The sequence below is a fragment of the Microcoleus sp. A6-C6 genome, assembly GCF_036705955.1.
Taxonomy (GTDB): domain Bacteria; phylum Cyanobacteriota; class Cyanobacteriia; order Cyanobacteriales; family Microcoleaceae; genus Microcoleus.
This window is the reverse complement of record NZ_JAUBVR010000053.1, coordinates 1-43,417: the sequence shown is the minus strand read 5'-3', so window position 1 is coordinate 43,417 and position 43,417 is coordinate 1. Positions and strand designations below refer to the sequence as shown.

Here is a 43,417-nt window from a genome sequence, read left to right as displayed (position 1 = left end):
TCTCGCCAATATACGCTCCATTACACCTCGCACCATGAGGGTGATGGGAGTTTTTTGGACAAATCTGTCAAATATTGTTTCCGGCATCAACTTTTTCCTCGCTTATCCTATTCCCAGTCTGCGCAAGTGTTCTTCCGAATACACCATCCAGACTAACCTACTGACAGGACTTCCAGACCAAACTCAGCACACACCTTGACAGGGCTAGGTGCGCAATGCGCACCGGCGCAGTTTAATTGGTTTAACCGATTCCCTGGCGCTTTGCTTGGTAACGAGCAAAATCGGGGTTCTCCGGTGGGCGACAAACTCAACCGGTGCGCAGTGCACACCCTACAAACATGGTAAAAAAACCACTGGTAGGGAAACGGCATTGCCGTGTCCGTATTTCTTACTTACAGATAGTTGAAATCCTTCTAACATACTCCGGTTTACTGCCCAGAAAATTACAGCTTTGCTTCAGCAATTCTTCCAACCCTTCAACCTGTCTCAGCCAGACAGTGCCGTTGCTTCCAGCTACAGCAATTTGCTTGCCGTCTCGACTCCAACCCACACTAACAACATTCTCCTCAAACTCAAATTGAGCAACCTGTCGCCCCGCTAAATTCCACAGCCGCACCGTCTTGTCAATTCCCACAGTAGCCAGCCTTTCTCCGTCTGGACTAAAACTAATTGATTTGGCATCAAAATGCAAGGTTTGAAATTCATTAATTAATTGTTTTTCTGACAGGTTCCACAGCCCGACTTTGCCGTTCAATGTTACTGTAGCAAAGCGATACTGCTGTTGAGCAGGACTGAAGCTGATACCGATTGCCTGCACCGGCAGTGTTTTTTTTAGTTGTCCTGACACATTCCAAATCCGCACTGTAGATTTGCCGTCTAAAGTCGTGAGAAACTCTCCGTTAGGGCTGAAATTTACGCTTCTAACTAAGCCGTTATGACCGGGAAGTTTTACAGTAGATGATATTACTTTTGGCTGTTTTGATAGCGGCCAAATTGCAGCACTGCTGTCTATTCCTGCCGCTGCTAAAAATTTATCGTCGGAACTAAAACTGATGCTGGTAACTGAGCCTTCAAGTGCTTGAAAACTAGAAATATTTTCCCCTGATAAGTTCCAAAATTTAACTGTGCCGTCCTTTCCTGCCGTTGCTAAAAACTTGCCATCCGGGCTAAAGCTTACTATATTAACTGACTGCTGCAAAGCTTTCCATTCAGCAATTTTAGACCCGGAAAAGTTCCAAATCCGAACTCTATCGTCTATACCTGCGGTTGCTAAAATTTGTCTGTCAGGGCTAAAACTGACGCTGGTAACTGCACCTACATGAGCTTGCCACTTCACCACTTGCGGAAATGATGATGCTTTTATTTGCTGTTTTTTGCTGATTTTATCGAGAATTATTTGTAATGCTAGCAGCGGCCTTGTAGCTGGATATTGTTCTAAATTTGGTTTATTATTAACCAGGGTTTTTAATTTTTCCCCGGAGGCGATCGCCCTTAGCAAAGCTTCTGATAAAGCTTGGGTGTTTTCGGTCTTTTGAGATACCGCCAATAGTAAAGCATCGCTGCCATTTTGTTCGATCTCAATACTTGCTTGTGCGAGTTTAAACCGCTGGTAAGCGAGAGTTGAAAAGCCGATCGCCCCAATCAACGATCCGGCCAGTACCGCCGAACCAATTCCTATCCACTGTTTGGCTTTTCGCTTGGCTGCGTTAGCTTCCGTTAAGGCTTTTGCTGCATCACTCACAGCTTTTTTAGTTTCGAGTGTAGCTGCCAGCAGCAGTTGATTTTGGTCGCTCAAAATCACTTTTTGGCTAGCTGTCAAAAACTGAAAATCTTCGTTTCTCAAACTTTTATCTGCCGCCCAAACCAATGCTGACTGCAAATCTTCCCCTCGCAACAATTGCGAATCATCTTGAGAGTTAGAATTCAGCCAGAATTTGATTGCTTCCGAATAAGGCGAGAGTTTTTCTAATTTTTGGGCGATTAAGTCTTGGTTAAATACAGCTTGATAAATAGGATTAGAACTTGTGAGTTTTTCCCGGTGTTTGACGATTAATCCACTTAATCGCAATTCCATTTGTTCCGCACTACCATCGGGGACGATTTCAATTTGCTGTAAAATTTGTTGATATAATCCGAGTCTTCTGATAATTCGCTGATTTTCTCTAAAAAGCCGATCGCGAATTGTGGACAAATGTTCGGGCACATCCTGAGATTCCCAATTTTCCACAATCTTCAAGCGTACTACTTTCTCAACCCACTCTTTGGGATTTTGGATTAATCCGGCATTTTCAAAGAGAAGTTTACACAGCTTTTGAGTCAGGAATGGCTGGCCGCCCGTCCAATACAAAACCTCTCTCAAAACTTCCTGAGGGCTGTCTGTCAGCTCTGCCAAACCCGCTGCTAGCGGTTGGGCTTCTGTTTCGTCAAAACCAGTTAATTCGATCGCCCTGCCGATATTAAAAGGAGTGGTGCTGCTGGCATTTTGCTCGCGGCACAAATCCGTCGGCGATGCTACGCCTAAAAGGGCCCACGTTAGGCGATCAAATTCTGAGTTATTGGCGCGCTTGTTGTAGCACGATCGAATTAAGGCTAAAAAATCGTCTGCGGGAAAATCCAGGGCGAGAATGCTGTCGATTTCGTCGATAAAGATGACAATATTGCTGGAAATGTTGGCTAACAGTATGGTTTCGATAAATTCGCTCAATCTTTGAACCGGAGTTAAAAAATTGCGATCGCGCCACCAAGTCCGCACGTTGACAACATCCGACAGATTAAAGTTATTTTCCAGAATGCGGAGTAACCCAGCATACCACTGTTCGGGAGTCACGCTGCGGTTGCCAATTTCCGAAATGTCGATCGCAGCACAAGCAATTCCTTCATCTCTCAGCCGTTGAATTGTCCGCACCTGCAAGCTAGATTTGCCCATTTGTCGGGAATTCAAAACATAGCAAAATTCCCCCCCTTTCAATCCATTATAAAAATCGTCATCTGCTTGACGCTTCACATAATTCGGAGAGTTATTGGTGAGACTGCCGCCTACTTGATAGTATGATGGTTTGGGATTTGTGCTCATTACATATTTTTTTACATAAAGATAAGACGGCGGTTGAAACCGCGTCTACAAAAACGAAGTCCGCCTCCGCGGACTCAAGAAAAAACCATGAAACGTTCTTCAACCCGCGGAGGCGAGTTTGGTTTGTATAGACACGGTTTCAACCGCCCAGTCTTCTTTCATTGTACAATAAACTCAAAAAATCAACCAATTTATAGGTATGAATACTGAGTGGAGCGGCCGCCATCACGACAAAGACCAATTAAGATCGGAAATTTGGTCATCTCTGAAACAAAATAACGCATCAATTCACGATCCATTCGGCCACATCCCCAATTTTGTCGGCACCCAAAAGGCGGCGGAAAGACTTACAAATTTACCAATTTGGGAACAGGCAAAATCGATCAAGTGCAACCCAGATTCACCGCAAAATCCCGTGCGATTGCGCGCTTTGCAAGATGGAAAACGCTTGTATATGGCTGTACCGCGCTTGACAGACGATCGCTGTTTTGTCGAGTTAACCGCCGAAAACTTGCACAATCGCAATATCCCCCTAGCCGAAGCTGCGATCGCCCGCAAAGCAGTCACCTGCGGCCGATTAGTGAGTTTTGCCCAAATGCAGCCAATTGACTTAGCAATAGTCGGTTGCGTAGCCGCGGGGCGCCACGGTGGACGCACGGGGAAAGGAGCAGGATTTGCGGATTTGGAACTGGCGATGCTGGCGGAATTTGGATTAGTTAAAAATGATACTCCGATTGTCACAACAGTGCATCCTTTGCAAATTGTCGCAGATTCGCGTTTGCCAATGCAGCCTCACGATTGGGCGCTGGATTGGATTGTAACTTCTGAGGAGGTAATTGAAACTAATACAAGTTATCCGCGTCCAATTGGTTTAAATTGGGAAGAATTGCGATCGGAACAGTTAGAAAATATTCCTATTTTACGCAAATTGCAGGGGCGGGTTCAGCGTAGGATTTATGAGAAAAGCCAGTAGATGAGTGCAAAACCAGCCCTTCCCATGTAATGTTCATTTGTAAAATTCCATCAAAATTAAGGCAAAAGAGCATCTACATCGATCGCCCCAATTTCTATCCCTTCAATAATAATCGGTATAACAGCCGATCGCCCGTAAATCAACATTTGCAGGTAATCCGGTTGTTCGGAATCTCCCAAAGGTCGATCGTACACCTCAACCTGTCCTTCCACCAGATTGACAATCCAATACACCGGAATTCCCGCGCGGGCATAAGTCCGTTTCTTGATAGTGCGATCGCGCCCAAGCGTAGTATCCGATACTTCGATCACAATAGCAACATCTTCAGCGCCCGGATGGCGATCGAGATATTGTCGCGTATCCCCTCGAACCACCACTATATCCGGTTCAGCTTCACTATTTTGCAGTGTAATCGGTTCCTGAGAATCAACATACCATTCGGGAGGTAAAATATTCTCTAAAGCTGTTCTAACAAGGCGAGTTGCTACTCGATGGGGCGGATTTTTGGGCATTTTGAAAACAAGCCATCCCTCCAGCAGTTCTACTGGGTCGTCATCCGCCAAAATGCCAGCTTGAATCATAGCATGATACTGCTCGACGCTCAAGCGCAAAATCAAATCGTTCGGGATTGCTGCGACACTTTCAACAGGCGACATCATAGTCTGCGGGAGTTGATTACTTTCTGATTATACCTCGATTATAACATCTAATTTCCAGCCATAATGCGCCACATAATAAAAGCAGTAAAACCTAGATAGCCAAACACCGCGATCCAGTCTAGCCAATTATCCGAAGTTATCAAAGAAATATCGTTCGCGGTAGTTCTTTCAATTGATCACTCCCAATTATTTTGATTGATTCAACTGGCTTGGCTTCATCCCTAACCAAATTTGTTGTCCCGTTTCCTTGAATGCAAGCACAACTACATCAACTGATGAACCAACTGCTGGATAATCAGATGGAGTCATATTAACTTCATCTTTGAAATCTGGGATTTGAACAATACCCGTAAACTTTATCCCTGGAAGGGCAACGAATATCCCAAAAGGCCAGTGCTTGGTGACTAATCCTTTCAATTTAGTTCCAACTTTTAGAGACTCTTTTATTTCTTCCCACGATTGCTCGTCAATCATTTTATTTTATATGTCTCCTACTTGCATCATTTAATTAGTAAAGTGCGTCTGATCCTAAACTTTGAATAATCGCCCTAACTAAAACTTGGTATGACGCACCTTACAAGTTAAACGAACCGCGAAGGCGCAAAGGACGCGAAGTAAGTAAGAAAGAAGAAGAAGAAGAAGAAGAAGAAGGTATTTTCATGATATCTCTACTTTGTGGTCAACACGCGCCATGCAATGAAAGCAGTAAAACCTAGATAGCCAAACACCGCGATCCAGTCTAGCCAATTATCGGAAGTTATCAAAAAAATATCGTTCACGGGTATCATTCACCTGTTGATTAATGATTTATTAATCCGCGCAGGCGGATTTTGTTTGTGTAGTAGCGGTTTCAACCGCCGATTTCGATCGGAGATTTTTAACCCAGATTTAATATTACCCGATCGCGCTTAAGTGCGATCGAAAATATTGCCGATACAATTCACACCTCGGAACACACTCATTTCCCTGCAACTTCACCAACCCCAAACTATCCAATTTAAACGCCTGCATCGACTTTAATTGAACAGGAATATCCGCCGCTGCAATCTCTCTCATTCCCTCCGCTAACTCTGGATATTCTTCTAAATTCCACAGTTGGCGGCGCAGGTGGTCGCTATAAATTCCCGCATCGCTGGTAGCAGTTTCTTTTAATTCATCAAGGGTCAAATCCGATCGCGAAATGTGATATAATGCAACTCGCACTAAATACGGATGACCGCCGACGATTGACATAAGTTGCTCAACTTCGGCATCCGACCAATTTAAATTGTGGCGCGCAGCTAAATCTTGGATTTGCAGGTGGTTGAATTCCGGTAAATCTACGGGCAGTCCCACGTTAAAAGGCGATTGATTGATGTTCATCGGGATGTAAACTTCGGTAGAATGAACTACAATTAATCGCAGTTTTTTCCAGATGTCGCGCCGTTTTGATTCTTCGTGCCACGCCCGCAACAGTCCTAAAAAGTCTTCGGCAATATCTGGATATTGGAAAACGCGATCGATTTCGTCTAATCCTAAAATTAAAGGACTGTCGATTTGCGGCAAAATATATTTTTCAAAGTAATCTTTGCAGTTGACTTTGCTGCCAAAAATCTCGTCCCAATAATCGTCTAATTGATTGGCTAAGTGCAACTCGCGCCCGACGTAGGCGCAAAACCATTTTAAGAATTGATCTAAATCTGCGAATACGGCTTTATCTACTAACTGAAAAGTTAGCGGCACCGTGCAATAACCTTGAAGGCTGCCGTGATGCAAAATTTTTGCCATCAAGGAAGTTTTTCCCATTTGTCTCGGTGCTTTGATTCTAATTAAAGCGCTGGGCTGTAAAATAGTTTGATAGCAGCGTTCTTCGATGGGCTGGCGTTCTACATAAAATTGAGAGGCGATATCGACTTGTCCTCCCGGTAATTCCGGTTCGGCAACTGGTTGGGGTATTTCGTCGCTGCTAATTTCTAATACTTGATTTTGCGTTAAATATTCCGGTTCTTCTGGGACTGGTGCGGGAGTTTCTGCTAGCAAATTTAGCACTTCTTCGATGATAATTGGAGTGTCGGCGGTGGTTTTCCATTCCCTTTGTTTGATGCGGTACAGATAGCCCCGCAAGTCGTGGTTTAAAGGCGCGTTTAGCGGGAAACCGACGCGAATCGGGAGAATTATCGGTTTTTTGTCTGGGCGGGAGTCTTGCAGTTCTTTTGCTTGCTGAACTTGATATGTTAGTATTTCGCTTTGGCTGACTGTTGGTGGCAGTAGCAACACCAAATAATCGCATTCTTTGAGGAAGAAGTTAATGCGATCGAACCAATTATCTCCCAATCTAATGTTATTTTCGGCTGTGAAGACTGTATGACCGATCGCACTTAAGGCCATTTCCAACTGTTTTCCCAACTCGCGATCGGGTTCAGCGCTGCGATAACTCACAAATACTTTAACACTTCTGCTGCTGGCTGTATCTTCCGCTGCGGGCAAATTGTCCGACTCGCCGACATCTCCGGCATCGTCTAGTTTAGCCGATCGATGGTCGCCATTCGTCAGAGTCAGCTCAAACGCCGCAAACAACTGCCGCAGTTTACTTAAATCCGCACCTTCTCTACCCTGCTTAATTTTACTGACTGTATCTGCGCCAACGCCCGACTCTGCCTCGATTTCCGTCAGAGTACCTCTAATGTTATATCGGTCAGACCATTCTTGGAGCGCCTCGTTGAGCTTCTTTAAGCCCGGGGCTGTGAGAATTCGACCGCGATCGCGTTTTGACTTGAGCACTTCGGTTGCACTGAAAGGGGAAGGAATTTAGGAGGTTTAACGCCTTAAGTGCCTATCTTAAGCGATTTTAAGGGAGATAGTCAGCCAGCCGGAATTTAAGGAATTTTACTACGCCCGGGGTTTTGGGCGATCGATCTCCTCAAACTCTGTCCTGATAACGGCTTCAACCTTTGAATATATTTGAAAATAAAAAACTTTTCTTAACTCCCCAATCTCCCCTGCGAGTAAGCACTGATTTTTTTTAGAGTAGATACATCAAGCCAAAAAGGAGCATCACCATGAGTAAAATCTTACACAGACTCGCAATGGCAGCTTTAGGAACCGCAGCGATTTTCACAATTAATACACTTAACAATTTAACCGAAGCATCGGCCGCTGGTAAATTTGACCAACCCGAAGTTCATCAAAACACAGTTTTTCCAGTTGCATTACTTAGTCAGTTCCATAAATAGGAAATTTGTTACTTTAATCAAGGAGAAATTATGAAGTCTACACTTTACTCGCCCACAGCTACCGCCACCAAATCTGACTTAGTTGATGCTGATGCGATCGATGCCTGCACAGCCCTTGCTTGGGTTGAATTGGTAGCCCTAGATGGCAACGCTCTCACGGGTGATGATTGGCTGGTTCTGTGCGATGATATTGATAGCGGGGAAATCTACCGCGGCTGGTTTCTGTGGCACGATCGCGAAGTTAGCGGTAATTGGGAAGCTTACGACCATTTCAGCGATCGCCGATTTGTCGCCAAAAGCCAAGTTTTTGCCAAAAGTGCGATCGACTCTATCGAAGATGCGAGAAATCTGGCGATCAGACAATTAGAATTTGCTATCTAAAACAAATACAATTCGCGCCGAGGAAACAATAATTCTGCGAAGATAATTCCCGACTGAATGAACTTTCCGATCTACGCGAGACTAGAATAAAAAGGTTTAATATAACCGGATGCGATATAATTCCCGGAAACCGAATATTCTCAAAGAAAATAATAAAAATTACGGGTGCGGGCAAGAGTTAACTGTATGATGCTAGGTGGTTCGCCTCGAAAGCGGTTGAAAACGTTGTTTCAGCCACTTTGTCGCAGCCGTTAAACTCTTACTCCTCACATATGACTCCAAAACTGCGATGGCTGTTGCCGACTTTAATTAGTGTTTTGTCGATCGCCCTACCTGCAAAAGCTGATACACTAACATCCTGGCACTTCGACGCCAGCCAAAATCAACTCAACTTAACCACAGATTCAGGAGTCCAGCCGCAAGTTAAACTAATCGCCAATCCCACCCGCTTAGTAATTGACTTGCCCGGAATAGTCTTAGAATATCCCGAAAGTCCTCAAAGCTACAACTCAGCTATTCAAGAAATTAGAGTCGGGCAATTTGATAGCGAAACTACCAGATTAGTAATAGAATTAACTCCCGGTTATAAATTAGACCCGCAAAAAGTCCGAGTAATTAGAGAATCTGCCACTCGCTGGTCGTTTCAGTTACCGAATCCCGAACAAATAGCAGCAAACGAGTCTTTTCCACCAGCAGCTATTACCCAAGTAGAACAAAAATCTGGTCAAGTTCCCCTAACTGTTGCTTCAGCAAGTCCAAGAAACTATGCCGCTGATTTGGCGATGCGGGCGGGTTCGGAAATGAGCGCGATCAAGCCGCAAGTCGAAAGTGCGATCGCACAATACAAATCCCTCAGCGCCGGAATGTTCTTTCTGGATTTAGACACCGGAGACTATTTGGACATAAAAGGCGATCGAGTATTTCCAGCAGCGAGTACAATCAAATTACCAATCCTAATTGCATTTTATCAAGATGTAGACGCAGGCAAAATTAGCCTCAACGAAACATTAGTTATGAAGTCAGACTTAGTAGCCAGCGGCTCTGGAACTATGCAAGACGAACCAGATGGCACTCGGTTTAGCATCAGAGAAACCGTAGATAAAATGATTACCATCAGCGACAATACAGCCACCAACATGATTATTGAACGTTTGGGCGGAATTGCTAAAGTCAACGAGCGTTTTCGCACTTGGGGATTAACTGACACCAGAATTCGCAATTGGCTCGGCGATTTTCAAGGAACAAATACCACAAGTTCTATAGACATGATAAAATTGTTATCCATGCTATCTCGCGATAAATTAGTCTCTGAATCTAGTCGAGAACAAGCTTTAGAATTACTGCGGCGCACCACAACTAGAACGCTGCTACCTTCGGGTTTAGGCGCGGGAGCAGTAATTGCCGACAAAACTGGAGATATCGGTTTTGTGGTGGGCGATGCGGGGATTATTGATATGCCGAATGGCAAGCGTTATTTAGCAGCAATTTTTGTGAAACGTCCTTACAATGACCCAATTGTCAGAGATTTTGTGCGTCGAATTTCGCGGATTGTCTACAATTATTTAGACCAGCCTGCGGCGAAAGCATCGAATTAAATCATTTCCTCTTCCTCTCATTCCCAGGCTAGGCCTGGGAATGAATACCAAGAGGCTCTGACTTCAGTAAGGTGAGATTCTGTTGTATGTGAAGTCATTACTTGCTAGCCACAGGCATCAAATACTTCGCATGAATTTTGACCTCTGTCACCAAAAAATCACTAAAACTTTCATGGCTTTTAATGAAATCAATTTGGTTAGTCCCTTCGCAGTAAGAGTAAATCGGGGGATCTGCGCCTTCTGATAATCTAAAAAAGCTGAATTGATAGCCCTGGTGCATCAAGAAAATAAAGGCATCATCTGCTAAGAATTCAGGAAAGTTATTTTCATTTAACAACTCAACAGCCCACTCCTGAAGTTGAGGTAAATGATTCAAGAAACAGTCCGAACCCCGCAAAAATTTACCAGCACTACGCCCCATAGATAACAGAAATTCTTGATAGGCGAGGGGCAGAGAAATCCCCAACTGTTGCTGGATAGCCATTACCTCATCGGGGGTACAGCCTACAAGTTCATCTTGCCTTATGAGTTTTAGTTCTATCAGTTGTTTTTTAACTCGATCTAAGTACATAGCTACTACATCCTTTAAGTAATACCTCCGGGGTGCCCCGGAGTGTGTTGGCGATGGGAGCAATTCTTGGGAGGATTGCTCTTACAGATTTCCGAACCCTATTCAGCAACGCCAACCTTGAGATATCCCCACTTTAAAAATCTGGCTGTGCGTAGATTTTGCTGAGTTTACATTGTATGGTTTACCGTCAGTCTGATATTGGGAAACAGCCTACGAAATTGCTCGATCGCGTAACAACAGGAATCGCAGGGTTCTCTTTCCGTCCATAGATTTACGTTACCTTGAATCTCTGGTGTTTGAACATATCTCAATGCCACTTCCTCAAGAAGTTTGTATTCGCTGTCATAGCCTCGTGAATGTCCGGGTGGGACTTCAAAAGTCTTAAATAATGGCTCGTCTGGTAAACCAACTGTGCCGGGACGAGTCGATCGACCGCTGACGGCTATCAATTCGTCACTATCATTCCCAATCTGAAAGTCGGCAACAGCAATATTTTTGTAGGCTGACACTCCTAGCTCTTCCCGTATTATATCGATACGAGTTATCCGTTCTGGCATAACTTTTTTTCAAATAAAGACAACTATATGGGGTAAAACTTTTCAGTAGCCCCATTTTATTTTAGCAAAGTGATATGGGAAAAAACTGAAACTAGCAGAATACTTCACCCTAAAAATTAGGGTGAAGTATTCTGCTTCCTAGCCTCTGCCTCCGGTAAAATGAGACTCGAAACAGCGAAGCAGAGCCTCAAGATATGCGTTACTTTCGCAGATCGTAGTAACCAGAGTAATGCCATTACGCGACGAAAGAGCAATCCCCAACTCTGGGATTGCTCTCTCGTCGCGCAATTACAAATTAGATTATTGAATGACTTAATCACTGCGGACTAATTACTACTCTTTCCGCTCGATAGCTACAGTCAAATGAGCCACAACTGCCCCAACTGCCCCAAGTGCAGCAGCTATTGGAAAGATTACACTCCCTGCAACGCCGCCTACCAATCCCGCCATCAGCGGAATGTCTGCCAAAGTCCGCCCTTCTGAGTTTTTGATGACGAGGCGGCGCAGTTTTCCTTGCTGAATTAGTTCTTTGACTTTACCAATTAAACTGTCGGCGCTAATCTTAAATTCTTCGACTCTAACTTTTTCCTCTGTTACGAACTCTGAGGCAAATAAAGGTGTTTCAACTGTTGGGTTGTCTGAATTTCCGGCCGCTGCTGTTTCGTCTTGCAGGATTGTTACTTGTTGTTCTAGTTGTGAGTTCATTTTGTGTAGGGCGGGCGAACACCAGCCGTTTAATTTCTATACTCCTATCTTCTGCGATCGCACTTCGCAACGACAGGCAAGAAAACCCTACAATCTGCATCGTACTTTCCACCCCCATATTTTTACTCAAAACATTATCTCTGGCTATAGCTGGGCGGGTTTATCTATTTCTAAAGGTAGAGAGGCTGTTTTTGAAACAACCCGTTGACCAATGACTAATGACCAATGAATAATGACCAATGACCAATGACTAATGACAAATGACTACTGACTAATTCCGCCTTATTTATGTCTAATTAGCTCGTAAATTTCCACATAGTCTTTAGCTGGATATTTCCACGAATTATCGCAATTCATACCTTGAATCATGAGTTTTTCAAATTCATCATGGTAGTCATACCACAATCCGATCGCCCGATCGAGCACCGACTCTAAAGCGTAGTAGTCACTTTGGTAAAATACGTAACCGTTGCGCTCTTCGGGGGGGTGGCTGGTGCCGTAATCGCGATCGAACACCGTATTCACCAAACCGCCCACTCCCCGCACCACAGGCACTGTACCGTACCTCAACCCGATCATCTGAGTCAGCCCGCAGGGTTCGTAATTGCTCGGCACCACGATCATATCCGCACCCGCGTAAATTAAGTGCGACAGTTCCTCATTAAAACCTAGTTCTAAATGGCAGTCTGGATTATCATTTAAAAACTGTTTTTCGTGCTGGAAATGATCGTTAATTCCCGCTTCCGTCGCCGAACCCAAAAGCACGAATTGCGCGCCTTTACTCAGAGAATAATAAATGGCGTGGTGGAGGAGGTGAACGCCTTTTTGATCGTCCAAACGACCGATAAAGGTAATCATAGGCTTGTCAGCATCGCGCAATAAAAGCCGATCGCGCAAAGCTTGTTTAGTTTTGGCTTTTCCTGCCAGATCCTTGTCAGTGTAGTGCTGCGGAATATAGCGATCGCTCTCAGGATTCCATACATCATAATCGATGCCGTTGAGCACCCCGCGAAACTTGTCTTGATATATATGCAAAGTGTGGCCCAAACCGTAGCCGAACTCGCCGACGTGAGCTTCCCAAGCGTGGTGCGGCGAAACCGTCGTCACAAAGTTCGAGTACACAATGCCACCTTTCATAAAATTGATGGCAAAAGGGTTAAAATTGTCTTGCAGGCGATCGTACTGAAAATAATAATCATCTCGATTCAAACCCGTTGCTTGCAAAACGTCGCTACCGCCCATACCTTGATGTTTGAAATTGTGAATGGTATAGCAGACTCGCTGATTTTCCATCCAATTGTATTTATAAATTTCAAACAGCATGACTGGAACCAAACCAGTTTGCCAATCGTGACAGTGAATCACATCCGGGCGCTTGTTGCTTCTGAGCAAAAATTCCAAAGCAGCTTTGCTAAAAAATGCAAACCGCATATTGTCATCATTGCAACCGTAATAACAGCCGCGGTTAAAAAAGTTATCTTGCGATCGAGGTTCGATGAAAAAACACAAAACCTCGTGCACCCAGCCGCAGTAGACATCACATAAGATTTCGCCACCGTACCAGGGCACCGCCAGATCTCGATAGGCATCGTGAAGCCCCCAAATGTGGTCATACCTCATGCAGTCGTATTTGGGCAGAATAATCTCGACAGCATGGCCGGAATTCTGCAACTCCCGACTCAAACCGTAAACTACGTCCCCCAAACCCCCTGCTTTGATGACGGGGGCGCATTCTGAGGCAATTTGTACGATGTACATTTTTTTTGCTTACTCCTAGATGAATCCAAAAATATTTTCTTAACTTGACAAAGTATATGATTTCTCGGCAGATAAGCAAGCCGGCCATTGGGAATACAGGAAAAATACGCGCCGATGATCGCAAGTTGAGGTCGATTCGGGCGATCGGGCTGTTGCTTAAAATATAGGTACGGACACGGCACTCTCGTGTCCCTGCTGCTTCAAATACAGGTAGAAACGCGCACAGCGCCTTCTGCTGCTGAGGAAAGAGGCAACTCGCTGTATCATCTTGTTGCAAATATCGATCGCACAATTCCCTGTAACCTTCTACAACTACTCTCTTTATCTGTCTTCACTTCCTCTGCGCCATGCAAGCAGTTAGCTAAAAAATCAATCTAATTCACAAATGAAATAGCATTGCTTCCGACCTTTTGTACGGCGACTCTGCTAATGTTAAATTATCTAGCTATCTTAGGAATAGCAGACAATGCCGCTCCACAATTATGCGAGAAAAACTTATGTCTGCGATCGCACCATCCCCAAACCCACCAGTTTTAGAAGAAATCAACTCAGGATTGCCCAACATTTGCGGTTCCGAAGCAGAAATCAGTGCCGCAGCCAACAGCAACGAACCAGTCTTTTTACCTACAACAAATCTGCGCCTGGAAAACATTCAAGCCGGATTTGCCTGCGCCCTGCATATGCACCAACCCACAATTCCAGCAGGTGCAAACGGCGAACTTATCTGCAATTTGCAGAATATGTTTGAAAATCCCAACCAAGGAGACAACCACAACGCCGGAGTATTTGCTTGGTGCTATTCCCGCATGGGAGAATTCATTCCCCAACTGATTGCCGAAGGCTGCAACCCGCGAATTATGCTCGATTATTCGGGCAATTTATTGTGGGGATTGCGTCAAATGGGACGCGATGATGTCCTCAACAATCTCAAGCGGATTACCTGCGAACCTGAATACCAACCTTATGTAGAATGGCTGGGGACAATGTGGAGTCATGCCGTCATTCCCTCAACTCCCATTCCCGACATCAAACTTCAAATTCAAGCATGGCAACATCATTTTGCGGCAATTTTTGGCTTGGATGCTTTGAAGCGGGTTAAAGGTTTTTCGCCCCCAGAAATGCACTTTCCCAATCACCCAGACACACTTTACGAATACATCAAAGCTTTGAAAGAATGCGGCTATCGCTGGCTGATGGTGCAGGAACATTCTGTAGAAAATCCCGACGGTTCGGGATTGTCGCAAGACCAAAAATATATTCCCAACCGTTTGATGGCGCGCAATTCTCGCGGCGAAACAATTAGCATTACGGCTTTGATTAAAACCCAAGGTTCTGATACAAAATTGGTTGGTCAAATGCAGCCTTACTACGAAGCAAAAGGACGTAATAAACAGCAAATTGGCAATGTCACAGTTCCTTCTTTGGTGACTCAAATTGCTGACGGCGAAAATGGCGGCGTGATGATGAATGAATTTCCCAGCGCTTTTGTCAAAGCTTGGCACGAAAACCGGGAAAATGGCGGCGGAAAATCGGGTGTTGTTGGTTTAAATGGGACTGAATATTTGGAGATAATTGAAGCTGCTGGTGTTAATCCTGATGATTATCCTGTTTGTCAAGGAATCAACCAGCACAAAATTTGGCAGCTAGTCGATCCAGATACTGCAACACCGGAAAAAGTCGAAAGTGCGATCGCCCAAATCAAGCAAACAGACCACAATTTTCACATGGATGGTGCCTCTTGGACTAACGATTTGAGTTGGGTGAAAGGCTACGAAAATGTCTTAGAACCGATGAATCAACTCAGCGCAGCATTTCACAAAAAATATGATCCGCTGGTGCAGCAAGATGCTACTGTTACCAAGCAGTTTGAATACCAGCAAGCTTTGCTTTACAACTTGCTGTTACAAACAAGCTGTTTCCGGTATTGGGGACAGGGAACTTGGACTGATTACGCCCGCGAACTTTACAACCGCGGCGCTGCTTTAATGCAGTAACAAAATTTATGGTAGGGTGCGTCAGAAACCAACTATTTGATCGGTGTCAAATCTCTGGGCTGACGCACCTTACACCTGTTGGCAAAGTCCGGCAATTACCAATTACCAATTACCCAAATCCTACATTTCCTGCATCAATCGCAAATAATTTTGTCTCATCTGCGTCATATTTTCCATCATTCTATTAGCCATATCTTTCTCAACCTCGCTCATTTGCTGCCAAAATAAAGCTGAACGCCTCGCCAGAATTGCGTCTTCCCACAACATCTCTAAAAGTTGCGCCGCCATCGGATTTTCAGCATCTATAATCCCGCACAATTGCTCGAAAGCTCGGTGAGCTTCGGCGTGACTCCCAACATCCTGAGCGAGTGTCAGGCATTTTTTGAGTTGTACGATCGGGTTTTCAGAAGAGTAAGCCATAATTTCACTAAGTTTAAACTACCAAATTTACACTGACACCTTTGAGATTACTAGAGTTGTGACACGGCCGTACAGTTCCCCAAATACCACCGCCAAGGCAAATCAATCCCTTTAGTAATCCCGATCCGCGTAGTTTGCACCAGATTTATTGTACCTTCCTCGACAGCGGCACGAAAGTCCTCGCTCCGGTGTTCCAACCGCAGCGGTTGGCCTCCATCCAAGGGTAAACCGCTGAAAGTTCGATCGATCTCCAGTACCTTACACAGCTTCCCAGGCCCCGCAGCGAGGCGCAACTGCTTCTTCTGAGGAATTCCAGCGAACGCTTTGGGAAACGCATCTAGCTGCAAAGCTCGAATCAGCACACCGCTAGCAACCCCCTCTGCATCCGTCACCACGTTAAAACAGTGATACATCCCGTAGATTAAGTAAACGTAGCTCATACCGGCAGGCCCGAACATCGCCTGATTGCGAGGAGTGCGCCGCTGGTAAGCGTGACAAGCGGGATCTCCCGGCCCGTAAGCTTCGGTTTCAACAATCATTCCCCGAATCGTCTCGCCGTCGGGAAACTGCCGCACCAGAGTACAGCCCAGCAAATCAGGCGCTACGGTGGTAGATGGCCGCGCCAGCCAAAAAGATTCTACAATCTGAGTATTTGCACTCAATAGGAGACAGTAAATTATGGACGTTAAGTTAGTTTTAGCAGTCTTGACGGCAGTTTTCACCGTTTGCTGTCTGTTCTTCGGCACAAAAAACGGATTCTACGACAGCGACAAGTATCACGGTAACGGTTCTGCTCACTAATTTTAGCTGGCAATTAGTTGCTTAAAAAAACCGCCGCCTGTTATTCAGGCTGCGGTTTTTTTTTGAATGAACCGCAGAGACCACAGAGGACACAGAGAAAGAGAAAAGAAAGAGAAAAAGTTAACAAATTAAGGGTGAATGTTGCCATCGGGCATTTTAGTTTCCTGCATTTTAGCATTCTCAAATTCGGCGCATCCCGGCAGGTTGAAACGCATTGTGGCTCCTCGATCTGTTGATTTTATGTTGAAACCAACTACTGCATTTTCTGGGTTATTTTTTTCGGGAACGGCACTTACCTTGAAATCCATATTTGCTGCTTGACCATTGGTATCAAGATTGAAACTTATGCCACTACAGCCTAAATCAGAACCAGTCAGGTTGGCTTTGTTCAAGTTGGCATTTTTGAGGTTGGCATTGGCCAATTTTGCTTCTGATAAGTTGGCACCTTCGAGGTTGGCTCCTTGCAAGTTAAATCCTTGTAAGTCCATTCCCTTCAAGTTGACATTGCTGAGATTGCATTCGGGACACTGTTTTGTCTCTAGCAATTGCTTGACTTGGTTTTGCTGGTTTAAATCTGGTATATATTTGGTGGCAGCTAATAAAAGGGCGATCGACAATCCAACAGTAACTAAATTTTTTAATTTCATAAATATCCGAAAAGCTCCGGCGGCTTTCTCTTGCGGTTAATTATTAATACAGGAGTGCGATCGACATCTCCAGAATTTCCACAAAAAAATTGCCTGCATCTGAGACAAGCAGGGAAGCTTCAGTTGACAGTTGACAGTTGACAGTTGACAGCTCGCCCGCTCGCGACTTGTGCTGAGCGTCTTGCCCTGAGCGTAGTCGAAGGGAGCCGAAGCAAGCCGAAGGGTTGACCTGGGACAGCTACCTCTACCTGGAAGGAAGAGGATTGAAGCAATGAATAGTCTTCTTTTAATTTATCCCTCAAAGGGTTCCGGCTTTAAACCAATTCTTTCTGGTAATTAAATCCCGCCTTCTCTCCCTCGCCAGTGCTGCTTTCGGTTTCGGACTCGCCCCGTCCGCCTGCTTCACTTCGCTTTCAGCCGTCTACCCACAAACGGAATTTATTTTTACCAGAGAGCGCGCATTTACATATACCTGCGGACTGAAATAACAGAAACTTTATTTATATCCCTGGCATGAGTAAATCTTAGAAAAATTTGAGGATGATTAAAGAGAAATGCAATACCGTACCTGCGCTGTTATAAGTTCTCAGCAACTACTTTTGTCAAAATTGCTTTGAGAAATTCATTTACTTACAAAACGGTTGGCAGCAGCTCAGGTTCCTCAACCTCGCCAGAACACACCCACCTGTAATCCCGACCATTCGGAGCCGCAATGAACACAATCAAACTCGAACCCAAAAGATCGCGCTTCATGGCTCTGCTGCTGACAACGCTGCTGACCTTTCCGTTTTTGAGTGCTTGCGGTTCTAGCCAGCAAAGTTCCACTCCCCCGCCTCCTGTTGACGACACTCGCGCTGGCTCAGTGCAAACTAATCGCGGCCCTAGTCCTACGCCCGAAGCAAAAAAAGGCTTGAACAATGCTCAAAAAGTAGGGATTACTTTAGTAGGAGCAGCCGCCCTTTACTACCTCTACCGCCAGCACCAAAACAAGCAAGAACAGGGGCCGCAGGGAAAATATTACCTTTCCAAAAACGGTCGCGTTTACTACCGCGATGCCCAGAATCGCGCTCACTGGGTAACGCCCCCGCCTGAAGGAATTAAAGTTCCTGAGTCCGAGGCTGCGCGTTACCGCGATTTCCAGGGGTACAACAACCAAACTACTGGCCGAGACCTCAAAAGCTTGCCGGAAGCTACAAGTCCTGTTCCGGCACAGTAATCAAACAATTTTAGATTGCCGATTTGAGATTTTCCATAAAATCTGGAATTCCCAATCTACAACAGCAGTTTTTCAACACATAAATAAAGAGGAACTTGATCATGGTAGATGGATTTTTGCGGAAGTTAAAAGATGCGATCGTCGGGCCAGACAACGAGCAAGTCGATCCTGATGCCAATTATGACGATCGCCAAAATCCCGGACAGTTCGGCAACGTGCGTCCGGCCAGCGAAGACCCCTATGGCGACCCGGCCGACAACGTAGCGGGTGCCGGACAGTTCGGCAACGTGCGTCCGGCCAGCGAAGACCCCTATGGCGACCCGGCCGACAACGTAGCGGATGCCGGACAGTTCGGCAACGTGCGTCCGGCCAGCGAAGACCCCTACGGCGACCCGGCTGATGAGGAAACAGTTTGAGTTTGAGCGACTTAGCTAGAAAAATTACCCGGTAAGCAACATCACCCCTGCGGGGGTGTTTTTTTTTGCCAATTTTTTTGCTAGTTCTCAAAAACGGAGAGGGTGGGATTTGAACCCACGGAACCTTGCGGTTCACCTGATTTCAAGTCAGGCGCATTCGACCACTCTGCCACCTCTCCCGGCGCATAAATTTTATCATACCAGGACTTGCCCCTAACTACAAGTAGTTGCAGATCCAGTCGGCCGATAAAGAATTTGTTCTCTTTCCACCGCGAAATCTTCCCCTACCCACACCAGAGATACTTCCGACACTGCTCCATTTTCTAGCAGGACGATCGAGAAATTGCGCAGTTTCGAGCACTCTCTCTCCACAATTCGCGGTACGCTGGCCGCATTCAAATACACCGTACCCTCAGCACTCACCAGTGACTTCCGCCACTCTTTTTTGATGTGTCGCAGTTGGTGGTGCATATGACCAAAAGTTACCAGAGGTATGTGCTTTCCCGAACTCCGAGTTCGATCGATCGCCTCCGCAAAATCCGGGTCGCCCCAATCCCCCCCTAACGGCTTCCAATCTCGCCCGCAGGGGTCTTCAGGAGCCTCTCCCAGCCCCTTCGGGCCCGTATGACCCAAAAAAATCACATTTTCGCAGTCAGCATCCGCCGCAGCCCCTGCAATGCGTCTGGCAGACTCCTCAAAACTTTCTACCCCAAACCACTCCGAGTAAAAATCCCCGTACTTCCACTCCGATCCCCCCCAAGTAAACGGGCGGCTTCCCACCACAGTTACGCCCAATTCTGGAAAATCTCGCTTCCCGTAACCGACGTGGGCTTCCCCCATTAAATCTAACTGCTGTTTGACTCGATTCTCAAGAGTGCGATCGTAAGGGCACTGACTGCGGCCCCAATCCGTCGCCGTGTACCAAGCATCATGGTTCCCAAACACTGCGGCTTTCGGAATGTCCAAAGATGCGATCGCCCGCACCACCTCCACCGACTCATTGCCAAAATCCCCCACAAACAGCACCAAATCAACGCCCAGATGCTTCAGGGCCTCGCCGTCTTCTGGTTCCCAGTGATCGTGAACGTCCCCCACCACGGCAATTTTGATAGATTTAGTCTGATTCATTTGATTTGTCATGTGCGATCGATCCCTAGCCCCTTCTTATTATCAGCATAAGAAACAGCGACCAATTTTTGCACTCTCCCCCAGCCATTTTTAGATTTTAGATTTTAGATTTTAGATTAATTCAACCCAACCACCCGCTTACCACCATTTTTGGTGAATTCAACTATAATTCAAATACACTTGAGTCTAGCCGCCACCTTCCCCGGAATATTCTAACTGTGTTTACCACCGCACCAGCTCCGAATTTTACTCAAACCAGACTGCCCGACGACTTGTTTGCAGCAATTAACGCCCTCAAACAAGAGTTAAACGCCGTCATTCTCGCCCACTATTACCAAGACTCCGACATTCAAGACATCGCAGACTTCATTGGCGACTCCCTCGAACTTGCCCGCAAAGCCGCCAACACCAGCGCCGATGTCATAGTTTTTGCCGGAGTTCATTTCATGGCAGAAACCGCCAAAATCCTCAATCCAGACAAATTAGTATTATTGCCAGACTTAAATGCAGGTTGTTCCCTCGCCGACAGTTGCCCGCCCGAAGCCTTTGCAGCATTCAAAGCCGATCGACCAAAACACTTAGTTATTTCCTACATTAACTGTACCGCCCAAATTAAGGCAATGAGCGACATAATTTGCACTAGCTCCAACGCCGTCAAAATAGTCAACCAAATTCCCGAAAATCAGCCAATAATCTTTGGGCCCGATCGCAATCTCGGCCGCTACGTCATGGAACAAAGCGGTAGACACATGGAACTTTGGCAAGGAGCCTGCATCGTCCACGAAAACTTCTCAGAAAAAAAGATAGTTCAACTCAAAATCGAAAATCCCGAAGCCGAAATCATCGCCCACCCAGAATGCGAACCTCCCGTACTTCGCCACGCGAATTATATCGGTTCCACCACAGCTTTGCTCAAATATTCTCAATCCAGTTCCAGCCAAGCTTTTATTGTGGCGACTGAACCGGGAATCATTCACCAAATGCAAAAGCAAACACCGCACAAACGCTTTATTCCCGCTCCTCCCAACAATAATAGTTGTGCTTGCAACGAATGCCCGCACATGAGATTAAATACCTTGGAAAAATTGTATCTAGCTATGAAAAATAAAACCCCCGAAATTACCATGTCCCAAGAGCTGCAACTAGCGGCGTTGCAACCCATCCAACGAATGCTAGAAATGAGCTAACCGTCAATAAGTAATTTTTAGTTAATCTATTGTAGGGTGTATTGGGCGCGACGATTAACTTAAGTCACCAACAAACAAATCTTAAACCGCGCCCAACACACCAATATTCATCAGCAATCCGTGCATCATTTGTCCATTTTTCATTTTCTATTCCTCTGCAACGAAAGCGGTTCATTCCTTGAAAAATTAGGAGCGATAAATGATTCCAGTTTCACAAGGAAATGCAACTTTAGGCAAGAACCAAACCCTTAACTGATAAGTCATTCCCAATTCCCAATTCCCAATTCCCAATTCCCAATTCCCAATTCCCAATTCCCAATTGTCAAATGGTATGATTCCAGAAAAACTGATGGTTTTCACCCGCTATCCCGAACCGGGAAAAACCAAAACTCGACTAATTCCCGTGCTGGGAGAAACAGGCGCTGCCAACCTGCACCGCTTGATGGCCCAAAAGGCGATCGCCCGTAGCATCTCTCTCCAAAACTCCCGCCGACTATCCGTTGAAATTCACCACACAGGCGGCAGCCAACAACAGATGCAAGACTGGTTGGGAAGCGATATTATTTATCAAAATCAAATAGACGGCGATTTGGGTGCAAGAATGACAGCCGCGTTTCAAAAGTCTTTTAATTCAGGGGTTGACAAAGCTGTAATTATCGGCACTGATTGTCCTGCGTTGAAAGCAGAAATCATCGCACAAGCTTTTGACAAACTTAGCCAGCACGATTTAGTTTTGGGCCCAGCAAAAGACGGCGGTTATTATCTGATCGGGCTGCGGCGATCCATACCGGAATTGTTCAGGGGCATTAACTGGGGAACCAGTGAGGTATTTGCTGCTACGCGGGCGATCGCCCAAAATCTCGATCTCAATATTGCTAATCTTCCCACTCTTGCAGATATCGATCTACCAGAGGATTTACTCGGTTTAGATATGAATATCTTGAAATAACTAAACTATATTTAATGGATTTAATAAATCAGAAATTCTCATAGTTGATTGATTAAAAATACTTGATTGTGTAACCACAAGGTCATAATATAGTAAGTGTATTTGTCTAACCAAATGCACTGGTTAGACAGCGCTTGCGACAATAGTCGCAGGCGCGAGAAAAAGCAAATAATTAGCAAAAAATTACCAGAAAGAATTGGTTTAAAGCCTGAACCCTGATCGGGAGAAATTAAAATCAGACTCTTCATTGCTTCAATCCTCTTCCTTCCACGTAAAGTGCTGTCAACTGTCAACTGTCAACTGTCAACTGAACGATCAGCTTTGTACAAAGTCTACCCTGGCACGTTAATGCTGAATGTGAGGGCGGGTTAAGCGTAAAAAATTAGCAAATAACAGATAAGCTTTGTACAAAACCCGCCATTTCTCTTTCAAGTGGTGATCAATTCTCTATGTCGCCCGAAAATCTCAATCTCAAAATTTCCATTATCATTCCAGCCTTAAACGAAGCACCGACGATCGCCTCTGTCATCTGCACCGCCCAAAATGCCAAAAATGTTGAAATCATTGTCGCTGACGGCGGTAGCAGCGATCGCACCGCAGATATAGCGCAATCTTTAGGCGTGCGAGTTATCTCCACCGCGCGAGGTCGTGCTGCTCAAATGAATGCAGGTGCCGCCTCCGCTACTGGTGATATTCTGCTGTTCCTCCACGCCGACACTCTTTTGCCTTGTGGGTACGACTCTGGCGCACGCCTCGCACTAGCAAAACCGGAAACAGTAGGGGGGGCTTACTCACTCAAGATTGATGCCCCTCAGCACTGTCTGCGGCTGGTAGAAATAGGGGTAAACTGGCGATCGCGCTTTCTGCAAATGCCCTACGGCGACCAAGCCATTTTCCTCACCGCAGCTACCTTTGACAAAATCGGCGGTTTTCCCGACTTACCCCTGATGGAAGACTTTGAATTCGTGCGCCGATTGAAAAAACAAGGTCGCATCGAAATAGTGCCACAGCCCCTGTTCACATCCGCCCGCCGCTGGCAGCAGCTTGGGGTCATCCAAACCACCGTCATCAATCAAATAGTAATTATTGCTTATTTTTTCGGAGTGCCGCCCGATCGACTCGCTTTCTGGTATAAGAGACAAAAGAAAAATTCTTCCGAAAACTAAAGAATAGTGAACTTTTCTAAAGCTAGCTGCCAATTATGCAAATAGGAAACCCGTCCCTGCGTAAAATATGACTTGAACGCCTCAAAATTTACGCACAGCGAGGAAAAAGAGAATATGGCCGATCCCAGAGATGCAGAACTTATTAAACCCTTTAACGGCGACCCCTTCACGGGTCATCTAGCAACTCCCATCAGTGCTTCTGATTTCACAAAAGCATTTATCGGGAACTTGCCAATCTACCGCAAAGGACTCTCGCCCCTAGTTCGAGGTCTAGAAATCGGTTTGGCACACGGTTATTTCCTCGTCGGCCCCGAAATCGTCTTCGGACCCCTGCGGGATTATCCAGAAGCAGCTAATCTCGGGGGACTAATTACAGCCCTCGTGATAGTTCTGCTCGGCACACTAGGTATGTCTGCCTACGGTTTGGTCTCTTTCCAGCAAGACAACATCAGCTACCCCAGTGCTAATCCCATGACTCCCGATTCCCTCAGAAATGCTGAAGGATGGAGCCAATTGACCGCTGGTTTCTTCATTGGCGGCATGAGCGGCGTCTTTGCTGCCTACTTCTTGCTCGAAAACTTTAATGGCGTTGATGCCATTTTCCGGGGTTTAGTCAACAATTAGACTCCACTCCTCGATATCCCTGTTGGAACACGCTAACTTTAGTTTGGAGAATTTGACATGACAGGTACCTACGCTGCTTCTTTCTTGCCTTGGATTTTGATTCCGGTCGTTTGCTGGCTGATGCCAGTTGTGGTAATGGGTTTGTTGTTTATCCACATTGAAAGCGACGCCTGAGCTTTACCTGCTGAGCAACACCGAAGTTGGAAGACAGACAACTGCTCTGAAACTTCTCTCCTAAATCTAGGGAAAATCAGAAAAAATTGTTTTGAGATTGCTGGTAATTAGGAAATTTGCTTTCTTTACCCCAACCCCCAGACTCGACTGTCTGGAGCAATCCTTCTGTCTTCTTCCATCTGAATTCGCCATTGCCAAAAATCCTCTGCCTTGCGGGCAGAGGATTTTTTTACAAATATTTTTATCCCGCAGGCACAAATCACCCGATCGCACAAGACAAATTGCGAAGTCGTGAGTCACAATTGTAATCGGAAAGTATCTGATAAGGAGACAACGATGCCATTTCCATCCGCGCGCAAAATCTTAGCTCCATTTCTGATGTCGGTACTCCTGTTAGTAACCGCCTGCGGTCAAACCCAAGCCCCATCCCGCTGGGACAAAGCTCAGCAGGAAAGCACCCAAACACCTGGTAAAGCCAAGCAGACAACTGCTGATAAATCAACTGCTCAAAATCCCAACCTGCCCAAGAAGGCTGTAGATGGTAGCAAGTTAAATAAATACTTCCCGTCATCCGGCGGCGGATTCAATCGCGTCTTTGCTCAAGAAAAATCAGGTTTTGCTGAAGCTAAGTTGAACAAAGGCGGTAAAAATGTCGCCATGCTCTCGATTAACGACATCGCCGGCAACCCCTCAGCAGGGACAAAATTCCAGCAAAGTACCAAGAAAATTGGCGGCTATCCTGCCGTCAATCAGGGTGCTAATATCACTGCTGTGTTAGTGGCAAATCGCTATCAGGTGAAAGTTCAATCCCGCGATCCCTCTTTTACCGCTAGCGATCGCGAAGCTTGGCTGTCAAAATTTAACCTGGGCGGCCTTGCTAGTGTTAAATAGCAATGTCTCTAGTCAAACTCCGCGCTCGACTACAGTCTGGCGCTATCACAACTTGCGTCTCCCACAATGAGACTGTGAAGTTTTTGTCATCTGCCAAAAGTAATACCTTTGATTTCTGTTCAACAAGGAGTTTTTTGTGAGCAAAACAGTCTTTGAATTAGTCGATCAACTACCTAAAGACAACATGACTGTCAAAGCCCTCCGAGCCCTTGACTTTGTGGTTCCCGGCGAGTGGAACAATTTAGTTGGTTTTGAAAATACGATTCGCACCGTTACTGGCGAAACAGACGAAGATCTGATCCAGCAAATTGGCGATCGGGCGATCACCCTCTACAACGATAAATCGGAAGGCTACCAACGCGCTCTCTGGCTCTACCAAACCATCGACAGTGCCTCCGGTGCCCTAGGCGCGGCTGCTATGGCCAACAAAGTCTCCCAAAATGTCCCGTTTTTGGGCTTCCTCGGCAATCTCACCCCGAAGCCAGAAAAAGCTCAGACGATCGACCTTTCTTTGAAATTAGTCACCGAATTGCTGGCTTTTTGCCAAATCAATGGGCTTCCGGGCGATAGCATCGGCGATTTTGCCGGAGCTTTGGGCGACTACGGCGGTGAATCCCTGATGCGTATGGCTGCTTTGGTTTGTTTCGATGGTTTGATTCCCCTGGGCCCAGACTTTATCATGGCTACTCAGTCTTGGATTCAAAAGCTCTCCCCCAGCGATATGCAAGAAAATCCGGCGTTTAAGTCGATCAGCGGCATGATTCCTGGTGGTAATCCCGCTGGCCAACTCGGCTTTATCGGCGAAAGCTTTAACTCGGTTTCTGGCTGGATGGGCTCTTTTGTGAGCGATCGAGGTTTGACTCCCGAAAACGTACTCGGTCATTTACAGAGTTTTGTCGAAATTTCTGCTGACAAGGTGGACTACGTGGGCGCATTCCTCGACATTTCTACCAACTACTACGAACACACCGGCGTTCAAACTCTCGCCCGCCGTTTGATTGAACGAGCTGTCGCTGAGATTTAGAATAGTCATTAGTCATTAGTCATTAGTCATTAGTTATTAGTCAGAGCCTCTGATCGTCCCGAAGAGAGAGCTTGAGTCTGCTAACTAATGACTACTGACTCCTCTACTCATCACTTTTAACAGGAAGCGTTAATGTCAGAAGAACCGAAAAATCCAACCGCTGGCGACTCCGAAACTCCCAGTGATGCGATCGAGAACGCCCCGACAAGTTCCGACGCACCGCAGACAGGCGACTTACCCAGCGCTGACAAACCTGCGGCTGCTGCTAAAAAGCCCGCAGCCAAAGCTGACGGCGACAAGCCCCCAGCTAAAGCTAAAAAGGAAAAAGCACCTGCTGTTGAAGACAAGCCCTTTGCGGAATTTATTCAACAAGATTATTTGCCCGCCTTGCAAACTGCTTTAACTAAACAAGGTGTTAAGGATTTAGAGGTGAATTTTGCCAAACAAAAACTCCCCGTTGCTGGCATGAGTTCCGCCGGAGATTGCTGGCAGGTAATTGGTAAATTTCAAGCAGGTCAGCGCCAATTTAACCTGTATTTTCCTCAAGAAAATATTCAAAGTCAAAGAGCGTTTTCCTGCGCTGAAAATAACACAAAAACCAGCACTTTAGAGCCTTTTTTGATTGATGAACGCAAGATTACGTTAGACCTCATGGTCTTTGGTGTCGTCCAGCGGCTTAATGCTCAAAAATGGCTGAATCTTAATTAGTCATTGGTCATTAGTCATTGGTCATTAGTCATTAGTCATCAGTCATTAGTAGCTTGTCTCCCGATACTTGCTAATGACTGTAAGAGGGGTATATTTAGATATAAACTTTACCGATAGCCCACTCTGTAATTTTGTCGCTACTGACTAATGACTACTGACTACTGACTACTGACCAATGACCAATGACCAATGACTAATGACTGCTGACTAATGACAGATTTTCTTCAGATTCAGTCAAAAAATTGTGAGCTTGCACGATCGCATAAAGGTCTACATCTGTTTCTAACAAACAAGCATGACCGCTGTTAGCCAGCATCACCATTTCAGCATTCGGAATTACCTTGACTAAAAGCTTCGCTTCTGCTAAAGAAGGCAACAGGCGATCGGCACCACTAGCAATTACTAACGTCGGCTGTTCGATCGCACGCAACTGATTTTCGTCAACATCAAACGATCGCACTAACGCCAATCTCCACACAGACGTGTTTTGCGGTACTGCTTGCATCGCCTCTAGCAAAGCGCGCCGATCGTCGCGCGCAATCTTTCCCAACGATGCTAACATCGGCAACAGACCGATTACCGACAGCGGATAAAGGTTCGCCGGCAGCCACTGAGTCAAGTACGAACCCCACTGCACCCAAGGCTGCTGTCGGAAGGAAGAAGCTGGATTGACTAAAATTAGTCGATCGCACAATTGGGGCGCTTCTAAAACAATTTTCATCGCCAAACAGCCCCCAAAGGACTCGCCGCACAGATAAACTGACCGCTGATTGGCTTCCTTTTCTGCTGCAATTAAGGCAATTGTTTCCGTCACAAGTACCTCCCAACTAGCCATGTCGTCAGCAGGTAAAGTTAAGCAGCGAATGTCAAAATGATTTGCTAATTTAGCAATTTGCGGCCGCAGCAGCAAACCGCTACCATCCATACCCGGTAAAAATACAAATAAAGGGCGATCACCTTTCGGCGGTTTGGGGGTTAGAAAACGAACCTTGTTAGCATTTGGCATGATTAAAATCAGAAATTAAATTGTATGAACTCTATCAGTCGGGGATTGCTGTCAAAAATAGGGGATAATCAGAGAGCAAGAACAATCAATTAAAACATCAGACGAATCTGGAATCTTAAACCAGGAAGCGACTAAGAATCAGCCGAGGACGGCGACACAAGGACAATGCAAGCCCAAATCGAAAATTTATTCCCTCTTCCTTCTTCCCTCTTCCTTCTTCCTTCTTCCTTCTTCCTTCTTTACAAACACCCTCGATCAAGTAATTGTGCAATTTCTCCCTGACAGTGTTCTGTAAGTTCCGCCACAACTACTTTGGCTTGTTTCCCTCGATACTGCTGCTGTCGATCGACTGTAATCCAGTAAGGGCGGCCGATTAAAACATTAACTCGTTGATAAACTATCACAGGATGCCACCCAGGGCGATCGAACAAAGGTTCCGAAGGATCGAACAAACTCAGTAATTTCAGCGGTAAACCCGATCGCACCGACTCTTCCTCCATCGAAGCAATCGCCACCGGCAACACCGCCAAATCCCGCACCGGCGCCCGCAAAGCCAAATGAGCAAATCCCCGCTGAAACTTCCCCATAGTATTCGGTTGAGTAAACTTCACCATCGGTTCTGCACCCTCTGGAAATACCCCCACCATCTCCCCACTTTGCAGCAGCGCCGTCGCTTGAGAGAAAAAATGCTGCTGTCGGTGCTCCGGTGCTTCCAAGGGGAAAGCGCCGAAAGTCGTAACAACTTCCCGAATCACCGGAACTTGACCCATGTAGTGATGACAAGCAAACCGGATCGATCGACCCAAAGCCGCCGTCAGCAGCACAGGATCTAAAAAACTGCGATGATTGCTCACTACCAGTACCGGACTCTCTTGCGGAATCCGCTGCTGGTGGTGTACAAACATCTGTGTTCCCACACCAGCCAGGAAACAGCGCGAAATCAGCAATGTGCGATCGGAAGACATGGGCGAAAAGACAGGTGCGACGCTACAAAAATTTATTCCATACCCATGCAGCTTAACATTACTTTACAAAAACGGCGATCGGTCAAAAAGTAGACTTTCCCCTTGTACCTTGGTTTCGTAGTCCTCGACGCACGGGTTGCCAGAAACCGGGTTTTTTGCGAAAATACTTCGTATAGCCCGCCAAAACAGTAAAAAACCCGGTTTCTTTGTCGGAGTGCGTAAGTCTTGTTTCGGCAAAATTTTCCAATCAGAAACAAAAATTCATAAAGTCTTGTTGCAAGTTCTATAAAGAATGTTTAAAACAGCGCCAAAAGCAAGTTGCAGCAGCTAAAATTATAGATTCACAGTCAGTATTGACAGGCTGTCAAAGTATTTTTCGACAAGTCGTAATAGCAATCTCCCGAGGCATCAATGGATAACATTCAGAACTATCGCCTTAAATGTACCCTCACCTTTGGCGACATTTACGGTCAAATCATTATTTGGCTGATAGTCATCTTCCTGAGTCTAGCGTCAGCACTCGCCCTCTGGAGCAGCGCCCGCCAAATCTACGCCTTGGCTACCGTCGGCTTGATTTTAGTGCTTTCTCTGCCCTTTTTGCTGTTTGCTTTCGTTACCACTCTGCTCAATAACATTGAAGTGCTTTCGGTAGACCCCGCCACCGAAGATCAACCTTCTGCAACGGGAAATCAGTCGAATCAGAGGTCTGTCGAACTCCTCGGCTAGTTCAATTTGAAATTTTAGACTTGGATTTTCGATCCCAATCAAAAGTTAAAAACTTCCCGATCTTTTGGTAGGAAGTTTTTTTTTGCGTCACGATAAGTTGAGGAGAACACTCAACATTATTCAAAAAATGCTAGAACACGACGTAATCATTGTAGGCGGCGGTTTAGCAGGCTGCCGCGCAGCCGTGGAAATTGCCAGAACTGACCCCAGTTTAAAGGTAGCTGTTGTTGCCAAAACTCACCCCATTCGATCGCACTCCGTCGCAGCCCAAGGCGGCATGGCATCCAGCCTGCAAAACGTCGATCCCGAAGATAGTTGGAAAGCCCACGCCTTCGACACAGTAAAAGGTTCAGACTATTTAGCCGACCAAGATGCAGTAGAAATCCTCACCCGCGAAGCACCAGGTGTAGTCATCGATTTAGAACACATGGGAGTCCTCTTCTCCCGCCTTCCAGACGGCAGAATTGCCCAGCGCGCTTTCGGCGGACATTCCCACAACCGCACCTGCTACGCCGCCGACAAAACAGGTCACGCCATCCTCCACGAATTAGTCAACAATCTGCGCCGCTGTGGAGTTCACATTTATCAGGAGTGGTACGTCACGCGCCTGATTTTGGAAGCCGGCCAAGCCAAGGGCGTAGTTATGTTCAACCTGATAGACGGCGAAATTGCCGTCGTGCGCGCTAAGGCGGTGATGTTTGCTACGGGGGGTTACGGTCGGGTTTACAACACCACCTCGAACGATTACGCCTCCACTGGTGACGGTTTGGCGATGGCGGCGATGGCTGGATTGCCGCTGGAAGATATGGAGTTTGTGCAGTTTCACCCGACGGGTTTGTATCCGGTGGGAGTGTTGATTTCCGAGGCTGTGCGGGGCGAAGGGGCTTATTTGATCAATTCGGAGGGCGATCGATTTATGGCCAATTATGCCCCGTCGCGGATGGAATTAGCGCCTAGGGACATTACATCGCGATCGATTTCCCTAGAAATTCGTGCAGGCCGAGGAATTAATCTCGATGGTAGTGCAGGCGGCCCCTTTATTTACCTCGATTTGCGGCACATGGGACGCGAAAAAATCATGAGCAAAATACCTTTTGCTTGGGAAGAAGCCCACCGCTTGTTAGGAATTGATTCTGTCAACCAACCGATGCCCGTCCGCCCGACTGCTCACTATTCAATGGGCGGAATTCCAACTAATATTGATGGGCAAGTTCGCAGCAGTGCTGACAGTTTGGTAGATGGTTTCTTTGCCGCCGGCGAAGCAGCTTGCGTCTCAGTTCACGGCGCTAACCGTTTGGGCAGCAATTCGCTATTGGAATGCGTAGTTTACGGCAAAGTTACTGGCGCAACTATAGCACAATTTGTCCAAAATCGCAAGTTGCCCGCAGTAGATGAACAGCGTTATATCCAGGAAGCCCAAGAGCAAATTCAAGCACTTGTAGACCGTCCCGGACAATACCGCATCAATCAAGTGCGGCAAAAGTTCCAAGATACGATGACCGAGTATTGCGGAGTATTTCGCAGCGCCGAATTGATGCAGGAAGGTTTGCATAAATTGGAGGAATTGGAAAAACAATATCAAGAAGTTTACTTGGATGACAAGGGTAAATCTTGGAATACCGAAATTGTAGAAGCTTTGGAATTGCGGAGTTTAATAATTGTCGGAAAAATGATTTTAACTTCTGCTTTGAACCGGCAGGAAAGTCGGGGTGCTCATTCGCGGGAAGATTTTACTCAGCGGGATGATGAGAAGTTTTTGAAGCATACGCTGGCCTATTATTCGCCTGCGGGAATCGATTTGGCTTATATGCCGGTGGCGATTACGATGTTTGAGCCGCAGGAGCGGAAGTATTAATTTGTAGGGTGTGTCAGCCCTCAATAAATTTTGTTTTTTACATGATTTTTCACTGGCTGACGCACCCTACTTACTGTTGATTTTATAAGTTATAAGTGCTAACATATCATAAATTAGGCTAAAAAAAGTTATCGTAATTCTAAGTAGCTAAAAACACATGAGTAAAACGACACAGACATCTCAATTCCAGCAAGCTCTTGAAGCTGTAGAAGTTTTATCACTAGAAGATCAAGCCATGCTTCTCGATATTCTTCAGAATCGTCTGCGACAACAGCGACGAAATGAATTACTCAAAGAAGTGGCAGAAGTTCGTCAAGAGTATGCTGAAGGCGATGTTAAATTTGGTTTGACAGCCGATTTTATGGTTGATTTGGATGAGAGTGAGGAGAAAGTGCATGGCTGATTTGCCTAATCAAACTATTACAATTATCCTAGAATTACAGCGCCGACTTGTGCAGCTAATCAATCAAGCAGGAGCAACAGAACTATCTGTTTTTGAAATATTTGGAGAAACCGAGGCAACTGCTTCTGTACTAGAACAACTGACAAACATCAGAGAACGAGCTACCTCTTCCTATTCTCGCCTTTATAACCTGCTGCTGCGAATTTCTGAATTTCAGCCGATCGCTCCTACTGCTACCATAGAACTACTGACTCAAACGATAGAACAAGCTGAAGCTACAGCCGAGGCCGGAGAAGCTACTGTCCGAGAAGCTAAAAGTGATTGGAACCTACTATGACTCAACAACCGCAACCAGAACCAGAAAAAGTTAAGCAGACAGTTGCTAAAATGCGCGAAGTCTGTCGGCAGTTTGATAGTCTTAATTTTGCACTTGATGAACTGATTGCCCAGATAGAAGCAGATATTCGGAATAGTCCTCTCACAGCTTATCGTTTAGGGAAAGCCAAGTCTGTGCCTCAGCCTGCGGAGTCAGAAAGTTAGTGGTTTGGAACTGGTATCCCTATCAAGCATCCTCCGCAACTTCCTCCACCGATAAACCTAACGCCTCCGCCACCTGTTCGGCACTCAAACCCATTCCCAACAACCGGGGAATTGCAGCCCTTCTTGCTTGAAATTCAGCTTGTCGCGCCTGTTCTGCTTGCTGTCTTGCTTGTTCTGCACACTCGGCTATTTCCCGCTGTTGTTCTCCCCGCAATCTCTCCAATTCTGCCCTTTCATCGCCAATCAATAGCAAATTACCTTCCTCATCCCACCAGCGCAGCCACAGCATCTCTTGATTTTGATAACTTCCTTGCCAAAGTCCCAATTCTACGCCTAAAAGTACGATCGCAAAATGACCCCGCTCGTTAAGTTCTAACAGCCGATAATACCCGTCAATTAACCGATAAACTTCTAATCTGCCGCTGTTAATTTCGTAGATGCCATAATAGGGGATTCGCATCACCTGTTCGTAAACCCAAAACTTTCCCGGTTTCGTTAACAGCCCTTCATCGGTGCGCGATAAAGGAGTGCGATCGCGCTCTTCATCGCCATTCCCGCTCGCAAATTCCAACGCAATTAACGGTGCTATGTGTTCCCGCCACAGCACGTAGGAACGGCGAATTTGACCGTCTAAATTCGGAGGTACATTAGGAACATAAAACCAGTCAGGAGCTTCTGCACCTTTCTCCGCCGGCTCGGTTTCTCGCCAGTAAATACCGCAGTCTTGACCGATCGCATATTGTCCGTCAGGATGCCGCTGCTGCAAAATCGGGCCGATCGAATCTGTTAAAATTAAACTTTGCGGGTGCTCCTGAAAATTTTTCACAAAAGTACCATCCGACTCTGGTAATTGAGTGTGGTCGCCAAAAGCAGGAGGTAGAACAACGCGATCGACGCTTTGGGTCATAATTCCCTCCGAGGTCTTACCTAATTGGTAATTAGTAATCGGTAATCGGTAACAGGAAGCTCCGCGCGAGGGCTTAGAAACCCGGTTTCTTCAAGTATCCTTGCTCAACCAAGATTTATCGTATAAACCGGGTTTCTTTTCGTAAGTCCTGCGTATTTGGGAAGAAAGCGAGTAGTTTTGAGTTTTAAGTATCAAGTTTTTCACTTAAAAGTCTGGGGCGGGCACTCACAGACACCGCCCCGTATCCGCTCAAAACTTTCCTTAAGGTGTAGGTAGCGCACCTTCAGGACTAGGAGAAGCAGCAGGCTCAGGACTAGGAGCAGCAGCCGGTGCGGGACTCGCAGTAGCCGCAGTCGAAGGCTTTGGAGCATCGCTAGCTAACTGATTAATTTGGTCTTTATAGTTAGGAGGAGCTAACTCTGTAGCTTTATCAAACAGCGTTTTTGCTTCGTCTTTTTTGCCCTGTTCCTTCAATACGATCGCATGAGCTAATGTCGGACGAAAATCTTTCGGATTCGCCTTAGCTGATTCGTCGTAAATCGCGATCGCCTCTGGGTAGCGCTTCTGCACAGCATAAACCTGCCCCAAAATCAACTGCACCGAAGTTGTATCAATACTGCCCGGTTTCACCTGATTCGCACCCGGAGCAGCCTTCAGCGTATCTTGCAGTAGTCCGATCGCAGCTTCCGGCCGTTGTTGCACCAGCAGCAAATTCACCAACCCCTGCAAAGCCTTAATTTCCCCAGGCTTAGACGCTAAAATTGACCGATAAGCCTGAGCAGCCCCTTCGCGATCTGCCGTGCGTTCCTTAGCCTGAGCCAGCAAAATCCCGTATTCAGAAGTTTCAGGATTCAGTTTAGCCAACTTTTCCAACGTCGGCACCACATCCTTAATCGCCCCCACTCCTTGTCCGATCAACTCCAGCCGCACCTGCAAAAGCCCCCGCAGAGCAGTTACATTGTCAGGTTCCCGCTGCAAAACCAATTCGTACCCCCTCACCTGATCTTGCAGCAACTGCGATTGCTTATCGTTAGATGCCGCTGTCTGAGTTGGCGTTGGAGTCGATCGACTTTGGGCTTGGCTGCTCTTAAGAATACTGTCCAAAATTGGAACCAGAGAAAATCCCACAAAAGCGATGAGCGCAAGCACCACTACCACACTAATTAACCCGCGACCCTTGTTTGTTTTTTCCATAATTCAACTATCCCAACTTAAAATCTACTATTTTCTAAGAATTAACGCATCGCCTAGGGGCATCTCGATTTAACAGATCCATGCAACCATAAAAGTTCTTAACTTCAAAGTCCCAATTCAGAAACCAGTCTTTTGCTTGCAGCTAATATGGTAACAGACCCGCAACTCCCCGCTAGCCAAACTATTTTGGACACAAAGACCCGCAGCCCCAAGGAATGTGGCTTTCGTCCAATTAGAGGGTGGTCAAGCTCAAAATTACCGAAAATATGGCGGATCAGCCCGTTAGGTAATTGGATTAAGTAAAATAGGCAAGCTACTCCAGAGAGATTGGAACGGCGCTTTGGGGATTTTCCTCAAACCATTGCGAGATATTGCCGGGTTGGATGCTTAGGTATTCAGCACGCTATGTCGGGATATATCCTAGATTGTCCGGACTTGAAGTATCTGAATATCCTAAATTCTATTAGCCAGCAACGCCAGCTTTCGGGCGATCGACCGATCCGTGGGTTAGCAAACTCTCAAACTCTTTACCAACAAGGATTAGAGCAGCCAGCCAATCCGGGATCGCTCGTAGCGCAGTTGAAAGTTGGCGTTGACGGGTCAAAACCAAACTCTCCGGTGCAAGCCTCAAGTTTGGTGCTAGTAGTTTTTAAATCAGTTTCTTCAGTTTATTCCTAATTTCCCTCAAGGGATGTGTCTCCGCTGCAAGGAGTTTTTATGAACCCCTCTCCCAACCCGTCTTCCAAATCGTCCAAATCTACTTCAACTCGCAAGGCCCTGCCAAGCGAGCCAGCCGTGAATCAGCCCACAACTACAGCCTCCGTGCCCGATACACCAGACGAAAGTCCCGTGGCTTCGCCGTCGTCGGCTGCACCTGTTGACCAAAATCAACCACCAGCGACAACAGAGGCCCCAGCGCTAACAGACGCCCCAACGGACGCCCTAGCGCCAAAGGATACGCTGCAACGACCACGCTACAGTTCTGCCCTCGATCAGGACAAAACAAAGCCAAAAAACACGCCCAGCGATGCTCCTGCGCTCTCCGAGCAAGCAGCGCCTGCGAAATCTACCAGTAATACGATCGCACTCACAGTCGCACCGCCCCCAACCCCCAAGCCTGCCACTAACGAAAGTCAGGCTGATGATGACACACCCTCCGTCATGCGCCAACATCCCATTCCCCCTCCCAGCGAACCCAGACAGTACCGAGCTGTTGGTTTGGTGCGGGGCCGCTACACGCAATCTGAAGAGCAATTCACCAGAGGTATGTTGATAGCTGCCGACGGAACTGCCATCGACGCAGTTTTGCTCGGTAGAGTGATGAGTTTAGTCAAAAACCACCTGGATCTCGAACAAGAACACCTGTGGGTGGTCTATCCCCGCACCAGGCAAGAAGACGGCAATTTGCACGCCCAGATTATGGGAGTTTGGGAGCCGGAAACGCTCAAGAAACCTCCCTCTGATGAGGAAAATCAGGAAGCAGGGGAGATTGAGACTAGCGACGAAGCATCGATAGCATCTTTGCCGCCCTCGGAAGCTGATGTTGAAGATGGCTATTTTTCGATTCGAGGCGAGGTGATTTATCAATCGCTAGATGAAGAAAAGTATCTCATCGTCAAAATCAAGCAAGCTCCCCGCAAGAATGACGACAAGATGAAGTTTTTTAAGCTGAAACTCAAGGGGGATGTAGGAACAAAGGCGATCGGCTTTTTTTGGGATTTCCACGTCAAATTGAAAGCTGACAGTCTGATGATTGAGCAAGCCAATAATATTGGTGCCCTACCGATTAAAAAACGGAAATTCCCCCCTGGCAGCAAGCCGCCCGGTGGTGGCTACAAAGGAGGGGGAAACAAGCGTCCCTTTACTCCTAGGCCTAGCGGTGACGGTACTCCTATAGAACGCCCTAACATCAAGCCCGCAGCAGCAGCACCTGCTGTCCCCAAGGAACCCCTTCCTAAGCCGGTCAAGAAGCCTAAGCCCGATGAATAAGGCGATTTGAGATTTGAGATTTTGGATTAGTCTTGAACGTACTAACCTAAAATCGCCAAATCGCCAATCTCAAATCCTTTATTCAATCCTGACTTGGGCGCCCCACAAATCTTGCGGGAGAAACACTCTGTCGGTGGGTAGGGGAGCAACTGGGGCCGTGAGGGTAAATTGACCAGCTTCAATTTGCTGCTTCAATTCCAATGCTACTTGCCGCGAGAGAAACATACTCGCAAGGGGGGCAGCCCGCACGGGTTTGCCTTCGATCAGAATACGACCGGTTTTTAATTGAGCATAACTAACTAAACCGAATGTGGGACGAACGCGCCGGGGGATAGAGAAATCTACCACCGGCGCTACTATTTTTTTGTCTGATACTGCACAGTGGGCGACGACTGTTTCGTTTAAGACGGGAAAGGGGATGCCTACTCCCAGCATCAAAGATGGGCCGTAGTTTTTGAAGTAGCAGCCGCGCACCCATTTTGAGTTCATCTGTTTAGCGTCGCCGATGAGTGCGAGGGTGGCAGCCGGCCCGATGGGAGTGCCGTTGGGCTGCCGTTTTTGCAGCGGGAAGTGCTGGGTTCCTTCCCAGGTGATGTAGCCCTGAGCCCCTCCTAGCAAGATGCGGGTGCCGATGCCGATGATTTCGAGGTGGGGGTCGTTGAGCAGGGGAGACATGGCTCCCAGGCTCGAATACACGGCGTTACCGAGGTTTGGTTGCAGGGGGCCGAGGTAGGTGAACAGCGGGCGATCGCCCCCGTTGACTCCCACAATAAAGTTTTGATATGCGTTCCGGGGATTGAATAAATAAAACTGGTTGATGGTATCGCGGGTAATCGTGGTTTCAAAGGAGGCGCGGGGGTAGCAGTCTGTGACTTGCCCCAGAGCCCGCAACTGCACTGGTTTGCCGGCAATTAAGTCTTCGATGACGTGTCCGCCGCCCCGTTCCCGTGATTCTTCCCCGTCTTCGGCTACTTGGGTGGCTCCCAGGTACAGGTCTACTGCACCGAAGCCGGAATAGGCTAAAACGCCGTCTAGCCAGCACTGGCGGATTTTGATCGGGGGGTCGGTATGGCCGAGGTTGATGATGGCGCCGGAGGATTCCATCGGCTCGAAGGTGCCGGTGGTGATCACATCGACTTCTTTGGCGGCTTGGGTAATGCTGGTTTCTTGGACTCTACTTTTAAGTTCTTCGATTGTCCAGACTGTGGCTTTGCCTTGGCTGATTTTATCGTTGATTTCGTCGATCGATCGCATAAGACTATTTTAGATTTTAGTTTTTAGATTTTAGTTTGGTGGAATAGGTAATGGCGATCGGTAAATGCAGTTTTGGCGATCGGTCTCGACTTGAGAACACAGCCAAATGTTATAACAGAGATCGAGATGATCTTATAAATAACATAAGGAGCGATCGGCATGACTCAAGCGATATTAAAACCAGTCACGTTCGATGAATTTATTGACTGGTATCCTGAAAATTCCGAAAACCGTTACGAACTGCATAATGGAGCTATTGTTGAGATGCCTAAAGCCACCGGAGAACATTCAGAAGTAGCTGGCTACCTCTCCCTGAAGCTAGGGATGGAAATCGAGAGGCTGGGGTTGCCCTACTTCGTACCCAAGGAATGCGTTGTCAAAGCTGATAACGAGCGCTCTGGTTACGAACCGGATGCGATCGTTTTGGACAGACAAGGGACGAACAGCGAACCGAGATGGAAAAAGCAATCTATCATTACAATGGGTAGTTCTGTCCGGCTAATTGTCGAAGTTGTCAGTACCAATTGGCAGGATGATTACGGGCACAAATTGGTTGATTACGAAGCTTTAGGCATTTCCGAATACTGGATTGCAGACTATTTGGCACTTGGTGGCAGACGCTATATTGGCAATCCTAAACAACCTACTTTTTTTGTTCACCATTTGGTTGACGGCGAGTATCAAGTCAGTCTGTTCCGAGGGTGCGATCGAATTGTTTCGCCCACATTTCCAGAGTTAAATTTGACTGTGCAACAGATTTTTAGCGCTGGACAAGATGCGGTTTAAAATTCTAGACTACAAAATAGCGATTTATAAGAGTCAAGGATTAAAATCGCTCCTATAAAAACAAATTACGTCTGCGCGGACTAAAAAAAGGCTGCTATTTAAGCCAGATTTAGGATTAGTACAAACCTGAATTATTTATTTTCAGAATCATCATTTTCTGCACGATCGGCAATCTCTGATTTGTTTTCAGGTAACTGGTTTGACCTGATTTCGGTGACTCCTATAGATTCATATTCTTCGTGGATAGCAGAATGGATAGCTGCCAAGGTTTTAGGACTCGCATCCCACTGGTTGAGAATGTCTTTAATTAAGGCTTCCCTAATCCAAACTTGAGCGACCACGGTGAGAGGGAGGGCTAGCAACAAGCCTAAAAATCCAAAGAATGTGGCGAAGAATACTTGCGCTATTAATGTTACTGCTGGCAGCAATGATACTTGCTGTGCCATGACGTAGGGGGTGAGAATGTTGCTTTCAAACTGTTGAATTAAGAAGTAAAGGATGAGGACTAAACCTGATTTTAAGGGAGAGTCTAAAAGTGCAATCGTCATTGGCGGAATGACGCTCATAGTGGGGCCTATATTGGGAATCAAATTAAGAAATCCTGCTACTACAGCATGAGCTAGCGGTAGGGGAACTCGCAAAACTGACAGGCCAATTAAGCTCAACAAAGCAATCACACTCATGCTAATCAAAGCGCCGATGACCCATCTGCCGAGAGCTACTTCACATTCATCTAAAATACTATCGATTCGCCGCCGATAAAAAGAGGGAAATAGTTGTATAAATGCTTTGCGGTAAGAGAGGGGATCTGCTAAGGTCATCAATGTCAAAACTAAGACTAACAAAAAGCTCAGGATAACGCCTAATGTGTTGCCGACAAAGGCTCCTGCACCGCCAACAAGTTGGTTGACTAAAGGTTGCAGTTGTTGCATAATGTCGTTAACATTGAGATTGGGCAGCTTACCGATTTGTCCAGAGAAGCGACTTTCGATTTGATTTACCCAATCATTTAATCTTTCTATTCCTTGAGGGGCTCTCAGGGTCAGTTGCTGGAATTGCAGGGCGAAGGGCGGTACAATTATCAGGAACATTCCTACGAAGACGAGGAATAAAAAGCTAATTGAGAACAGTACGGCGATCGACCTTTTGAGTCGTAATTTTTTTTGTAAGTAGCGTGCTAGTCTGTTTAAGGCCGTGGCTAAGACGACGGCGGCAAACAGCAGCAGTAGGGCTTGCCTGATTTGCCAGAGGATGTAACAAGATGCGATGAGGGCTAATAAGCCCATCCACTGTCCTAGCTTCATTAGATTTTAAATATTATAACGGGGAATTGCCGGCGTTGCTTTAGGGGCTGTTGCAATCGCGTCTCTACAAGATACCTTAAATGCGATCGCACCTTTACAATATACTCCTACAACGCAGCCTCTTCAATTCCCTTTGGCAAACACCTGCTGCGCTGTCAGGTTCAATTCTGGGAAAGTTGGGGACTCAATTACCTCAGCCCCTCTGAATTGTTTAACTTGGTATTCCCCGTCAATTAGTTGGTAAACCGAAAAAGTTGGTTGCTTAGGATTCCCAATGAACCGTCTACCACCCAATCCTAAATAGTCTACAATCCAATATTCCTGAATACCCATCAACTCGTAGGCCTCTAGTTTGCGGGCATAATCATCCGCCCAGTTAGTGCTAGTTACTTCTACGATTAGCGGGACTGATGAACCCATCGTAATAATTGATGATTTCTCCCATCGAGGCTCGTTTCCCATTGCTTGCTCGTTGAGTACAATAATATCTGGTTCATACCCAGATTCCTCGCGGATGGGTTTGATGACAGATTCTTTGGGGATGAAGTACGGCAATTGTAGCCGTCTGATTTCAAAATTTAGATCAGCTACGAGAAAACCTGTCAGTTTAGAATGTTTGCCTGTGGCTTTTGGCATCTCAACAATCTCTCCATTGTGCAATTCGTAGTGGTATTCTGAGTTTTCAGGATACCAGTCAATGAATTCATCGAATGTTACAAATTCTGGTAGGGCTTGAATCATGGTGATGGCCTCAAGTTTGGTTGCGATGGTTGTGATGGGCAGGGATTTAGTTGCGTTTAGATAAGTGTAGCTCGATCGCGCTTCTCGATCGCACTTCTTGATTGTGTCCCTACTGCCCAGAAGTGCGATCGCTCTTTCGAGGGCAGCCTTGTCCCTAGAATTGACCTTGAGTTGTATAATTAGGCATTGAGACTATGATGCCAACTCTCTACTGTGAGGCTTGGTTGGGGTTGGAAGGTAACGAAAGGGCGATCGAACTTAGATATTGCACCATTGTCAATCAGTTTTTCAAGGGCGGGCGAGACACCCCACAATAAACTTGATATTTTGTGGAACAGGCATCTTGCCTGTTCTTCAGACAGGAAAGATGCAATGAATGAGGAGATTGCCAGAAACATTATAGCTTACGGCAGAAGTAAATCATAATTGTTTAATATAATTTCAGTAGTTTAATAGAGATTGGCATGATGACACAGACACTTTTACGGCCAATAGACCAACGGTTCATTCATTCTGGGATTAGCTGGGAACAGTTCAAACTAATTGAACAGGGGTTTTCTGACTCCCCTGGAATCAAGTTGTTTTATTACAGAGGAGAGGTGGAAATCTTGGCAGTTTCCCCGGAACACGAATTTTTTAGTAGGACAATTTGTACGCTGCTGGCTATTTACTGCGCCGAAAATGATATTGAGTTTGCACCTACGGGAAGCTTTACCCAAGAAGAGGAAGGGATAGTGTCTGTACAAGCTGATGAATCTTATTTTATTGGCAGACGCATCACCCCAAATTCTCCTCCCGATTTATGTATCGAAGTAGTGTTTACTAGCGGTACTGTCAGAAAATTGGAACGCTATCGAGTATTGGGAGTTTCTGAAGTCTGGTTCTGGGAGGATGGTGTATTGGCTATGTATCGCTTGGGTTCTGAGGGTTATGCTACAATTTCTGCAAGTGTTGTTTTGCCAGATTTAGATATTAATTTACTGTGTCGCTGTTTGCTGATGGCTTCGAGTGTGGAAGCGATGAGGGAGTTTAGGAGGGGAATTGCTGGTTAGGGCGATCGGGCTTATTTTGTTATGCTTAAGTCGGTTTGAGTGGGTTGGGTTCGCCAGTCTAGAAGTGCATCTATAATGATACTGGGGCAAACAGGGCGATAAGAGCGATCGGGCGAAATTGTCAATCTGAGAGTGCGATCGCATATTACTTAAAATTAAATTACATCCCATTAAAACACGATCAATGACCTACACTACACCAAAATTATTTAGCTTTGAGGAGTTTATCTCCCAATATGGGGATAATACACGCTATGAACTAATTGATGGAGAACTCAGAGACAGGTCACCTACTGGTCCTCACGAAGCTGTTGCCGGGAGCGTTGCGGGTAGAATTTATGTCGAAATTTTTCGGGATAACTTCAACTGGTTGGTGCCAAAAAATTGTCTAATCAAACCACTATATGCTGAAGCTACAGCGCTGCGTCCTGACATAATTATTTTAGATAAAGCAGAACTAAGTCAAGAACCACTTTGGCAAAAAGAACCAGTTATTTGTAACGGTAGTACCATTAAGCTTGTTGCTGAAGTGGTCAGCACTAATTGGCAAGATGATTATGCAAGAAAAGTGGAAGAGTACGCTTTTTTGAATATCCCCGAATATTGGATTGTGGACTTTCGGGGCTTGGGTGGTTGGCAATTTATCGGCAATCCAAAGCAACCGACTTTCACAGTCTGCCAATTAGTTAATGGTGCATACCAGCAGCAACAATATCGCTTGGGAGATACTATTTCTTCTTACTTATTTCCAAATTTACAACTGAAACTCGACGACATTATGCCGACTTAAAAATCTTGGCTCTCTCTTTTAGTGCCAGGGCGGTGTTTTCATCTATACTGCAACATTTTTTAACAGGAAATAGGCGATGAATGTTGTTTTAAACCCAGAATTAGAACAGTTGATTCAATCTCAGTTAGATACGGGAAAATATGAAAATGTAGAAGCGGTGCTAACAGAAGCTTTGAGGCTTTTGTCTGAGCAAAATAGTCGCCGAATCATCGCTCGTAAAGTCAAGGATTTATTTGATAAAACGCAAGCTATACCAGAGGTTCCAGAAATTACCGAGGAGGAGATTGCAGTCGATATTGAAGCTTACAGGAGAGGTGAATGAGGGTTGTTGTTGATACTAATATTTTAGTGTCTGCGATTTTGAGGGGACGGATGCCCAAAACAGCGATTCAGTCAATCATCGATCGCCCGGACTGGGAGTGGCTGGTATCAGTAGAAATTATAGCCGAATATAAGGATGTTTTGTTACGTCCCAAGTTTAAACTAAGTCAAGAAGTAATAACAGAATGGTGGGAGATATTTGATACTTATTTTCTCACTATCCCCTTGATTTGAGTCTGTTGCCACGCCCGCCAGCCCAGAATCGCAGCTAGGATGATACTGGGGGAAAGCACGGCGATAAGGGCGTTTAAGTTGGTGGAGGGTATGGATAAGCTGGGCCCTGCGTATTTGATGGCTAGGGAAAGGGTGGCGGAGAAGCAGAATACTTTGAGGATGGGGCTAATCTTGGTGTTCATGGATGTGCTGGTTGGGCGATCGAGTGGATGAAATGCCTTTCCATTTTATAATACAATACGCTTGGGTTAACGCTATTTGTTTCCCGGAGATCCCCCTAAATCCCCCTTAAGAAGGGGGACTTTGAACAACTTCTTGTCCCGCTTAAGAAGGGGGACTTTGAACAACTTCTTGTCCCCCCCTTTTTAAGGGGGGTTAGGGGCAGGGGGAACGCATCTTATTGAACACTGTTCATCAGTGATGAGTATATTTTAAGATAAATTCACCATTGTTAGAAGCTACAAACACACTTTGTAATGACTTTTAAGAGAAAAGAGGAACTAATTAATGGTGATTTTTAC

At 46.1% G+C, this 43,417-nt stretch carries 51 protein-coding genes and 1 tRNA gene; 30 read left to right on the top strand and 22 right to left on the bottom strand.

The window, feature by feature from the left end; translation table 11 throughout:
- On the top strand, positions 1-199 hold a 199-nt coding region (locus tag QUB52_RS20115; protein WP_332976246.1), incomplete at its 5' end, for a hypothetical protein.
- A 189-nt stretch (positions 200-388) separates the two neighbouring features.
- Here QUB52_RS20115 and QUB52_RS20110 read toward each other — a convergent pair.
- The gene (locus QUB52_RS20110; protein WP_332973902.1) at positions 389-3,073 is read right to left on the bottom strand and encodes an AAA-like domain-containing protein; all 2,685 of its coding nucleotides are present in this window, start codon (positions 3,071-3,073) and stop codon (positions 389-391) included.
- A gap of 199 nt (positions 3,074-3,272) precedes the next feature.
- Between QUB52_RS20110 and QUB52_RS20105 the strand changes: the two genes are divergently transcribed.
- Positions 3,273-4,046 (top strand): 5-formyltetrahydrofolate cyclo-ligase, encoded by a 774-nt coding sequence (locus QUB52_RS20105; RefSeq protein WP_332973901.1) that lies wholly within the window; start codon positions 3,273-3,275, stop codon positions 4,044-4,046.
- A gap of 56 nt (positions 4,047-4,102) precedes the next feature.
- On the opposite strand, the gene QUB52_RS20100 is transcribed toward QUB52_RS20105, so the two are convergent.
- The 3 genes from QUB52_RS20100 to QUB52_RS20090 form a co-directional block, all read right to left on the bottom strand.
- A complete protein-coding gene (locus QUB52_RS20100; protein WP_332973900.1) occupies positions 4,103-4,705 on the bottom strand; it encodes a Uma2 family endonuclease in 603 nt (200 codons plus the stop codon).
- Positions 4,706-4,891: 186 nt separating this feature from the next.
- Positions 4,892-5,179 carry a S1 RNA-binding domain-containing protein gene (locus QUB52_RS20095; protein ID WP_332973899.1) on the bottom strand — a complete coding sequence of 96 codons (288 nt, stop codon included), beginning with the start codon at positions 5,177-5,179 and terminating at the stop codon, positions 4,892-4,894.
- Positions 5,180-5,599: 420 nt separating this feature from the next.
- Positions 5,600-7,465 (bottom strand): AAA-like domain-containing protein, encoded by a 1,866-nt coding sequence (locus tag QUB52_RS20090; RefSeq protein WP_332973898.1) that lies wholly within the window; start codon positions 7,463-7,465, stop codon positions 5,600-5,602.
- Positions 7,466-7,743: 278 nt separating this feature from the next.
- Here QUB52_RS20090 and QUB52_RS20085 point away from each other — a divergent pair, with 278 nt between their 5' ends.
- The 3 genes from QUB52_RS20085 (at position 7,744) to QUB52_RS20075 (ending at position 9,893) form a co-directional block, all read left to right on the top strand.
- Entirely contained in the window at positions 7,744-7,917 is a 174-nt protein-coding gene (locus QUB52_RS20085; protein WP_332973897.1) for a hypothetical protein, read from the top strand.
- Positions 7,918-7,947: 30 nt separating this feature from the next.
- Positions 7,948-8,298 carry a hypothetical protein gene (locus QUB52_RS20080; protein WP_265236497.1) on the top strand — a complete coding sequence of 117 codons (351 nt, stop codon included), beginning with the start codon at positions 7,948-7,950 and terminating at the stop codon, positions 8,296-8,298.
- Between the two features lie 272 nt (positions 8,299-8,570).
- Positions 8,571-9,893 (top strand): serine hydrolase, encoded by a 1,323-nt coding sequence (locus QUB52_RS20075; protein WP_332973896.1) that lies wholly within the window; start codon positions 8,571-8,573, stop codon positions 9,891-9,893.
- Between the two features lie 97 nt (positions 9,894-9,990).
- On the opposite strand, the gene QUB52_RS20070 is transcribed toward QUB52_RS20075, so the two are convergent.
- The 4 genes from QUB52_RS20070 to glgA form a co-directional block, all read right to left on the bottom strand.
- Positions 9,991-10,464: an SMI1/KNR4 family protein gene (locus QUB52_RS20070; RefSeq protein ID WP_332973895.1), complete on the bottom strand. Its 474-nt coding sequence runs from the start codon at positions 10,462-10,464 to the stop codon at positions 9,991-9,993.
- A gap of 167 nt (positions 10,465-10,631) precedes the next feature.
- Entirely contained in the window at positions 10,632-11,021 is a 390-nt protein-coding gene (locus QUB52_RS20065) for a deaminase domain-containing protein (protein ID WP_332973894.1), read from the bottom strand.
- Between the two features lie 333 nt (positions 11,022-11,354).
- Entirely contained in the window at positions 11,355-11,726 is a 372-nt protein-coding gene (locus QUB52_RS20060; RefSeq protein WP_265236501.1) for a DUF4342 domain-containing protein, read from the bottom strand.
- A 282-nt stretch (positions 11,727-12,008) separates the two neighbouring features.
- Positions 12,009-13,484, bottom strand: a complete 1,476-nt coding sequence (glgA, locus tag QUB52_RS20055) for a glycogen synthase GlgA (protein WP_332973893.1) — start codon at positions 13,482-13,484, stop codon at positions 12,009-12,011.
- 497 nt (positions 13,485-13,981) lie between these two features.
- Between glgA and QUB52_RS20050 the strand changes: the two genes are divergently transcribed.
- A complete protein-coding gene (locus QUB52_RS20050) occupies positions 13,982-15,478 on the top strand; it encodes a glycosyl hydrolase family 57 (RefSeq protein ID WP_265236583.1) in 1,497 nt (498 codons plus the stop codon).
- A gap of 120 nt (positions 15,479-15,598) precedes the next feature.
- Here the strand turns inward: QUB52_RS20050 and QUB52_RS20045 are convergent, their stop codons facing one another.
- The 3 genes from QUB52_RS20045 to QUB52_RS20035 form a co-directional block, all read right to left on the bottom strand.
- Positions 15,599-15,898 (bottom strand): hypothetical protein, encoded by a 300-nt coding sequence (locus QUB52_RS20045; protein WP_265236506.1) that lies wholly within the window; start codon positions 15,896-15,898, stop codon positions 15,599-15,601.
- A gap of 50 nt (positions 15,899-15,948) precedes the next feature.
- A complete protein-coding gene (locus tag QUB52_RS20040; RefSeq protein WP_265236508.1) occupies positions 15,949-16,560 on the bottom strand; it encodes a DNA-3-methyladenine glycosylase in 612 nt (203 codons plus the stop codon).
- 267 nt (positions 16,561-16,827) lie between these two features.
- A complete protein-coding gene (locus QUB52_RS20035) occupies positions 16,828-17,346 on the bottom strand; it encodes a pentapeptide repeat-containing protein (RefSeq protein ID WP_332965987.1) in 519 nt (172 codons plus the stop codon).
- Between the two features lie 712 nt (positions 17,347-18,058).
- On the opposite strand from QUB52_RS20035, the gene QUB52_RS20030 reads away from it, so the two are divergent.
- Complete coding sequence (locus tag QUB52_RS20030) at positions 18,059-18,562, top strand: hypothetical protein (RefSeq protein ID WP_265236512.1); 504 nt, start codon at positions 18,059-18,061, stop codon at positions 18,560-18,562.
- A gap of 101 nt (positions 18,563-18,663) precedes the next feature.
- On the top strand, positions 18,664-18,978 hold the full coding sequence (locus QUB52_RS20025) for a translation initiation factor (RefSeq protein ID WP_265236514.1): 315 nt from the start codon (positions 18,664-18,666) through the stop codon (positions 18,976-18,978).
- A 94-nt stretch (positions 18,979-19,072) separates the two neighbouring features.
- Here QUB52_RS20025 and QUB52_RS20020 read toward each other — a convergent pair.
- Both QUB52_RS20020 and QUB52_RS20015 read right to left on the bottom strand, forming a co-directional pair.
- Positions 19,073-19,157 (bottom strand) — tRNA-Ser (locus QUB52_RS20020).
- 34 nt (positions 19,158-19,191) lie between these two features.
- Positions 19,192-20,106, bottom strand: coding sequence for a TIGR04168 family protein (locus QUB52_RS20015; RefSeq protein WP_265236516.1), 915 nt, complete (start codon positions 20,104-20,106; stop codon positions 19,192-19,194).
- Positions 20,107-20,324: 218 nt separating this feature from the next.
- Here QUB52_RS20015 and nadA point away from each other — a divergent pair, with 218 nt between their 5' ends.
- From nadA to QUB52_RS19990, 5 genes are all read left to right on the top strand, one after another.
- Positions 20,325-21,293: a quinolinate synthase NadA gene (nadA, locus tag QUB52_RS20010; RefSeq protein ID WP_332973890.1), complete on the top strand. Its 969-nt coding sequence runs from the start codon at positions 20,325-20,327 to the stop codon at positions 21,291-21,293.
- A 331-nt stretch (positions 21,294-21,624) separates the two neighbouring features.
- Positions 21,625-22,242: a TIGR04282 family arsenosugar biosynthesis glycosyltransferase gene (locus tag QUB52_RS20005; RefSeq protein WP_332973888.1), complete on the top strand. Its 618-nt coding sequence runs from the start codon at positions 21,625-21,627 to the stop codon at positions 22,240-22,242.
- Positions 22,243-22,691: 449 nt separating this feature from the next.
- Entirely contained in the window at positions 22,692-23,408 is a 717-nt protein-coding gene (locus tag QUB52_RS20000; protein WP_265236522.1) for a TIGR04283 family arsenosugar biosynthesis glycosyltransferase, read from the top strand.
- A 114-nt stretch (positions 23,409-23,522) separates the two neighbouring features.
- Positions 23,523-24,032: a photosystem I reaction center protein subunit XI gene (locus tag QUB52_RS19995; RefSeq protein WP_265236524.1), complete on the top strand. Its 510-nt coding sequence runs from the start codon at positions 23,523-23,525 to the stop codon at positions 24,030-24,032.
- A 57-nt stretch (positions 24,033-24,089) separates the two neighbouring features.
- Complete coding sequence (locus QUB52_RS19990; RefSeq protein WP_194063327.1) at positions 24,090-24,206, top strand: photosystem I reaction center subunit VIII; 117 nt, start codon at positions 24,090-24,092, stop codon at positions 24,204-24,206.
- 66 nt (positions 24,207-24,272) lie between these two features.
- Here QUB52_RS19990 and QUB52_RS19985 read toward each other — a convergent pair whose 3' ends face one another.
- Positions 24,273-24,506: a hypothetical protein gene (locus QUB52_RS19985; protein WP_265236527.1), complete on the bottom strand. Its 234-nt coding sequence runs from the start codon at positions 24,504-24,506 to the stop codon at positions 24,273-24,275.
- 36 nt (positions 24,507-24,542) lie between these two features.
- Between QUB52_RS19985 and QUB52_RS19980 the strand changes: the two genes are divergently transcribed.
- From QUB52_RS19980 to QUB52_RS19970, 3 genes are all read left to right on the top strand, one after another.
- Positions 24,543-25,097, top strand: coding sequence for a hypothetical protein (locus QUB52_RS19980; RefSeq protein WP_332965998.1), 555 nt, complete (start codon positions 24,543-24,545; stop codon positions 25,095-25,097).
- A gap of 136 nt (positions 25,098-25,233) precedes the next feature.
- Positions 25,234-26,121 (top strand): hypothetical protein, encoded by an 888-nt coding sequence (locus tag QUB52_RS19975; RefSeq protein ID WP_332973887.1) that lies wholly within the window; start codon positions 25,234-25,236, stop codon positions 26,119-26,121.
- Positions 26,122-26,253: 132 nt separating this feature from the next.
- On the top strand, positions 26,254-26,829 hold the full coding sequence (locus QUB52_RS19970) for a DUF2996 domain-containing protein (protein WP_265236532.1): 576 nt from the start codon (positions 26,254-26,256) through the stop codon (positions 26,827-26,829).
- 193 nt (positions 26,830-27,022) lie between these two features.
- Here QUB52_RS19970 and QUB52_RS19965 read toward each other — a convergent pair whose 3' ends face one another.
- The 3 genes from QUB52_RS19965 to QUB52_RS19955 all read right to left on the bottom strand — a co-directional run bounded on the left by QUB52_RS19965 (position 27,023) and on the right by QUB52_RS19955 (position 28,800).
- Positions 27,023-27,835 carry an alpha/beta fold hydrolase gene (locus QUB52_RS19965; protein WP_265236534.1) on the bottom strand — a complete coding sequence of 271 codons (813 nt, stop codon included), beginning with the start codon at positions 27,833-27,835 and terminating at the stop codon, positions 27,023-27,025.
- 115 nt (positions 27,836-27,950) lie between these two features.
- Positions 27,951-28,106, bottom strand: coding sequence for a hypothetical protein (locus QUB52_RS19960; RefSeq protein WP_332973885.1), 156 nt, complete (start codon positions 28,104-28,106; stop codon positions 27,951-27,953).
- Positions 28,075-28,800 (bottom strand): lysophospholipid acyltransferase family protein, encoded by a 726-nt coding sequence (locus tag QUB52_RS19955; protein WP_332973884.1) that lies wholly within the window; start codon positions 28,798-28,800, stop codon positions 28,075-28,077. Before QUB52_RS19955 ends, QUB52_RS19960 begins: the two co-directional genes overlap by 32 nt.
- 411 nt (positions 28,801-29,211) lie before the next feature.
- Here QUB52_RS19955 and QUB52_RS19950 point away from each other — a divergent pair, with 411 nt between their 5' ends.
- The 5 genes from QUB52_RS19950 (at position 29,212) to QUB52_RS19930 (ending at position 32,324) form a co-directional block, all read left to right on the top strand.
- Entirely contained in the window at positions 29,212-29,526 is a 315-nt protein-coding gene (locus tag QUB52_RS19950) for a hypothetical protein (protein ID WP_265236540.1), read from the top strand.
- 127 nt (positions 29,527-29,653) lie between these two features.
- The gene (locus QUB52_RS19945) at positions 29,654-31,381 is read left to right on the top strand and encodes a succinate dehydrogenase/fumarate reductase flavoprotein subunit (RefSeq protein WP_265236584.1); all 1,728 of its coding nucleotides are present in this window, start codon (positions 29,654-29,656) and stop codon (positions 31,379-31,381) included.
- Positions 31,382-31,538: 157 nt separating this feature from the next.
- The gene (locus tag QUB52_RS19940) at positions 31,539-31,784 is read left to right on the top strand and encodes a hypothetical protein (RefSeq protein WP_265236542.1); all 246 of its coding nucleotides are present in this window, start codon (positions 31,539-31,541) and stop codon (positions 31,782-31,784) included.
- Positions 31,777-32,121, top strand: a complete 345-nt coding sequence (locus QUB52_RS19935; protein ID WP_265236544.1) for a hypothetical protein — start codon at positions 31,777-31,779, stop codon at positions 32,119-32,121. The genes QUB52_RS19940 and QUB52_RS19935 overlap by 8 nt, the downstream gene beginning before the upstream one ends.
- A complete protein-coding gene (locus tag QUB52_RS19930) occupies positions 32,118-32,324 on the top strand; it encodes a hypothetical protein (RefSeq protein ID WP_265236545.1) in 207 nt (68 codons plus the stop codon). The genes QUB52_RS19935 and QUB52_RS19930 overlap by 4 nt, the downstream gene beginning before the upstream one ends.
- A gap of 22 nt (positions 32,325-32,346) precedes the next feature.
- Here the strand turns inward: QUB52_RS19930 and QUB52_RS19925 are convergent, their stop codons facing one another.
- Entirely contained in the window at positions 32,347-33,231 is an 885-nt protein-coding gene (locus tag QUB52_RS19925) for a Uma2 family endonuclease (RefSeq protein WP_332966003.1), read from the bottom strand.
- 261 nt (positions 33,232-33,492) lie between these two features.
- Entirely contained in the window at positions 33,493-34,425 is a 933-nt protein-coding gene (locus QUB52_RS19920; RefSeq protein ID WP_265236548.1) for a tetratricopeptide repeat protein, read from the bottom strand.
- A 435-nt stretch (positions 34,426-34,860) separates the two neighbouring features.
- Here QUB52_RS19920 and QUB52_RS19915 point away from each other — a divergent pair, with 435 nt between their 5' ends.
- Positions 34,861-35,103 carry a hypothetical protein gene (locus tag QUB52_RS19915; RefSeq protein WP_265236550.1) on the top strand — a complete coding sequence of 81 codons (243 nt, stop codon included), beginning with the start codon at positions 34,861-34,863 and terminating at the stop codon, positions 35,101-35,103.
- A gap of 39 nt (positions 35,104-35,142) precedes the next feature.
- Positions 35,143-36,414, top strand: coding sequence for a hypothetical protein (locus QUB52_RS19910; RefSeq protein WP_265236552.1), 1,272 nt, complete (start codon positions 35,143-35,145; stop codon positions 36,412-36,414).
- A gap of 78 nt (positions 36,415-36,492) precedes the next feature.
- On the opposite strand, the gene QUB52_RS19905 is transcribed toward QUB52_RS19910, so the two are convergent.
- On the bottom strand, positions 36,493-37,668 hold the full coding sequence (locus tag QUB52_RS19905; protein WP_332973883.1) for a homocysteine biosynthesis protein: 1,176 nt from the start codon (positions 37,666-37,668) through the stop codon (positions 36,493-36,495).
- 159 nt (positions 37,669-37,827) lie between these two features.
- Here QUB52_RS19905 and QUB52_RS19900 point away from each other — a divergent pair, with 159 nt between their 5' ends.
- Positions 37,828-38,454: a Uma2 family endonuclease gene (locus tag QUB52_RS19900; protein WP_265236554.1), complete on the top strand. Its 627-nt coding sequence runs from the start codon at positions 37,828-37,830 to the stop codon at positions 38,452-38,454.
- Between the two features lie 131 nt (positions 38,455-38,585).
- On the opposite strand, the gene QUB52_RS19895 is transcribed toward QUB52_RS19900, so the two are convergent.
- Both QUB52_RS19895 and QUB52_RS19890 read right to left on the bottom strand, forming a co-directional pair.
- On the bottom strand, positions 38,586-39,758 hold the full coding sequence (locus tag QUB52_RS19895) for an AI-2E family transporter (protein ID WP_265236555.1): 1,173 nt from the start codon (positions 39,756-39,758) through the stop codon (positions 38,586-38,588).
- Between the two features lie 123 nt (positions 39,759-39,881).
- The gene (locus QUB52_RS19890) at positions 39,882-40,499 is read right to left on the bottom strand and encodes a Uma2 family endonuclease (protein WP_332966009.1); all 618 of its coding nucleotides are present in this window, start codon (positions 40,497-40,499) and stop codon (positions 39,882-39,884) included.
- Positions 40,500-40,693: 194 nt separating this feature from the next.
- On the opposite strand from QUB52_RS19890, the gene QUB52_RS19885 reads away from it, so the two are divergent.
- The 6 genes from QUB52_RS19885 to QUB52_RS19860 all read left to right on the top strand — a co-directional run bounded on the left by QUB52_RS19885 (position 40,694) and on the right by QUB52_RS19860 (position 43,109).
- Positions 40,694-40,816 carry a hypothetical protein gene (locus QUB52_RS19885; RefSeq protein WP_265236557.1) on the top strand — a complete coding sequence of 41 codons (123 nt, stop codon included), beginning with the start codon at positions 40,694-40,696 and terminating at the stop codon, positions 40,814-40,816.
- Positions 40,817-40,963: 147 nt separating this feature from the next.
- On the top strand, positions 40,964-41,551 hold the full coding sequence (locus tag QUB52_RS19880; RefSeq protein ID WP_332966012.1) for a Uma2 family endonuclease: 588 nt from the start codon (positions 40,964-40,966) through the stop codon (positions 41,549-41,551).
- A gap of 184 nt (positions 41,552-41,735) precedes the next feature.
- Positions 41,736-42,341: a Uma2 family endonuclease gene (locus QUB52_RS19875; RefSeq protein WP_332973882.1), complete on the top strand. Its 606-nt coding sequence runs from the start codon at positions 41,736-41,738 to the stop codon at positions 42,339-42,341.
- Positions 42,342-42,417: 76 nt separating this feature from the next.
- Positions 42,418-42,663 carry a ribbon-helix-helix domain-containing protein gene (locus tag QUB52_RS19870; RefSeq protein WP_332973881.1) on the top strand — a complete coding sequence of 82 codons (246 nt, stop codon included), beginning with the start codon at positions 42,418-42,420 and terminating at the stop codon, positions 42,661-42,663.
- On the top strand, positions 42,660-42,896 hold the full coding sequence (locus QUB52_RS19865; protein ID WP_332973880.1) for a putative toxin-antitoxin system toxin component, PIN family: 237 nt from the start codon (positions 42,660-42,662) through the stop codon (positions 42,894-42,896). The genes QUB52_RS19870 and QUB52_RS19865 overlap by 4 nt, the downstream gene beginning before the upstream one ends.
- A gap of 90 nt (positions 42,897-42,986) precedes the next feature.
- Positions 42,987-43,109 (top strand): hypothetical protein, encoded by a 123-nt coding sequence (locus tag QUB52_RS19860; protein WP_332973879.1) that lies wholly within the window; start codon positions 42,987-42,989, stop codon positions 43,107-43,109.
- Positions 43,110-43,417: the final 308 nt, after the last annotated feature.

Bases quoted from the DNA above. Each gene is read 5' to 3' on its own strand.
- QUB52_RS19990 (WP_194063327.1), top strand. From the start codon at position 24,090: ATGACAGGTACCTACGCTGCTTCTTTCTTGCCTTGGATTTTGATTCCG.
- QUB52_RS19860 (WP_332973879.1), top strand. From the start codon at position 42,987: ATGGATAAGCTGGGCCCTGCGTATTTGATGGCTAGGGAAAGGGTGGCG.
- QUB52_RS20035 (WP_332965987.1), bottom strand. From the start codon at position 17,346: ATGAAATTAAAAAATTTAGTTACTGTTGGATTGTCGATCGCCCTTTTA.
- QUB52_RS19895 (WP_265236555.1), bottom strand. From the start codon at position 39,758: ATGAAGCTAGGACAGTGGATGGGCTTATTAGCCCTCATCGCATCTTGT.
- QUB52_RS19910 (WP_265236552.1), top strand. From the start codon at position 35,143: ATGAACCCCTCTCCCAACCCGTCTTCCAAATCGTCCAAATCTACTTCA.
- QUB52_RS20105 (WP_332973901.1), top strand. From the start codon at position 3,273: ATGAATACTGAGTGGAGCGGCCGCCATCACGACAAAGACCAATTAAGA.
- QUB52_RS20100 (WP_332973900.1), bottom strand. From the start codon at position 4,705: ATGATGTCGCCTGTTGAAAGTGTCGCAGCAATCCCGAACGATTTGATT.
- QUB52_RS20085 (WP_332973897.1), top strand. From the start codon at position 7,744: ATGAGTAAAATCTTACACAGACTCGCAATGGCAGCTTTAGGAACCGCA.
- QUB52_RS20075 (WP_332973896.1), top strand. From the start codon at position 8,571: ATGACTCCAAAACTGCGATGGCTGTTGCCGACTTTAATTAGTGTTTTG.
- QUB52_RS20000 (WP_265236522.1), top strand. From the start codon at position 22,692: ATGTCGCCCGAAAATCTCAATCTCAAAATTTCCATTATCATTCCAGCC.
- QUB52_RS20015 (WP_265236516.1), bottom strand. From the start codon at position 20,106: ATGAATCAGACTAAATCTATCAAAATTGCCGTGGTGGGGGACGTTCAC.
- QUB52_RS20005 (WP_332973888.1), top strand. From the start codon at position 21,625: ATGATTCCAGAAAAACTGATGGTTTTCACCCGCTATCCCGAACCGGGA.
- QUB52_RS19955 (WP_332973884.1), bottom strand. From the start codon at position 28,800: ATGTCTTCCGATCGCACATTGCTGATTTCGCGCTGTTTCCTGGCTGGT.
- QUB52_RS19930 (WP_265236545.1), top strand. From the start codon at position 32,118: ATGACTCAACAACCGCAACCAGAACCAGAAAAAGTTAAGCAGACAGTT.
- QUB52_RS20095 (WP_332973899.1), bottom strand. From the start codon at position 5,179: ATGATTGACGAGCAATCGTGGGAAGAAATAAAAGAGTCTCTAAAAGTT.
- QUB52_RS19920 (WP_265236548.1), bottom strand. From the start codon at position 34,425: ATGGAAAAAACAAACAAGGGTCGCGGGTTAATTAGTGTGGTAGTGGTG.
- QUB52_RS19980 (WP_332965998.1), top strand. From the start codon at position 24,543: ATGCCATTTCCATCCGCGCGCAAAATCTTAGCTCCATTTCTGATGTCG.
- QUB52_RS19925 (WP_332966003.1), bottom strand. From the start codon at position 33,231: ATGACCCAAAGCGTCGATCGCGTTGTTCTACCTCCTGCTTTTGGCGAC.
- QUB52_RS19940 (WP_265236542.1), top strand. From the start codon at position 31,539: ATGAGTAAAACGACACAGACATCTCAATTCCAGCAAGCTCTTGAAGCT.
- QUB52_RS19965 (WP_265236534.1), bottom strand. From the start codon at position 27,835: ATGCCAAATGCTAACAAGGTTCGTTTTCTAACCCCCAAACCGCCGAAA.
- QUB52_RS19950 (WP_265236540.1), top strand. From the start codon at position 29,212: ATGGATAACATTCAGAACTATCGCCTTAAATGTACCCTCACCTTTGGC.
- QUB52_RS19995 (WP_265236524.1), top strand. From the start codon at position 23,523: ATGGCCGATCCCAGAGATGCAGAACTTATTAAACCCTTTAACGGCGAC.
- QUB52_RS20060 (WP_265236501.1), bottom strand. From the start codon at position 11,726: ATGAACTCACAACTAGAACAACAAGTAACAATCCTGCAAGACGAAACA.
- QUB52_RS20070 (WP_332973895.1), bottom strand. From the start codon at position 10,464: ATGTACTTAGATCGAGTTAAAAAACAACTGATAGAACTAAAACTCATA.
- glgA (WP_332973893.1), bottom strand. From the start codon at position 13,484: ATGTACATCGTACAAATTGCCTCAGAATGCGCCCCCGTCATCAAAGCA.
- QUB52_RS19875 (WP_332973882.1), top strand. From the start codon at position 41,736: ATGACCTACACTACACCAAAATTATTTAGCTTTGAGGAGTTTATCTCC.
- QUB52_RS19900 (WP_265236554.1), top strand. From the start codon at position 37,828: ATGACTCAAGCGATATTAAAACCAGTCACGTTCGATGAATTTATTGAC.
- QUB52_RS20030 (WP_265236512.1), top strand. From the start codon at position 18,059: ATGAACACAATCAAACTCGAACCCAAAAGATCGCGCTTCATGGCTCTG.
- QUB52_RS20080 (WP_265236497.1), top strand. From the start codon at position 7,948: ATGAAGTCTACACTTTACTCGCCCACAGCTACCGCCACCAAATCTGAC.
- QUB52_RS19885 (WP_265236557.1), top strand. From the start codon at position 40,694: ATGATGCCAACTCTCTACTGTGAGGCTTGGTTGGGGTTGGAAGGTAAC.
- QUB52_RS19970 (WP_265236532.1), top strand. From the start codon at position 26,254: ATGTCAGAAGAACCGAAAAATCCAACCGCTGGCGACTCCGAAACTCCC.
- QUB52_RS20050 (WP_265236583.1), top strand. From the start codon at position 13,982: ATGTCTGCGATCGCACCATCCCCAAACCCACCAGTTTTAGAAGAAATC.
- QUB52_RS19865 (WP_332973880.1), top strand. From the start codon at position 42,660: ATGAGGGTTGTTGTTGATACTAATATTTTAGTGTCTGCGATTTTGAGG.
- QUB52_RS19905 (WP_332973883.1), bottom strand. From the start codon at position 37,668: ATGCGATCGATCGACGAAATCAACGATAAAATCAGCCAAGGCAAAGCC.
- QUB52_RS20110 (WP_332973902.1), bottom strand. From the start codon at position 3,073: ATGAGCACAAATCCCAAACCATCATACTATCAAGTAGGCGGCAGTCTC.
- QUB52_RS19880 (WP_332966012.1), top strand. From the start codon at position 40,964: ATGATGACACAGACACTTTTACGGCCAATAGACCAACGGTTCATTCAT.
- QUB52_RS20025 (WP_265236514.1), top strand. From the start codon at position 18,664: ATGGTAGATGGATTTTTGCGGAAGTTAAAAGATGCGATCGTCGGGCCA.
- QUB52_RS19870 (WP_332973881.1), top strand. From the start codon at position 42,418: ATGAATGTTGTTTTAAACCCAGAATTAGAACAGTTGATTCAATCTCAG.
- QUB52_RS19945 (WP_265236584.1), top strand. From the start codon at position 29,654: ATGCTAGAACACGACGTAATCATTGTAGGCGGCGGTTTAGCAGGCTGC.
- QUB52_RS19890 (WP_332966009.1), bottom strand. From the start codon at position 40,499: ATGATTCAAGCCCTACCAGAATTTGTAACATTCGATGAATTCATTGAC.
- QUB52_RS19935 (WP_265236544.1), top strand. From the start codon at position 31,777: ATGGCTGATTTGCCTAATCAAACTATTACAATTATCCTAGAATTACAG.
- QUB52_RS20045 (WP_265236506.1), bottom strand. From the start codon at position 15,898: ATGGCTTACTCTTCTGAAAACCCGATCGTACAACTCAAAAAATGCCTG.
- QUB52_RS20065 (WP_332973894.1), bottom strand. From the start codon at position 11,021: ATGCCAGAACGGATAACTCGTATCGATATAATACGGGAAGAGCTAGGA.